General features: G+C 30.0%; 66 protein-coding genes and 1 riboswitch. Of the genes, 58 read left to right on the forward strand and 8 right to left on the reverse strand.

Features of this window, described 5'->3' with window-relative positions; genetic code table 11:
• Positions 1–294: 294 nt before the first annotated feature.
• Positions 295–2,037, reverse strand: a complete 1,743-nt coding sequence (locus RYO54_RS00005) for a phospho-sugar mutase (protein ID WP_399548810.1) — start codon at positions 2,035–2,037, stop codon at positions 295–297.
• A gap of 114 nt (positions 2,038–2,151) precedes the next feature.
• Here RYO54_RS00005 and RYO54_RS00010 point away from each other — a divergent pair, with 114 nt between their 5' ends.
• The 3 genes from RYO54_RS00010 to RYO54_RS00020 all read left to right on the forward strand — a co-directional run bounded on the left by RYO54_RS00010 (position 2,152) and on the right by RYO54_RS00020 (position 4,289).
• Positions 2,152–3,105 (forward strand): type I phosphomannose isomerase catalytic subunit, encoded by a 954-nt coding sequence (locus RYO54_RS00010; RefSeq protein WP_315114306.1) that lies wholly within the window; start codon positions 2,152–2,154, stop codon positions 3,103–3,105.
• An 83-nt stretch (positions 3,106–3,188) separates the two neighbouring features.
• Positions 3,189–3,365 carry a YjfB family protein gene (locus RYO54_RS00015; protein WP_315114307.1) on the forward strand — a complete coding sequence of 59 codons (177 nt, stop codon included), beginning with the start codon at positions 3,189–3,191 and terminating at the stop codon, positions 3,363–3,365.
• Positions 3,366–3,482: 117 nt separating this feature from the next.
• Positions 3,483–4,289: a flagellin gene (locus tag RYO54_RS00020; RefSeq protein WP_315114309.1), complete on the forward strand. Its 807-nt coding sequence runs from the start codon at positions 3,483–3,485 to the stop codon at positions 4,287–4,289.
• A gap of 80 nt (positions 4,290–4,369) precedes the next feature.
• Here the strand turns inward: RYO54_RS00020 and RYO54_RS00025 are convergent, their stop codons facing one another.
• Positions 4,370–4,753 carry a DUF1622 domain-containing protein gene (locus RYO54_RS00025; RefSeq protein ID WP_315114311.1) on the reverse strand — a complete coding sequence of 128 codons (384 nt, stop codon included), beginning with the start codon at positions 4,751–4,753 and terminating at the stop codon, positions 4,370–4,372.
• 217 nt (positions 4,754–4,970) lie between these two features.
• Here RYO54_RS00025 and RYO54_RS00030 point away from each other — a divergent pair, with 217 nt between their 5' ends.
• A complete protein-coding gene (locus tag RYO54_RS00030) occupies positions 4,971–5,159 on the forward strand; it encodes a DUF896 domain-containing protein (protein ID WP_315114313.1) in 189 nt (62 codons plus the stop codon).
• Positions 5,160–5,246: 87 nt separating this feature from the next.
• A complete protein-coding gene (locus tag RYO54_RS00035) occupies positions 5,247–5,579 on the forward strand; it encodes a hypothetical protein (RefSeq protein WP_315114316.1) in 333 nt (110 codons plus the stop codon).
• Between the two features lie 48 nt (positions 5,580–5,627).
• On the opposite strand, the gene greA is transcribed toward RYO54_RS00035, so the two are convergent.
• Entirely contained in the window at positions 5,628–6,092 is a 465-nt protein-coding gene (gene greA, locus RYO54_RS00040) for a transcription elongation factor GreA (RefSeq protein WP_315114317.1), read from the reverse strand.
• A gap of 152 nt (positions 6,093–6,244) precedes the next feature.
• A riboswitch (THF riboswitch) is annotated at positions 6,245–6,353 on the forward strand.
• A gap of 65 nt (positions 6,354–6,418) precedes the next feature.
• Between greA and RYO54_RS00045 the strand changes: the two genes are divergently transcribed.
• The 40 genes from RYO54_RS00045 (at position 6,419) to RYO54_RS00240 (ending at position 37,958) form a co-directional block, all read left to right on the forward strand.
• Positions 6,419–6,934 (forward strand): folate family ECF transporter S component, encoded by a 516-nt coding sequence (locus tag RYO54_RS00045; protein ID WP_315114318.1) that lies wholly within the window; start codon positions 6,419–6,421, stop codon positions 6,932–6,934.
• A gap of 134 nt (positions 6,935–7,068) precedes the next feature.
• Positions 7,069–7,767 carry a hypothetical protein gene (locus tag RYO54_RS00050; RefSeq protein ID WP_315114320.1) on the forward strand — a complete coding sequence of 233 codons (699 nt, stop codon included), beginning with the start codon at positions 7,069–7,071 and terminating at the stop codon, positions 7,765–7,767.
• A gap of 70 nt (positions 7,768–7,837) precedes the next feature.
• A complete protein-coding gene (locus RYO54_RS00055) occupies positions 7,838–8,215 on the forward strand; it encodes a GntR family transcriptional regulator (protein WP_315114322.1) in 378 nt (125 codons plus the stop codon).
• Entirely contained in the window at positions 8,208–8,834 is a 627-nt protein-coding gene (locus RYO54_RS00060; protein WP_315114323.1) for a hypothetical protein, read from the forward strand. The genes RYO54_RS00055 and RYO54_RS00060 overlap by 8 nt, the downstream gene beginning before the upstream one ends.
• Positions 8,835–8,854: 20 nt before the next feature.
• On the forward strand, positions 8,855–9,742 hold the full coding sequence (locus tag RYO54_RS00065) for an ABC transporter ATP-binding protein (RefSeq protein ID WP_315114325.1): 888 nt from the start codon (positions 8,855–8,857) through the stop codon (positions 9,740–9,742).
• Positions 9,735–10,412: a hypothetical protein gene (locus RYO54_RS00070; RefSeq protein ID WP_315114326.1), complete on the forward strand. Its 678-nt coding sequence runs from the start codon at positions 9,735–9,737 to the stop codon at positions 10,410–10,412. Before RYO54_RS00065 ends, RYO54_RS00070 begins: the two co-directional genes overlap by 8 nt.
• 73 nt (positions 10,413–10,485) lie before the next feature.
• Positions 10,486–10,620, forward strand: coding sequence for a hypothetical protein (locus RYO54_RS00075; RefSeq protein WP_315114328.1), 135 nt, complete (start codon positions 10,486–10,488; stop codon positions 10,618–10,620).
• A gap of 319 nt (positions 10,621–10,939) precedes the next feature.
• Positions 10,940–11,440: a gamma carbonic anhydrase family protein gene (locus RYO54_RS00080; protein ID WP_315114330.1), complete on the forward strand. Its 501-nt coding sequence runs from the start codon at positions 10,940–10,942 to the stop codon at positions 11,438–11,440.
• Between the two features lie 108 nt (positions 11,441–11,548).
• Positions 11,549–11,890, forward strand: a complete 342-nt coding sequence (locus RYO54_RS00085; RefSeq protein WP_315114331.1) for a single-stranded DNA-binding protein — start codon at positions 11,549–11,551, stop codon at positions 11,888–11,890.
• A 427-nt stretch (positions 11,891–12,317) separates the two neighbouring features.
• Positions 12,318–13,274, forward strand: coding sequence for a 2-hydroxyacid dehydrogenase (locus RYO54_RS00090; protein WP_315114332.1), 957 nt, complete (start codon positions 12,318–12,320; stop codon positions 13,272–13,274).
• Between the two features lie 145 nt (positions 13,275–13,419).
• Positions 13,420–14,292 (forward strand): flagellin, encoded by an 873-nt coding sequence (locus RYO54_RS00095; protein WP_315114334.1) that lies wholly within the window; start codon positions 13,420–13,422, stop codon positions 14,290–14,292.
• Positions 14,293–14,706: 414 nt separating this feature from the next.
• Complete coding sequence (gene flgB / locus RYO54_RS00100) at positions 14,707–15,108, forward strand: flagellar basal body rod protein FlgB (RefSeq protein WP_315114335.1); 402 nt, start codon at positions 14,707–14,709, stop codon at positions 15,106–15,108.
• Between the two features lie 17 nt (positions 15,109–15,125).
• Positions 15,126–15,560, forward strand: coding sequence for a flagellar basal body rod protein FlgC (gene flgC, locus RYO54_RS00105; RefSeq protein ID WP_315114337.1), 435 nt, complete (start codon positions 15,126–15,128; stop codon positions 15,558–15,560).
• 10 nt (positions 15,561–15,570) lie between these two features.
• Positions 15,571–15,879 carry a flagellar hook-basal body complex protein FliE gene (gene fliE, locus RYO54_RS00110; RefSeq protein ID WP_315114339.1) on the forward strand — a complete coding sequence of 103 codons (309 nt, stop codon included), beginning with the start codon at positions 15,571–15,573 and terminating at the stop codon, positions 15,877–15,879.
• Positions 15,880–15,894: 15 nt separating this feature from the next.
• Entirely contained in the window at positions 15,895–17,454 is a 1,560-nt protein-coding gene (gene fliF, locus RYO54_RS00115; RefSeq protein ID WP_315114341.1) for a flagellar basal-body MS-ring/collar protein FliF, read from the forward strand.
• A 6-nt stretch (positions 17,455–17,460) separates the two neighbouring features.
• Entirely contained in the window at positions 17,461–18,483 is a 1,023-nt protein-coding gene (fliG, locus tag RYO54_RS00120; protein WP_315114343.1) for a flagellar motor switch protein FliG, read from the forward strand.
• On the forward strand, positions 18,467–19,252 hold the full coding sequence (locus RYO54_RS00125) for a fliH protein (protein WP_315114345.1): 786 nt from the start codon (positions 18,467–18,469) through the stop codon (positions 19,250–19,252). The genes fliG and RYO54_RS00125 overlap by 17 nt, the downstream gene beginning before the upstream one ends.
• A gap of 25 nt (positions 19,253–19,277) precedes the next feature.
• The gene (gene fliI / locus RYO54_RS00130; RefSeq protein WP_315114347.1) at positions 19,278–20,588 is read left to right on the forward strand and encodes a flagellar protein export ATPase FliI; all 1,311 of its coding nucleotides are present in this window, start codon (positions 19,278–19,280) and stop codon (positions 20,586–20,588) included.
• Between the two features lie 15 nt (positions 20,589–20,603).
• A complete protein-coding gene (gene fliJ, locus RYO54_RS00135) occupies positions 20,604–21,056 on the forward strand; it encodes a flagellar export protein FliJ (protein ID WP_315114349.1) in 453 nt (150 codons plus the stop codon).
• Positions 21,046–22,392 carry a flagellar hook-length control protein FliK gene (locus RYO54_RS00140; RefSeq protein WP_315114351.1) on the forward strand — a complete coding sequence of 449 codons (1,347 nt, stop codon included), beginning with the start codon at positions 21,046–21,048 and terminating at the stop codon, positions 22,390–22,392. The genes fliJ and RYO54_RS00140 overlap by 11 nt, the downstream gene beginning before the upstream one ends.
• Before the next feature lie 12 nt (positions 22,393–22,404).
• Positions 22,405–23,058: a flagellar hook capping FlgD N-terminal domain-containing protein gene (locus RYO54_RS00145; protein WP_315114353.1), complete on the forward strand. Its 654-nt coding sequence runs from the start codon at positions 22,405–22,407 to the stop codon at positions 23,056–23,058.
• A 26-nt stretch (positions 23,059–23,084) separates the two neighbouring features.
• Complete coding sequence (locus tag RYO54_RS00150) at positions 23,085–23,483, forward strand: TIGR02530 family flagellar biosynthesis protein (protein WP_315114355.1); 399 nt, start codon at positions 23,085–23,087, stop codon at positions 23,481–23,483.
• A gap of 81 nt (positions 23,484–23,564) precedes the next feature.
• The gene (locus RYO54_RS00155) at positions 23,565–24,563 is read left to right on the forward strand and encodes a flagellar hook-basal body complex protein (protein ID WP_315114357.1); all 999 of its coding nucleotides are present in this window, start codon (positions 23,565–23,567) and stop codon (positions 24,561–24,563) included.
• 73 nt (positions 24,564–24,636) lie between these two features.
• Positions 24,637–24,846: a flagellar FlbD family protein gene (locus RYO54_RS00160; protein ID WP_315114359.1), complete on the forward strand. Its 210-nt coding sequence runs from the start codon at positions 24,637–24,639 to the stop codon at positions 24,844–24,846.
• Positions 24,843–25,670: a motility protein A gene (locus RYO54_RS00165; protein ID WP_315114361.1), complete on the forward strand. Its 828-nt coding sequence runs from the start codon at positions 24,843–24,845 to the stop codon at positions 25,668–25,670. The genes RYO54_RS00160 and RYO54_RS00165 overlap by 4 nt, the downstream gene beginning before the upstream one ends.
• The gene (locus RYO54_RS00170; protein WP_315114363.1) at positions 25,663–26,403 is read left to right on the forward strand and encodes a flagellar motor protein MotB; all 741 of its coding nucleotides are present in this window, start codon (positions 25,663–25,665) and stop codon (positions 26,401–26,403) included. Before RYO54_RS00165 ends, RYO54_RS00170 begins: the two co-directional genes overlap by 8 nt.
• A complete protein-coding gene (gene fliL, locus RYO54_RS00175; RefSeq protein WP_315114366.1) occupies positions 26,400–26,909 on the forward strand; it encodes a flagellar basal body-associated FliL family protein in 510 nt (169 codons plus the stop codon). Before RYO54_RS00170 ends, fliL begins: the two co-directional genes overlap by 4 nt.
• A gap of 29 nt (positions 26,910–26,938) precedes the next feature.
• Positions 26,939–27,277, forward strand: coding sequence for a flagellar biosynthetic protein FliO (locus RYO54_RS00180; protein ID WP_315114368.1), 339 nt, complete (start codon positions 26,939–26,941; stop codon positions 27,275–27,277).
• Between the two features lie 50 nt (positions 27,278–27,327).
• Positions 27,328–28,050 (forward strand): flagellar type III secretion system pore protein FliP, encoded by a 723-nt coding sequence (gene fliP, locus RYO54_RS00185; protein ID WP_399548895.1) that lies wholly within the window; start codon positions 27,328–27,330, stop codon positions 28,048–28,050.
• Positions 28,051–28,059: 9 nt separating this feature from the next.
• Positions 28,060–28,329, forward strand: a complete 270-nt coding sequence (fliQ, locus tag RYO54_RS00190; RefSeq protein ID WP_315114372.1) for a flagellar biosynthesis protein FliQ — start codon at positions 28,060–28,062, stop codon at positions 28,327–28,329.
• Between the two features lie 20 nt (positions 28,330–28,349).
• Entirely contained in the window at positions 28,350–30,173 is a 1,824-nt protein-coding gene (locus RYO54_RS00195) for a fused FliR family export protein/FlhB family type III secretion system protein (RefSeq protein WP_315114374.1), read from the forward strand.
• Between the two features lie 16 nt (positions 30,174–30,189).
• The gene (gene flhA / locus RYO54_RS00200; RefSeq protein WP_315114376.1) at positions 30,190–32,256 is read left to right on the forward strand and encodes a flagellar biosynthesis protein FlhA; all 2,067 of its coding nucleotides are present in this window, start codon (positions 30,190–30,192) and stop codon (positions 32,254–32,256) included.
• A gap of 1 nt (position 32,257) precedes the next feature.
• Positions 32,258–33,409: a flagellar biosynthesis protein FlhF gene (gene flhF, locus RYO54_RS00205; protein ID WP_315114378.1), complete on the forward strand. Its 1,152-nt coding sequence runs from the start codon at positions 32,258–32,260 to the stop codon at positions 33,407–33,409.
• The gene (locus RYO54_RS00210) at positions 33,403–34,275 is read left to right on the forward strand and encodes a MinD/ParA family protein (protein ID WP_315114380.1); all 873 of its coding nucleotides are present in this window, start codon (positions 33,403–33,405) and stop codon (positions 34,273–34,275) included. Before flhF ends, RYO54_RS00210 begins: the two co-directional genes overlap by 7 nt.
• A gap of 11 nt (positions 34,276–34,286) precedes the next feature.
• Positions 34,287–34,919, forward strand: a complete 633-nt coding sequence (locus RYO54_RS00215) for a PilZ domain-containing protein (RefSeq protein ID WP_315114382.1) — start codon at positions 34,287–34,289, stop codon at positions 34,917–34,919.
• A gap of 2 nt (positions 34,920–34,921) precedes the next feature.
• Complete coding sequence (locus RYO54_RS00220) at positions 34,922–35,656, forward strand: FliA/WhiG family RNA polymerase sigma factor (RefSeq protein ID WP_315114384.1); 735 nt, start codon at positions 34,922–34,924, stop codon at positions 35,654–35,656.
• 14 nt (positions 35,657–35,670) lie between these two features.
• Positions 35,671–36,135 (forward strand): hypothetical protein, encoded by a 465-nt coding sequence (locus tag RYO54_RS00225; RefSeq protein ID WP_315114386.1) that lies wholly within the window; start codon positions 35,671–35,673, stop codon positions 36,133–36,135.
• A 77-nt stretch (positions 36,136–36,212) separates the two neighbouring features.
• Positions 36,213–36,335, forward strand: coding sequence for a hypothetical protein (locus RYO54_RS00230; protein ID WP_315114388.1), 123 nt, complete (start codon positions 36,213–36,215; stop codon positions 36,333–36,335).
• Positions 36,332–37,135, forward strand: coding sequence for a flagellar hook-basal body complex protein (locus RYO54_RS00235; protein WP_315114391.1), 804 nt, complete (start codon positions 36,332–36,334; stop codon positions 37,133–37,135). The genes RYO54_RS00230 and RYO54_RS00235 overlap by 4 nt, the downstream gene beginning before the upstream one ends.
• Before the next feature lie 22 nt (positions 37,136–37,157).
• Complete coding sequence (locus tag RYO54_RS00240) at positions 37,158–37,958, forward strand: flagellar hook-basal body complex protein (protein WP_315114393.1); 801 nt, start codon at positions 37,158–37,160, stop codon at positions 37,956–37,958.
• 107 nt (positions 37,959–38,065) lie between these two features.
• Here the strand turns inward: RYO54_RS00240 and RYO54_RS00245 are convergent, their stop codons facing one another.
• From RYO54_RS00245 to RYO54_RS00255, 3 genes are all read right to left on the reverse strand, one after another.
• Positions 38,066–38,794, reverse strand: a complete 729-nt coding sequence (locus tag RYO54_RS00245; RefSeq protein WP_315114395.1) for a hypothetical protein — start codon at positions 38,792–38,794, stop codon at positions 38,066–38,068.
• Positions 38,795–38,889: 95 nt separating this feature from the next.
• A complete protein-coding gene (locus RYO54_RS00250; protein ID WP_315114397.1) occupies positions 38,890–39,063 on the reverse strand; it encodes a hypothetical protein in 174 nt (57 codons plus the stop codon).
• A gap of 75 nt (positions 39,064–39,138) precedes the next feature.
• Positions 39,139–40,782 carry a putative manganese-dependent inorganic diphosphatase gene (locus RYO54_RS00255; RefSeq protein WP_315115046.1) on the reverse strand — a complete coding sequence of 548 codons (1,644 nt, stop codon included), beginning with the start codon at positions 40,780–40,782 and terminating at the stop codon, positions 39,139–39,141.
• 172 nt (positions 40,783–40,954) lie between these two features.
• Between RYO54_RS00255 and RYO54_RS00260 the strand changes: the two genes are divergently transcribed.
• Positions 40,955–43,513 carry a calcium-translocating P-type ATPase, PMCA-type gene (locus RYO54_RS00260; protein ID WP_315114399.1) on the forward strand — a complete coding sequence of 853 codons (2,559 nt, stop codon included), beginning with the start codon at positions 40,955–40,957 and terminating at the stop codon, positions 43,511–43,513.
• Positions 43,514–43,554: 41 nt separating this feature from the next.
• On the opposite strand, the gene RYO54_RS00265 is transcribed toward RYO54_RS00260, so the two are convergent.
• Positions 43,555–43,962, reverse strand: a complete 408-nt coding sequence (locus RYO54_RS00265; protein WP_315114401.1) for a hypothetical protein — start codon at positions 43,960–43,962, stop codon at positions 43,555–43,557.
• 275 nt (positions 43,963–44,237) lie between these two features.
• On the opposite strand from RYO54_RS00265, the gene deoC reads away from it, so the two are divergent.
• From deoC to RYO54_RS00290, 5 genes are all read left to right on the forward strand, one after another.
• Positions 44,238–44,915 (forward strand): deoxyribose-phosphate aldolase, encoded by a 678-nt coding sequence (gene deoC, locus RYO54_RS00270; protein WP_315114402.1) that lies wholly within the window; start codon positions 44,238–44,240, stop codon positions 44,913–44,915.
• A gap of 115 nt (positions 44,916–45,030) precedes the next feature.
• Entirely contained in the window at positions 45,031–47,325 is a 2,295-nt protein-coding gene (locus RYO54_RS00275) for an AAA family ATPase (RefSeq protein ID WP_315114403.1), read from the forward strand.
• A 96-nt stretch (positions 47,326–47,421) separates the two neighbouring features.
• Positions 47,422–47,757 (forward strand): PadR family transcriptional regulator, encoded by a 336-nt coding sequence (locus RYO54_RS00280; RefSeq protein ID WP_315114405.1) that lies wholly within the window; start codon positions 47,422–47,424, stop codon positions 47,755–47,757.
• The gene (locus RYO54_RS00285; RefSeq protein WP_315114407.1) at positions 47,754–49,043 is read left to right on the forward strand and encodes an FtsW/RodA/SpoVE family cell cycle protein; all 1,290 of its coding nucleotides are present in this window, start codon (positions 47,754–47,756) and stop codon (positions 49,041–49,043) included. The genes RYO54_RS00280 and RYO54_RS00285 overlap by 4 nt, the downstream gene beginning before the upstream one ends.
• A gap of 104 nt (positions 49,044–49,147) precedes the next feature.
• Positions 49,148–49,723 carry an ATP-binding protein gene (locus RYO54_RS00290; RefSeq protein ID WP_315114409.1) on the forward strand — a complete coding sequence of 192 codons (576 nt, stop codon included), beginning with the start codon at positions 49,148–49,150 and terminating at the stop codon, positions 49,721–49,723.
• A gap of 412 nt (positions 49,724–50,135) precedes the next feature.
• On the opposite strand, the gene RYO54_RS00295 is transcribed toward RYO54_RS00290, so the two are convergent.
• Positions 50,136–51,626 (reverse strand): LTA synthase family protein, encoded by a 1,491-nt coding sequence (locus RYO54_RS00295; RefSeq protein WP_315114411.1) that lies wholly within the window; start codon positions 51,624–51,626, stop codon positions 50,136–50,138.
• A gap of 455 nt (positions 51,627–52,081) precedes the next feature.
• Here RYO54_RS00295 and ychF point away from each other — a divergent pair, with 455 nt between their 5' ends.
• From ychF to RYO54_RS00330, 7 genes are all read left to right on the forward strand, one after another.
• Positions 52,082–53,179, forward strand: a complete 1,098-nt coding sequence (gene ychF, locus RYO54_RS00300; protein WP_315114413.1) for a redox-regulated ATPase YchF — start codon at positions 52,082–52,084, stop codon at positions 53,177–53,179.
• An 85-nt stretch (positions 53,180–53,264) separates the two neighbouring features.
• Entirely contained in the window at positions 53,265–53,405 is a 141-nt protein-coding gene (locus RYO54_RS00305; protein WP_315115076.1) for a hypothetical protein, read from the forward strand.
• 105 nt (positions 53,406–53,510) lie between these two features.
• On the forward strand, positions 53,511–54,710 hold the full coding sequence (locus tag RYO54_RS00310; protein ID WP_315114414.1) for a methyltransferase domain-containing protein: 1,200 nt from the start codon (positions 53,511–53,513) through the stop codon (positions 54,708–54,710).
• Positions 54,711–54,740: 30 nt separating this feature from the next.
• Positions 54,741–55,916 (forward strand): DegT/DnrJ/EryC1/StrS aminotransferase family protein, encoded by a 1,176-nt coding sequence (locus tag RYO54_RS00315; protein WP_315114416.1) that lies wholly within the window; start codon positions 54,741–54,743, stop codon positions 55,914–55,916.
• Between the two features lie 21 nt (positions 55,917–55,937).
• Positions 55,938–57,059 (forward strand): DegT/DnrJ/EryC1/StrS family aminotransferase, encoded by a 1,122-nt coding sequence (locus RYO54_RS00320; protein ID WP_315114418.1) that lies wholly within the window; start codon positions 55,938–55,940, stop codon positions 57,057–57,059.
• Positions 57,060–57,202: 143 nt separating this feature from the next.
• On the forward strand, positions 57,203–57,370 hold the full coding sequence (locus RYO54_RS00325) for a hypothetical protein (RefSeq protein WP_315114420.1): 168 nt from the start codon (positions 57,203–57,205) through the stop codon (positions 57,368–57,370).
• Positions 57,371–57,386: 16 nt separating this feature from the next.
• Entirely contained in the window at positions 57,387–57,578 is a 192-nt protein-coding gene (locus RYO54_RS00330) for a hypothetical protein (protein ID WP_315114421.1), read from the forward strand.
• Positions 57,579–57,671 lie beyond the last annotated feature (93 nt).

Genomic DNA, 57,671 nt, shown 5'->3' on the forward strand with positions numbered 1-57,671 from the left:
CTTGTAAAAAGTAATGAACTTATAAGGGTTGTTGAAGATAAGATTGGAGAGTTGAATTAAAATATTAAAAATAATTGTAGTTTAACTTATAAGCCTGTACTGCTCAAAAAAGCTGATAACTTTAATGAGTAATGCAGGCTTTTTATCCGATGACTACCATCCGTAATACTCACATCTTCTACAAGTGGGAGATAACGGATGGTACGTCCCTGGATAAGTTCTTCTAAGCTTCAGTTGGAGTAAGTATTCCTTTTAAGCAAACTCCATCTGAAGCTAAGAGTCACTTGATAGCTGTTAGTTTAATTTACTATTTATTATAGACATAACATTATTTTTAAATCTATTAAGTTCAGATTCGGCATTTTCTAAGCTATTGCCTTTAACTGCAATATAAACTTTCATCTTAGGTTCAGTTCCAGAAGGTCTTACAACAAACCAAGAGCCATCTTCTAAAACAAACTTAAGAACATTTGACTTTGGAAGATTTATTTCCTTCTTTTCACCATTTGTTTCTTCTACACTTAGCTTATAGTCAAACTTGCTTATTACATTAACTCCATCGATGTCTTTAATAGTTGAATTTCTTAAAGCATCTATACAAGTAGAAATTTTTTCTTGACCTTTTTTTCCTGCAAGCTCAATTGAAATAAGATCTTCTCTAAAGAATCCATATTTTTCGTATAATTTAATTAATGCTTCGTAAAGACTCATTCCACGATTTTTATAGTACAATGTCATTTCAGCAATAAGTACTGATGCAATAACAGCATCCTTATCTCTTACGAAAGTCCCTGACAAATATCCATAGCTTTCTTCAAAGCCAAATAAATACTCTTTATCTTTATTAACTTGAAATTCTTGGATTTTTTCACCAATATATTTGAATCCAGTTAATACATCAATTAATTCAACTTCAAAGTCTTCAGCGATTCTTCTAGCACCTTCTGTAGTAACTATTGTTTTAATAATAGCTCCGTTTTTAGGTAAAGTTTTAGTTTCTTTTAAAGAACTTAATATATAATGAGTTAATAATAATCCTACTTGGTTACCTGTAAGAACCTTGTAATCCCCTTTGCCTATATTAACTACAGCACCAATTCTATCGCAGTCTGGATCAGTACCAAAAATAATATCTGGAACTTCTTTCTTAGCCATTTCCAATGCCAATTCGAAAACTTGAGCTGATTCTGGATTTGGATATGGGGCTGTTGGAAAGTTTCCGTCTGGAGCTTCTTGTTCCTTAACAACCTTAACACCTGTATATCCTAACTCAGATAAGACTCTTCTTACTGGAATATTTCCACTTCCATGAATTGGAGTATATATAATCTTTAAATCCTTAGCGTTTTCATTAACTAAATTTTCTCTTATAGTTAATGATCTAACTTTATCTATGTAGGCTTTATCTACATCTTCTCCTATATAATTAAGCAGTCCATTCTTCAAGGCTTTTTCTTCAGAAATAGTCTTAATTTCGTTAAAGTCGTTTATATTATTAACACAATTAATTATCTTGTCTGCTTTAATATCAGTTACTTGACCGCCAAACTCATCATAAATTTTATATCCGCTGTACTGTTTTGGATTATGGGATGCAGTTATAACTATGCCCCCTTGGCAACCTAAATGTCTTACAGTGAATGAAAGAACTGGGGTCGGTCTTAAACTATCATATAAATATACCTTTATACCATTGGCACATAATGTTAATGCTGCTGCCTTTGCAAATTTATCTGACATATTTCTTGAATCATATGCAATAGCAACTGAAGGATTAATAAAGTTTAAATTCAAATAATCTGCAAATCCTTGTGTTGCCTTAGATACAGTATAGATATTCATTCTATTACTTCCTGCCCCTATTACACCTCTTAGCCCACCAGTGCCAAATTCTAAATCTTTATAGAATCTATCTTCAATTTCTTTTTCGTCCTTTATATTTCTTAACTCATTTTTAGTATCGTCATTAATAATTTTAGAGTTAAGCCATGCTCGATATTTTTCTTGATACACTTCTGATACCTCCTTAGCTTTCATATAAATCTATTATACAGTAAGCATACAAAATGACAATAATTACAAATTTAAAACTTTAGAAAATAAAAATGAAAGTGACTATAATAGTATGTTTTAAATAAGGGGAGATGGTGCATGTATCCAATTAAATTTAAAAATTTATATTATGAAAAGATATGGGGTGGAAGAGACTTAGGAGAGTTCAGAGATAACTTGCCAGGGGGAAACATAGGTGAAAGTTGGGATATAGCCTGTCATTCTAATGGTATGAGCATTGTGGAAAATGGAAAACTCAAAGGCAAGAGATTTGATGAACTTATAAAAGAATATGGAAAAGAACTATTAGGAGAAAGCTTTGACGGTGGGGAGTTTCCTTTATTAGTTAAGTTAATAAATTCTAAAGAGAAATTATCTGTTCAAGTACATCCCAATGATGAATATGCAAAAAGAATAGAGAATTCTTTGGGAAAAACTGAGGCTTGGTATGTAGTAGAAGCAAAAAAAGGTGCTTCTATTATAGTAGGTACAAAAGACTGTGATAAGGAAATATTTAAAAAAGCAATTGAAGAAGGAAGAACAGAGGAGTATTTAAATAAGATTCAGGTTAAGAAGGGAGATTGTTTTCTTATAAATAGCGGTCTTGTACATGCTATTTGTGAAGGGGTTATAATAGCTGAAATTCAGCAGAATAGCGATATAACATACAGGATATATGATTACGGTAGACCTAGAGAGATACATGTAGAGAAAGCTTTAGATGTTATTGATTTTGACTTAAAAGCAATAAATGCAAGTGAGAATAAACTAGATGAATTCTATGGATATTCTAAAGGTGTTTTATGTGATAGCGAATATTTTATAATTGAAAAATATATAATTAATGAAATTCTTCGAGAAGAAAGTAATACAAGTAAGTTTTATATTTTTACATGTGTAGATGGATATGGAATTATAACTTCAGAAGATGGTACTATAGTGAAAATCCATAAAGGGGATAGTATATTAATACCAGCTGCTCTTGGTAAATATGCTATAGAAGGAAGAATAACATTATTAAAGAGTTATATAAAAAATAAGAGGAATAGCTAATGAATATAGCTATTCCTTCTGCTTTTTATTAAACTTTTATAGGTTTCACACGATATTTATTAATAAAGAAAGTAGGTGTTAATATGGATATAGGTGGATTATCTATTGCTATGAGTGGTAGTAAGGTTAAACAACAGGCTTCGTTAGCTTTAATGAAAATGGCTATGAACCAAGGTAAAGAAAATGCCAAAGCTATGACAGAAATGATGGAGAAATCAGTAAATCCTAATATCGGTCAGAATTTAGATGTTAGAGGCTAATTTAAAAACCATAAGCTTTAAGGCTATCAATTTAATTGATAGCTTTTTATATTGGGAAAGATCTGTAAACTTGTTTCCAAGTACTACGATAATATAGATAGGTAAGGAGGTGGAATAGTGCTAATTAATAATATATATACTTTTTCCTCTAGTAATAAAATAAATTCTTTTAGAAAAAATAAAGGAACTGTATTAGAAAAGGTTTCTTCAGGTAGAAGAATAAATAGAGCTGCAGACGATGCAGCGGGATTAACCATTAGTGAGAGTTTTAAAGCTCAAGTGAGAGGACTTTCCCAGGCGGAAAGGAATATACAAGACGGAATATCTATGCTTCAAATGGCAGATGGAGCTTTAGACGACATAACCAAACATCTCCATAGAATGAAGGAGTTAGCTGTACATGGGGCTAATGGAACTTTAACAGAAAGTGATAGGGATAATTTAAACAGTGAATTTAAGCAACTTAAGGAATCTATAGATAGCATAGCAGAGAATACTGAATTTAATAATATAAAGCTGTTAAAGGAAGATAAAACTATTACATTACAAGTAAGAGATACACCATACACCACTATGGGTATTAAGTTATACTCCGTAAACACAGATAGTTTGAATATTGACAGCAATAATTTAGCAACATCAGAATCCGCAGGCAATTCTATAGAAGGATTAAGAGAAGCATTGGCAAGAATAAATGAAGTTAGAGTTAATATAGGATCATATTCTAATAATCTTCAACATGCACTAAGTAATACTACCAATGCAAATGAAAATACAACAGCATCTCTTTCACGTATAAAAGATGTAGATATGGCGGCTTCTGTTATGAATATGGTTAAAAGCGATATACTGTCAAAGTATAGTGAGATGCTATATAGCAACGTTAAAGGAAATATAGAATCTATAAAAAATCTAATATATTAGCAAGTGTAGAGTGGAAGTACGCTGGAAGAGAAGTTTCAAATGAATTAGGTTGAAAAATTAAAGGACTAGTTTCAATAAAGCTAGTCCTGTATTTCTATATGTTCTTTATGTTCTATATGTTCTATATGCTCTTTGGATTCAGATTTAATTTCCCAATGAATAACAAAAGTTAATATTGCTCTAAGTGCAACGATAGAAGCTAAAATATACATTTCATCTAAAGTTCTTACTACAACGGTTTTGAGTATCTCTCCACCTAGTTTAAACTCTAAAGCTAAGGCTAGAGCATTGGCTAGATCAATCTTTATTGCAGGGTTAATCAATCTTTCCTCAGATTTTGTTGCTGCCTTTATATACTGAAAAAAGGCTTTTCCTGCACCAAAGATTATAATAAATGTACCCATAGCCTCAAGTAAATGAATTACTAAAGGTATAAATGTTCCCATAAATGATTCTAGATGCATGTCCCATTCTCCTTAAATAAATTATACTATTCTATTCATATAGATTGTACCACAATTGTATACATTATACAATTGGAAAAGTTTCTTGTGAAATAACAATAAAGTAAAGTATAATATGGAGGTCATTGCACAGGAGGTAAAAGTATTGTTGTAATAAGAATCCTATGTTATAATTTAAAAATGTTTAATATACAATAAAATTATCTGGAGGGTATTTATGAACATAGAAGCGATGATCGAAAGAATAAACTATTTATATAAAAAGGGCAAAGAAGAGGGATTGACTGAAGAAGAGAAAATTGAACAAAAGGAATTAAAAGAGAAATATTTACAAAACTTTAGAAATAATTTTAGAGCACAGTTAGAAGGCATGGGTAGAGTTTCTAACAAAGAAGATAAAAATTAAGCTAATGTTAATATTGTAGCTCAATCCAGTATATTTTTTATGATAATAATGTGCTATAATAGAAGTATAAGGATGTGGAGGTGCGCAATGGAAGAAAAGCTACTAGTTGGTCATGAAGTTGTTACAAAAATCCAATCAAGAGCTATAGCTATTAAACTAACATCAAAAGATAGACAAGTAATAAAAGAGGCTGAAGAAATTTTAGAAATTATTGAAAATATATTGAAAGATAATACATTAACTTTGAATGAAAAAATTGAAAAAAAGATGAGAGACACAAAATTTAGCGATCCTGAAATGAATGCTAATCTGTATATTTTATATAGAAAGTTGTCAGATGGCAAGATAAGCCCAAAAGATGCTGAGGCTCTATTCCAATTATATATAAATACTGAGCCTTTTGATAAAAAAATATATTAAAGAGTCCATAAGTGATAAATATGGACTCTTAGGATAAATATAGATTCTTTATACTATTTTTATTATTTCTACGTCATAATTTCCATCAGGAGAGTTTACAGTTACTCTTTTACCTATTTCAAGCTTATAAAGAGCTTTACCTAAGGGAGATTCTATGCTGATTTTCATATTTTGTAAATCAGATTCAACTGAACTTACCAAGGTCACTTCCTCTTCTTCTTCTATATCATAGAATTTTACAATAGCCTTTTTATTGAGATCAAATATATTTTCCTCTGAAGAACTTTCCACCACAATAGAATTTTTTAGCTGAGCTTCAAGTTCTAAAATTCTAGTTTCATTTAAAGACTGATCATCTTTAGCAGCGCTATAATCGGCATTTTCACTCAAATCTCCTTGTGCTCTAGCTTCTTTTAGAGCAGCTTTAATTTCCACTCTTTTTACTATTTTTAGGTATTCTAGTTCATCTTCTAATAGTTTCTTTGCAGATTTTGTAAGAATTACTTCTGACATTTTTCAACTCACTCTCCTATCCATTAAGGTCATGTTATAATTTTATCATTAATATATTATCTTATTCAATATTTTTGAATAAAAAAATAATTTTATAATATATATTGTTGATTTTAAGAATAAGTAATATAATATAAGTAAATATTTTGCTAGTTAGAGTAGGTTTTGCGCGTCAAGTGCTAGTGGACAGGAAGTTGCCACTAGACGAAGAGACCAAAAGTTTTTTCAGGTTTTGCGATGCAATTACCGCATTCCGCTAACGTTGGCTAATCCTTTCTCTACGGCAATTATTATTAATATTGCATATTTTGAGAGGAGGTGGGGATATGACAAAAACTCGAAAGTTAATATTTATTAGTTTTTTTATTGCGTTACAAGTAGTTCTTACAAGATTTTTAGGCATCGAAACCCCGATAATTAGGATTAGCTTTGGATTTTTACCTTTAGCTATGACAGGAATGCTGTTTGGACCTGTATGGGGAGGGGTAGCTGGAGCTGTAGCAGACTTATTGGGAATGGCTATTTTTCCGAAAGGTGCTTATTTTCCAGGATTCACATTAAGTACGGCTCTTTCCGGGGCGATTTACGGCTTATTCCTTTACAAAAAGTCTAAAAATTTAGTTAATATTACCCTTGCAACAGCAATAGTTGTTATTTTTGTTAACTTGGGATTAAACTCATTATGGTTGTCTATGATAACAGGTAAGGGTCTATATGCATTAATTATTCCTAGAATAATTAAGAATTTAATTGAATTACCAGTAAGAGTATTTGTTATATATGTATCATGGAAGTCCATTGGCTCATATTACAATAAAACGTATACAGATGTAGCGGTTTAATCAAAATTTACTGAAATTTAGGAACAGTTCTAATCTTATATAAGATTAGAACTGTTCTTTTTATTTGACAATTATAATAGTTGGTAATATTGTTATATATATAAGTAACTAACTAGAATGTGGAAGGTGATTTTGTGAAAGTTATAAATGAAAATTGGTATAAAAGATTTAAAGCCTTGATGAATATGATGTTGGCGAATAATGGGATTATATTTGCATTAGTTTTTATATTACTTAATGGGTCTTTGATATCTATATCTTTGATATCAAAAGTGAGAGCAAAAGAAGGTACCATGTTTTTTGCTATAGTTTTTTTAATTATATTTTTTATTTCTATTTGCGCCTTTACTGGGAATTATATAAAAAATCTATTTCATTATTTAATTTTAGGCTTTAAAAGAAAAGAATTGGTTAATAACTTATATTTAATACACGGGATTATTTCTTTTATAATTTCATTGAGCACAATAATTTTTTTAAACACTATGGTATCTAGCGGAGAGTTTTTTATTTATTTTAATTATAAAATGAAAAAAGAACCTATAGTATCTACACTAATAATCTTCATTACCTCTTTCATAATTTTATATTTTATTTGTATTTTTGCTTCTTATTTAGCCATTGAACCCAATAATAAATTAATTATTTTTATAGGTCTGCATAATGCTATTAGATATTTATTTAAAATCGATATAGTAGGTATAATAATAGATTTTTTAATGGAGTACATATTTATCAATACATTTACAGCTTATATAATAATTATTGCAACAAGCTATATAATATATAAAATATGCTTAAAAAATATAATGGAACGTGATATAGCTTATTAAGACAGTTAAAATTCAAAACTGATATGACTATAAAATGAGATATTTTTTAGACTAGAGAGGTGATAAGTATTTGAAAATTGTTTTAGACAATTTGAAACCTATATATATTCAAATAGCTGAAGGTATAGAAGACGACATTCTAAATGACCTTATTAAAGAGGACGAGCAGGTTATGTCTACCAATCAATTTTCAGAAGTATATGGCATAAATCCTGCTACTTCAAGAAAGGGGATAAGTATTTTAGCTGATGAAGGTATACTCTATAAGAAGAGAGGAATTGGTATGTTTGTTAAACCTGGAGCTAAGGAATATATTAAAGAAAAGAGGAAAAAAGGTTATTTTAATGAATTCATACTTAAAGCTATAAAAGAAGGGAAAAAAATAGGAATATCCATTAGAGAAATAGTAGATATGATAAATGATTATGGGGAGGGGAAGAATGAGTAGGACATTAAAACTATGGTTATTTCAAACCAAGATAGAGGCTAGAAATAACATTTTTCTAATTGTTTACATGATAATAATGTTCATATCTTTAATATTTAATAGCCCACCAAAGGGTTATTCACAATATGCAAGTTATAATCAGATTACAACGATGGTTAGTTTCATTATATTGTTTTGGAGGCATAAAAAAACCTTAGAAACCTTTTTAAAATTAGGTGTAAGTAGACGTAAATATTTTAAGCTTAAAATATTTAAAAGTATCATTATAATTTGTATAACCACAGTATTAATATCAGCGCATTTTTACATGTATTCTTCAGGAAGTTCAAGTATAAATACAATGATAAAAATGATAAGGCACTATTTTATGTATTTTTCACTTTTATTTAGTGTGAAAATTTCTTTTGAATTACTATACAATAGTCATTATGCTATTGTAGGTTATGCCATGATGTTTTTTTATTTTATACTATTTTTCAGCTATGGAACTTGGATTTCATTTTGGTATGTGGAAGACATACTTAAACTGTCCCATGTATTTTTAAAATGGACAATACCAATAATTATATTCAATTTATGGATGAGCTATGTATCGCTTAAAACTATTGAAATAGATTAAGTTTTTGGGGGAGATATAAAATGGATTTAGCAGTAAGAATTAGAGATTTAAATAAAAGCTTTGGTAGAAATTTAATTTTAAATAATTTTTCTTTAGATATAGAAAAGGATAAAATTTATGGTTTGGTTGGTAAAAATGGAGCGGGAAAAACTACTTTGTTAAAAATAATTAGTTGTCTTTATGTGAGAAACTCAGGGGTGCTGGAGGTCTTCGGAGAAGAACCCTTTGAAAATGAAAAGATTTTGTCGCAAATGTGTATGACAAGTGATGCAGATAATTTTATCCCAGGGATGAATGCTTTTGAAATATTTAAAATGGCAAAGTTATTTTATTCTAATTGGGATGAAGATTTTAAAGAAGAATTGATTGGAGAATTTAACTTAGATACATCAAAACGGTACTCAGATCTTTCCAAGGGAATGAAAAGTGTTGTAAATATAATAGTAGGATTAGCATCTAGAGCTCCTTTAACTATTTTTGATGAACCCTATTCTGGACTAGATCCTACTAATAGAGATATGTTTTACAAAATTTTATTACGTGACTATGAAGAAAACCCTAGAACTATAATATTTTCTACTCATTATCTAGAAGAAGTAAGTATGCTATTTGAAAAATTGATTATAGTTGATAAAGGTAAGTTGCTTCTATGCGAAGATGTGGATGAGTTAAAGGAAAAATCCTTATATTTATCTGGAATCCCTGGAAGTATTGATATGATAAATGAAAACTACAATATTTTAAGCATGGAAAAGGTTACTGGTACGGAATTTATATCTATATTTCAAAAACTAAGCCAGGAAGAAAAACAAAGTTTAGTGGAAAAAGGATTTAGTATAGAAAGTATGCCTTTGCAAAAATTGTTTATTAACTTAACTTCTAAAAAGAAGGTGAGGTCCAATGGATAAAATAAAAATAAATAGAATAAAAACACTTTTAAAAGCTAAATATTCTAAGGGGTTAATAGTATTTTTTTTAATGATTCTTTGGATGTTATCTTTTTTCATTGCATATCTTTTACCTTATGAAATTGGAGAAAGTTTTAATCAAGAGCTATTATTTTACTACTATCCTCTATCTTTAATATGTTGGTCCTTTGTTCTAGAGGGAGTAAGATTAAAAGAAGGAAGTAAATATTTAAGATTAGGAATAATACGAAAAGATTTTTTGATAACCAGTATGGTAATAGAAAATATAATTATTTTCATAATGGGATTTTTTATTTCTTCAAATATCTTTATATTAATTGAGGGAACTAGTCTTTCATTTTTGGGTTTTTTTATAAATAGAAGCTTAATAGGTATTTTAAAATTAACATTACTAAACTATATATTTATAAATTTTAGTATAGGTTTAGGTAGATTTTTATTTATAATACTAGATAAATTTATATTTGCTTGGATTAAGGGACTTATTTATCCAATAATATATTTTATATTCATATCATCATTTATGAAAAAATTTAATTACGCTTTAATTCAATTAGATTATAAAAAATTATTAATTCCTTCCATAGCTATAATGATAGTAATCAACTTATTTTATTATAAAATTTGGTTAAAAAAAGATTTGATATAAATCTTTAAGAATAAGAATTGAAAAATACAAAATAATATATAGTAATAAATATATTTTGAGAGGAGAATAAATTATGAAACCATTTAGAGGAGATAAACACCAAAAAAGTGGTAAAAATGATGGCGTAAAGCCACCAGACAGAATGAGAAAAAGAGATGAAAAAAATCCTCCTAAATTTGAAAATTTTAAAGGAGAACCTATAGAATAGCTTGAAAATTAAGAAGTTATTAATTTTATGTATAAAATTTACAAAACTTGTTAATAATTAAAATGGTTAATGAATCACATCAACTTAATATCATTTTAGGCCCCTATATAAAAAGAGAACTGCATCCCCCTTTTAGCAGTTCTCTTTTTATATGGGACAATGTAGATGTTTGTTTATATAAAAGAAATTAATATATCTTAAGTATTTAGGTTTTAGTCGATTTAATTTTTGTTGATAGATTAAACATAGTTTGAAGTAGTAAATTTAATTTTGTATAATTAACCATATATATTAGTACTTAAGAGGAGGAATGTTTGTTTTGATAAAAAAAATTAAAGATAGAGAGCCTAAAATACACAAAAGTTGTTTTGTAGCTGAAACTTCTCACGTGATTGGAGATGTTACTTTAGAAGAAGGTGTTAATCTGTGGTTTGGAAGTGTATTGAGAGGTGATACTAACAATATTATTATAGGTAAAAATACCAATATACAAGATAATAGTGTTTTACATGTAGATAAGAATCATCCATTGATTATAGAAGAAAATGTAACAGTAGGCCATGGTGCTATATTACATGGATGTAATATAGGAAGTAACTCTTTAATTGGTATGGGAAGCATTGTATTAGACGGTGCTGTGATTGGGAAACACACTTTGGTTGCTGCAGGGAGTTTAGTTCCCCAAGGAAAAGTGATACCGGATGGTGTATTATGCATAGGATCGCCAGTAAAAGTCATCAGAGAGCTTACTGAGGAAGAAAAAACAAACTTAACTCAAAGTGCTCTTAACTACGTAGAATTATCAAAAGCTTACAAATAGAATAACTAAGAACCAAAAGAATTTAAAATATTCACCTTATATTAAAATAACTGATTATAAATTTTAATAATGGCCATAATTATTAAAAAACAGGTTAGAGGTGGAAAAATGAATAAGGTTTTATTAATTGGTAGGCTTACTAAAGATTGTGAATTAAAACAGATTGGAGAAGAAGGCAATTTGTTGATAAATTTCACCATAGCTGTTCAAAGATCTTATGTCAACAATAAAGGTGAAAGAGAGGCGGATTTCATACCGGTTTCCTACTGGAGAAAATCTGCAGAAACATTAGCTCCTAACTTAACTAAAGGAAGACTTGTTAGTATTTTAGGTAGAATTAATGTGAGGTCCTACACAAATGCAAATGATGAGAAAAGATATATAACGCAAGTAGTAGCAGAACAAATTAACTTTATGGAGCATAGCAGAGTTGATGAAGAAGTTAAATAATTTATAGGAATAAACCCTTGCAAAAAATGTGAGGGTTTATTTATTCAGGGTAAATAAAAATTAGGACAAAACTTTTAAAGCTTGTAAAATTTTAGAATTACAATCAATAGGTATTTACGATATGTATATATGAATATTTGAAAATATATCTGTAAAACATAGAAGAGCTAAGCATGTAGTGAAATAGCGACTTTTTTCGGAGCGGCTTCACTATGTGCTTAGCTCTCTATTTCGCACAACAAATTAACTCTGTAGAAACTTACAGCTGTAAAATATATTGTAAAACATAAGGAAACTAAGTATATAATTAATTATGTTGAATTATAATTTTCAATGTAGCGCAATTCTTCTGCAAGTTGAAATACATTAAATTAAATACTATTATATAAGTAAAGATAAAATTTATTGGCTTAGGAGGAATAAAATTATGAAAATAGTTATACTTGAACCTTTAGGATTACCAGAAAAAGAAGTAGTCTCTACCTTTAGAAACATATTAGGTGAGGGACATGAATTAATAATACATAATGATAGAGTTGATGATATTGAAAAATTGAAAGAAAGAGCTGCTGGTGCCGATGTATTAGTAATTGCTAATATGCCTTTAAAAGGAGAAGTTATTAGATCAGTGGATAATTTAAAATTAATATCTGTAGCTTTCACCGGTGTGGACCACGTAGATTTAGAGGCTTGTAAAGAAAGAAATATTTTAGTTTGCAATTCAGCAGGATATAGTACAAGCTCTGTTGCTGAATTAGCTTTCGGATTAATTCTTTCATTATTAAGAAACATAGTTCCTTTAGATGAGAAAACTAGAGAGGGAAAAACTAAGGATGGATATTCACAAAGGGATTTATGTGGAAAAACTCTGGGAATAGTAGGTGCTGGAGCTATAGGACTTGAAGTAGCTAGAATAGGAAAGGCTTTTGGATGCAATGTTATAGCTTATAATAGATCTGCTAAAAGTAGTCTAAAAGAACTTGATATTAAACAAACTACCTTAGATGAAGTTTTATCTCAAAGTGATGTAGTATCTATTCATGTACCTTTAAATGAAAATACTAAAGGCTTAATTAGCAAAGAAAAGATTTCTTTAATGAAAGAGAGCTCTATTTTAATAAATACTGCTAGAGGACCTATAATAGATAATGAAGCTTTAGCTGAAGCTTTAAGAGAAGGAAGAATTGCTGGAGCTGGTATTGATGTTTTTGATATGGAACCACCTCTACCATTAGATTACTCATTATTACATGCTCCAAACGCAGTAGTTGCACCTCATGTAGGTTTTGCAACAAAAGAAGCAATGATTAGAAGAGCTAAGATAGTTTTTGAAAATATATTAAAATGGTTAGAAGGAAACCCTCAAAATATTATGTCAAAGTAGAATAACTATGTATTGATACAAATAGTTGATTAAATACCATTGATGTATTGTAACTTTAAATTGCCATGCTCTAAAATATTTTGCTAAAGAATGCTTATTTAATTACGATAAAATATAAAATGAATACGTCAATGGAGTGATAAAAATGAGATTAAGTCATAATTTACCATCATTAAATATATTCAGAGAATATGTAAAGAATACAAAGAAAAATAGCCAAGCATTATCTCGAATATCCACAGGGGAAAAAATAATAAAAGCTGGAGATGATCCCTATGGTCTATCTAAAAGTGAAAGAATGAGGATTCAAATAAGAGGCATGCAAATGGCTCAAAGAAACCTTCAAGATGGTGTTAGCATGCTTCAAACAGCGGATAGTGGCCTAGATTCATTAAATTCAATAACTCAGAGAATGAGAGAACTTACAATACAATCTGGTAATGGTTGTAGTGATGAGGATAAAAAAATAATTAAAAGTGAAATGGATGAAATGATAGAGGCTTTTAAGACCATTGTTAGCAACACGGAATTTAATGGAACCAAACTATTAAATGTGGATGAAGATAGGCTGATGCAAATTGGAACTAACGTTGGAGATAATATGGATATTCCTTTAGTGAATTTATCTCCTGATAAAATAGGAGTTATGAAGAAGAATGATTCAGGAGAGCTGGAGCTAAAAACACTTCAAGATTTAAAAGATAAAGACATATTAAGTGAGGATTTTATCGATAGTTCATTAGAAATCTTAGATGCTGTTTCAAATAAGCTTGTAGATGTAAGGAGTAAGTATGGCGCCATTAATAATATGTTTGAAGGCGAATACGATAATTTAAGTGAATTTGAAATAGGGGTTACAGAGGCGGAAAGCTCAATTAGAGATGCTGATGTAGCAGAAGAGATTATAGAATTTGCTAAAACTGGACTATTAATGGAAGCGGGTAATGCAATGATGGTTCAATCAAATAAATTACCGCAAGAAGTTTTAAGGATACTGGAAAATGTAAGAAGTAGATAATATTTTATGAGAGATTGTCAAAAAAATTAGACAATCTCTCTTCTTTTATCTAAAAATAGAATATTATTAGATAAAAAGCTAAAATTTGCTTTGCTATACTTATTTAGCTAATGTAAAATATAATTAATAAGGAAATGTACTTTAATATGTCCACATATTACCTGACAATGTTCTGGATTTTGTCTATATATAAGGCTATAAAACAAAAAGTTTAATTTAAATATAAAATAAATTAAAAAAATTTAAAATATGTGTAGAATTTAAATTGAAAATATTGTATAATGAGTATGTAAAATTTAACTTGTATATTATTGTAAAAATAAATAGATTTAAACCATTATTTGAAGAAATTTATAACTATTAGATATTATATGAAATTAATTAAAATTTTATGTTATATGGAGGATGATGTTAATGAAGGTTGATAATAGTTCCATGGATAAAACGAACTATAATCTTATAAGAAAAGCTTTAGATGCTTCAACAAAAAGAAGTGAAGTTATAGCAAATAACGTAGCAAATGTAAATACGGCAAATTATAAGAGGAACTATGTCGTTTTTGAAGAAAATTTGAAGGGTGCTTCTGAAAAATTGAATTTAAAGAATACGAGTAAAGCTCATATTAATGTGGCTTCCTCAGAAGGAGAAGTAGAAGTTAAGAAAGATGAGACATCAAGTATGAGACAAGATGGTAATAATGTAAATATTGATTTAGAAAAAGTAAACCAAGCATCAAATAATTTAATGTATAATGCTTTGATAAGTCAAATTAATAATAGATTATCAACAAAAAGATACATAATAAATGGTAAATAAATGGGGGTGGATTAACTGTGATAAAAGCATTTAACAACATGAGAATTAGCGCTAGTGGACTTTCAGCAGAAAGGTTAAGAATGGATACTATCGCTTCAAATATAGCAAACGTATCAACTACAAGAGGAGAAGATGGAATGCCTTATAGAAGAAAGGTTGCTATATTTCAAGAAAATTTGACAAATGAATTAAATAAAGAAACAAGAAAAAATGAAGAGCAATTTCTTGGAGTGAAAGCTGTTGGGGTTATAGAAGATAACTCAGAACTTAGAAGTGTGTACGACCCCTCTCATCCAGATGCAGGAGAAGATGGATATGTACTAATGCCTAATGTTAATGTTTTAAACGAAATGGCAGATATGATTGCAGCTACACGGTCCTATGAAGCTAATGTAGATGCTATTAATTCAGAAAAAAGTATGTTTATGAAAGCTTTAGAAATTGGAAGGTAGGTATTAGAATATGAGAATAAATGAGTTTACTCCAAATCCTAAAATATTTGAGGAAATGAGCTTAAATAAAAATAAGGATACAAAAAATGTAGAAGAAGATAAAGATTTCATGGGTCTTTTAAAGAAACAGTTAGATAGTTTAAATGATAAGCAGATTCAAGCTGAAATATCAACGGAAGCCTTTATAAAAGGTGAAGAGACAAATATACATGATGTAGTACTAAATGCTGATGAAGCAAAGATGTCCATAGAATTGGCAATACAAGTTAGAAATAAAATAGTAGAAGCATATCAGGAGCTAAGTAGAATGCAGTTATAGTAAGGAGTGCTATAGATGAACAAGCTATCCCAAGGGGTAAATAAACTTAAAGAAACTTTAGGCAATTTAAGCAAGAAAAAGAAGATAGCTTATGGTGCAATATTTATAGGTATAATATGTACATTAATTTATTTAGGAATAACTCTGACTAGTACAAAATATTCTGTTTTATTTTCTAACATAGATAACAATGACATGGGATCCGTTTACAATAAACTAAAAGAGAAGAAAGAAAACTTTAAGGTTGAAGGTAATACCATATTGGTGCCTAGCGAAAAAGTTGATAGTTTAAGAATGGAGATATTGTCAGAAGTTCCTATGAACAGTGGAAGTCAAGGTTTTGAGTTATTGGATAAAAGCAAATTTGGAGCTACAGATGCTGAGATGAAAATCAATTATCAAAGAGCATTACAAGGTGAACTAGAAAGAACTATAAAAAGTTTTCCTGAGATAGATAATGTAAGAGTTCATTTGGTTTTACCAGAAGATAGTGCTTTTATAAAAGATGAAACCCCAGCTCAAGCTTCCTTGACATTAAAACTTAAACCATATAAAAAGCTATCGAAGGATCAAGTTAAAGCAATTGTAGCATTAGTTTCAGGAAGTGTTAAAAATCTACCAAGAGAGAACATTGAGGTCAATGATACTAATGGAAGTCTTACTAAGGATTTATATGAAGATGAAGAACCAGATATGGCAGGGGCGGCAGAAAAACAACAGGCCTTAGAAAGAGAATATGAAAAAAATTTAGAAAATAAAGTAATTAATATGTTAGAAGCAGTTTATGGAAAAGATAGGGTAAGAGTAAAAGTTAGTGCAGATTTAAACTTTGATGCTCATGAAAAAGAAACTACAATATATGATCCTAAGAATGTAGTGGTTAGTGAAAATTCTATTAAAGAAATTACAAATAATAATGAGGGCCCTAATAGTGGAAGTCCTGTAGATGATAACATGGGAAATAGGGCAGAAGATAATGTGAACAATGGAACTACAACTCATGAAGAAATCACTAAAAATTATGAGGTGTCAAAGGAAAACAATAAATTAATCAAAGCTCCTGGATCAGTAGAAAGAGTTACTGTATCAGTAATATTAGATGGAGTTTTAGATAATGCCACTAGAAATTCTGTAACTAACGCTGTTTCATCAGCAGTAGGATTGGATAAAGACAGAGGAGATCTTGTAAGTGTTGAAGGATTACCTTTTGATACTGGAGCTAAAGATGGTACTAATAAAGATCTAGATGATATGGAAAAGGATGCAGAAAAGGCAAGGAAGATGAAACTTTATACAAACTTAGGAATTATCGCAGGAGTACTATTACTATCACTTATAATATTTATTGTTATAAGAAGAAGACGAAATAAAGATGAGGACGTGGAATTAGAGGGAATAGATGTAGTATTGGATGATGAAACACCAGTAGAAGAGGTACCAAAGTTCAAACCGATACAGTTAGATATAGAAGATGAAAAATCACATATAGAGAAACAAATTAGAAAATATGCTACCGATAAGCCAGAGCAAGTTGCAGAAATAATTAAGGCTTGGTTGGCAGAAGATGAGAGGTGATGGCATATGGCTAGAGGTGGAGATTCAAGTAAATTAACTGGAGTTCAAAAGGCAGCGATATTATTTATTACACTAGGGCCAGAAGCATCTGCCGCGATAATAAAGAAATTGCCTGAATCTGAAATACAAAAGATAACATATGAAATAGCTAATATTACTGCTGTAAAGTCAGAGCAGAAGGAAAGAATATTAGATGAATTCATTCAGATGAACAAGGCAAAAGATTATTTGACAGAAGGTGGCATAGAATATGCAAGGAACTTACTTGGAAAAGCTTTAGGAAGTCAAAGAGCGCTAGAGATTTTAGAAAAAGTTACAGAAGCTACTCAGCAATTTAGGCCCTTTGCTATAGCAAGAAAGGCTGATGCTGCTCAGTTATTAAATATTATATCTAACGAGCATCCTCAAACAATTGCTTTAGTTCTTTGTTATCTTCAACCTGATAAATCAGGGCAAATACTATCAGAGTTGCCTGAAGATTTACAAGGAGAAGTGGCTTATAGAATTGCAACTATGAATAATACTTCCCCTATAGTTATAAAGGAGATAGAAAAAGTATTGGATAATAAACTATCTTCAGTTGTAAGATCAGAAATGAAATCTATAGGAGGAGTTCCTACTATTGTTGACATATTAAATCAAGTTGATAGAACAACTGAAAGAAACATTACAGAATCACTAGAAAGAGAAAATGGTGAATTGGCTGAAAAGATTAAGGCATCAATGTTTGTTTTCGAAGACATTGTTACATTAGACGATGTTTCAATTCAGAGGGTTTTAAGAGAAGTAGAGACAAAGGAGTTAGCATTGGCTTTAAAGGGATCTTCGGAGGAAGTAGCAAATACAATATTCAGAAATCAATCAAAGAGAGCGGCTGCATCATTGAAGGAAGATATGGAATTCTTAGGGCCTGTTAGAATTATGGATGTTGAAAAAGCTCAGCAGAAGATAGTGAGTATTATAAGAAGACTTGATGAAGCAGGAGAAATAGTAATATCAAGAGGTGGGGAAGATGCAATCATTATATAGTAAGGTGTTAAAGAATACCACCGTAATAAATAACGGTAAAAAAAAGATTGTTACAGAATATACACCACCAGTAAATGCTGCAGATATTATTGAAGAAAAACAAAGAGAAGATAATGCAAAAGAATTCATAGAAAGCTATGAGAATCTAGCAAAATCAATGCTGGAAAATGCAAGAAGAAAAAGTGAGCAAATTTTATCTAAGGCTTATGAAGACGCTGAAAAAATAGAAGCAGAGGCATATCCTATGGCTTATGAAAAAGGATATGAAGAGGGCAAAAAAATAGGATATGATGAAGCTTATAAATCAGGCTATGAGGAAAATATTAAAAAAGCTAATAAAGAAAGAGAAGAGTTAATTAAGAATGCTCAAAGTATGTCCAATGAAATAATTAATTCGGCAAAAGAAGAGTATATTGAGTATTTAGAAGAGAAAAAAGTAGAAATAAAAAAATTAATAAAAGAAATTATTGAGTCAATTATAGCTAAAGAATTTAAAGAAGAAGATGGCTTGAATTCTATGGTTATGGAGATATTAGAGGAAGTAAAAGCTTCTAAAACTGTGATTATTCGATGCAATAATATATATAAAGATGAACTAGAAGAGAATATTTCCAAATGGAAAGAGAACAATGCTTTTAGAGGAGATATATTTGTAATTAAAGATGATTCATTAGAAGAAGGTAATGTTTGCATTGAAAAGGATAACGGAAAGATAAATATAAATAAAGACTCAATATTTAAAAAGATAGGGGAAATCCTCAATGGTTAAATTAAAAAATATCTGAGGTGTTTAAATGGAAATGCTAGACTTTAAGACTATAAAAAAGAGAATAAAAGAAACTAGCTTTTACGAAAGAGAAGGCATAGTAAAGAAAGTCATTGGATTAACCATTGAAGTGGAAGGCATTAAGGCTTTTATAGGAGAGGTATGTACTATATATAATGAAAAAAATACTTCTATTGTATGTGAAGTGGTAGGTTTCAAAGAAAATAATGTTATATTAATGCCTCTAGGTGAATTAACTGGAATTGCTCCAGGATGTAGAGTGGTTCCTTCAGGAAAACCTCTAAGTGCAAGGTGTTCTAATGAACTCTTAGGAAAGATATTAGATGGATTAGGAGAATCATTAACTGAAGATGAGTTAAGAGGTGGAGTGTTCTATCCTTTGGATAAAGAACCTCCAGATCCTCTAAAAAGGAGAAGAATTAAAGATGTAATTTCTACTGGAGTTAGAGCAATTGATGGATTTTTAACTTGCGGTGAAGGACAAAGAATAGGTATATTTGCAGGTAGTGGTGTAGGTAAAAGTACTACTCTTGGTATGATTGCAAAATATGCTGAAGCAGATGTGAATGTTATATGTTTAATCGGAGAAAGAGGAAGAGAAGTACTAGATTTTATAGAAAAAGATTTAGGCCCAGAAGGAATGAAAAAAAGTGTAGTGGTATGTGCCACTTCTGATAAGCCGGCTTTGGTAAGAATTAAGGGAGCTTTCACCGCTACAGCTATTGCGGAGTACTTTAGAGATCAAGGGAAAAAAGTAATATTAATGATGGATTCGGTAACAAGATTTGCTATGGCTCAAAGGGAAGTTGGACTTGCTATTGGAGAACCACCGGCTACAAAAGGGTATACTCCCTCTGTATTTGCCATGCTCCCTAGGTTAATGGAAAGAGCAGGCATGTCGGATAAGGGTTCTATTACAGCCTTCTACACAGTTTTAGTAGATGGAGACGATTTTAATGAACCTATTGCAGATGCTGTAAGAGGAATTTTAGATGGACATATTGTCTTATCTAGAGCTTTAGCTGCTAAAAATCATTATCCGTCCATAGATGTATTAAGTAGTATTAGCAGACTTATGTCTGAAATAGCCGATGAAGATCATAAGATGGCTGCTTCTATTGCAAGAGATTTAATAGCTACTTATAAGGAAGCTGAAGATTTAATCAATATAGGTGCATATGTAAAAGGAAGCAACAAAAAAATTGATTTAGCCATTGAATATAACGATGAAATTAATTCCTATTTAAAACAAGGAGTTAATGAGCATACAACTTTTAAAGATACTGTATCTAGAATTGTAAATATGTTTAATTCTTAATGAAAAGGTGATCTTATGAAAAAATATAATTTTAGACTTCAAAAATTACTAGATATGAGGATAAATAAAGAAGAGGAATGCAAAAGAACATTCCAAAAGGTTCAAAAGGATAAATTTGAAGCTGAAAGTAAATTAAATGACTTAAAAAATAGCTATAAAAAACACAATAGAGTTGAACAAAAGGGTACAACTATTGAAAGAAAGATGAGACAACAATATCTTAGCACATTATCTAATTCAATTAATGTTGCTACTACAGATTTAGAAAAAAAGATAAAGGTAGTAGATGATGTTAGGGTAGAGTTGAGACAAAAACAAATGGATAGAAAGACGGTAGAAATATTAAAAGAAAAATCTTGGCAAAGTTATCTAAAGGAGCAAGAGTTAATTGAACAAAAAACAAATGATGAATTTGCTCTATACGGATTTTTTAGAAACTTGAAAGGAGGTGAGTTAAATGATAGATAGTATAGATATTATGTTAAATAAAACTACTTATAAAGCTAATGATTCCAATCATAAAAAAACAGCTAACAAAGAAAAAAAGGATTTCAGTAGTATATTGAATAATTTTAGTGAAGTGAAAAAAGAAAATAAGGTGAATTTGCCTAAAAAAACTAAAGAAGCTTTGGTGACAGCGAATTCGAAGGATAGCCAATCTACTGATACAGATAAAATTAATCCGGAAAAATTAAAGGAAGAATTAAATTTAAAAGATTTAGACGTTGAAGATTTAAGCATTAGTGAATCCTTAATTTTACTACAGTATTTGCTTGATACGACTAATGTAGACATGCCTCATGAGGCCATGGCTGAAAAGATTGAAGGGATTATAAATGCTGTAATTACAGAAGAGTTTATAAATTCCAGTGATAAAAATTCAAAAGTAGATTTTATTTTAAATAATCTATTAAATAATAAAGAACTAGTCAATGGAGAACTACTTGAAGAAAATAAACCTTTAATAAATGAATTAGTTAAAAAAGTAGAAAGTGACTTTAAAGAAATTATTAATCTAAAATCTGAAGAAGGATTCTCCGATGTAAATTTGGTTCAAAAGATAAAATCTGAAATATTGGATGGAATAAAGAATAAAGACATAGTAAAAGATGATGAATCTACAATTAAGTCTGACATAATCAAGGAAGAAATGCCTGTAAATTTAGCAAATAGCTATAAAATGGGAAAAAATAATGAAAGTGATCAATTTTCAGAGTCTGATGATAAACATCAAGGGAAGGAAGAGAAATTATTATCTAGCATTATAAATAATAAAGAAGAAGATAAAATATCTAAATTTATTAATTTAATGCCGAATAATAAAAACTCTTTAGAAGTTTCAGCAAAAGAATTTAAACTTGAAGAAGTTGTGATAGGAAAAGAAACTATGGTTAGAGATATTGTTAAAGCTGTAAAGTACATGGATACTGGTAATTTAAAAGATTTAACAGTAAAAATTAACCCTAAGGAATTAGGTGAAGTAGTTATAAGCATAACTATGGAAAATGGAAAGATGAAGGCTTCTATTACAGCTAATACAAAAGAAGCATATAACTTAATAAATTCAAACATGAATGACATAGTTAATAAACTTGAAACTTCACAAATCAAAATTCAGAACTTCACTTTAAATCTTTATGAAGATACTACCTTCTTTAAGGGAGATGGAAAAGGTCATGGAGAAAGTCAGAATAATCAAGGAAGAAAAAATTCATCCTTGAGTGCTATCGACGATTCTTTAGATAGTGATGATGGATTAGGAAACATAAGTGAAGATTTAAGAAATGTAAATACTTTAGCTTAGGAGGGAGAATGAATGTCAGACATACTAATATCTCAAAAACTAAATTCCCTAGCAGGCACACAAACATCTAAAGGAAATTTCCTTAAAAAAGATGGAGAGGAATCAGATACACCAATATCTGAAAAAGTTAATGCCAACACAGGTACGAAAACTTCCAGAGGGACTCCTATTAGAAAACCAGGAGACGATATGGATAAGAATGCTTTCTTAAGAATTTTAGCTGCTGAATTATCCAATCAAGATCCAATGAATGCAAAAGATGGAACTGAATTTGTTACGCAAATGGCACAATTTGCTTCCATAGAACAAATGTCAAATTTAAATAGCAACATGAGATTTGTTGGAGCAACCTCTCTAATAGGAAAAGCTGTAATGTTAAATAAGTTTGATTTAGATGGTAACTTATATATGGGTAAAATTACTGGTGTTTCTAGAGATGGAGATAGCATCAGAATTAATGTGTTAGTTGGATACGAGGAAAACGAAGATGGTGAAACCATTGCAGTAGTTAAGCAGTTTATGCTTGAGGATATACTTGAGGTTATAAATGTCAATGAAGCACCAGAAGAACCAGGGGAACCGGAAGAACCGGGCGAACCAGAAGAGCCAGGTGAACCAGAAGAGCCAGGTGAACCAGAAGAACCGGGTGAAATACCAGAAGATTAAGGTGAGGAAAGTAAGGTTGAGTAAGTATGAGCTATAGAATTATAAATGGAAAAATGCAGTATGTTCAAGAGCTGCAACCATATTCTATCTCAAATAATGTAAAAAAAGTTAATAACCACAATGGATCTGTTAACTTTAATGAAATTCTACAAAATGAGATTAATAAAGAATCAGATTTTGTCATATCTAATCATGCTAAACAAAGGTTATTAGAAAGAAATATTGAGTTTAGCCAGAATGATCTAAATAAAATAAGAGAAGGTATAGATAAGGCAGAAGAAAAGGGATGTAGTGAAGGGGTAATTTTATATAAAGATATTGCTCTTGTAGCTAGTATAAAGAATAGAACAGTGATAACAGCAATGAATAAAGATGAGAGTCAAGGGAATATATTCACAAATATCGATAGTTTAGTAATATTATAGAGGCTGGACCTTCGGGAGGCCTAGTTCTGCTGAATGATTGATGCAGGACAAGATAAAATTAATTTTGGAGGTTGGAAAACTATGTTAAGATCAATGTATTCAGGTATAAGCGGATTAAAAGCTAATCAAGTAAAACTAGATGTAATTGGTAACAACATTGCCAACGTAAATACTACTGCATTTAAAACTCAAAGGGTTAGATTTCAAGATATGTTAAGTCAAAATTTAAGAGAAGCTACAGGACCAGGGACTAGCACAGGAGGAACAAATCCAAGCCAAGTTGGATTAGGTGTTCAGGTTTCAGGAATTGATACTATAATGGAACAAGGTAACATGCAATCAACTGGTAATGCATTTGACTTTGCAATAGATGGAGATGGATATTTTGTTGTTGCTAAAGGTAAAACTGGAGAAGAGGCAGGGGTAGAAGTAACAGAAGATGGAACCATAGATACTGAAAATGAAGGTGTAGGAGATTATGAAATGTCCTATACAAGGGACGGGTCATTCACATTAGATGAATTTGGCCAATTAGTAACTTCTGATGGATATAGGGTTATGGGATATGAAATTACTGGAAGTGAAATTACATACGATGAAAGTGGTAGACCAGTAATAGAAGAAGCAGCTGATGTTAATGGAGAAAATGGAATTACTGCTACTAATAAGTTGGTTCCATTAGCTATTCCTGATGAAGTAGCTGGAGAAAGAGTTAAGAGTTTTACTGTAGATAAAAATGGAGTAATAAAAGTAACATTAAGTGGTGGGAGTATGAGGGCAATTGGTCAAATAGGAATGGCTAGCTTTAAAAACCCAGCTGGTTTAACAAAGGAAGGTAAGAATTTAAATTCATCCTCAGCAAACTCAGGACAAGCTGTTTTTAGAAGTGGTGTTGGAGCTGAAAATAGCAATGAAAAGGGCTATGGAAGCATTAATCAATCAATGTTAGAAATGTCTAGAGTAGATTTAGCAGAACAGTTTACAGAGATGATTGTTGCAAGTAGAGCTTTCCAAGCTAATGGTAAAGTTATTACTACAGGAGATGAAATACTTCAAGAACTAGTAAACTTGAAGAGATAGTTTTTTAAGTAGTTGAGAATTGAGAGTTGAGAATTCTTAATTCTTAACTCTCAATAAAAAAGGGGGTGAGTTTATGATTGAGGTAACAGGTCTTGATAATAAAAAAATTATATTGAATGCAGATCATATAGAAAAAATGGAAAGTGTACCAGAGAGTGTTATCACTCTTACTAATGGGAAAAAATACTTGGTTAAAGAAACTATTGAAGTTATTGTAGAAAAAGTTGTTTTATATAAAAGAAATATATTTACAGTAAATATACAGGAGGCATCTAAAAGATGAAAAAGAGGGACGTATTGACAGTCATAGGTATAGTAGTTGGATCCTTTGCCATGTTATGGGCTATGGCTATGAAATCTCTTACAGAATATGATTTTGGCCAGCTTAAGCTATTCTTTGATGTAGCTTCTATATTGATTACTATTGGTGGATCCTTGTGTGCCATGCTTATAACATATCCTTTAAGCTATTTTAAAAATCTAATGAATATAATGGTTCAATCCTTTAAGGAAAGTGAAAAGTCAAGTTTAGATATAATAGGACAATTCATTGAATTATCTAGAAAGGCTAGAAGAGAAGGATTGCTATCCTTAGAAGATGAAATAAATCAAATAGATGATGATTTCTTAAAAAAAGGTTTGCAAATGGTTGTTGACGGAATTGAACCTGAAACCATTCAGGATATTCTTGAGCTAGAAATATCTGAAATGGAAAGAAGACATAAGATAGGCGCAGATATGTTAAGAGCTTGGGGAGGATATGCTCCAGCTTTTGGTATGTCAGGTACATTAATAGGACTTATTCAAATGCTTGGCAGTCTTACAGATTCAGGCCAAATAGCTGGTGGTATGGCAAAAGCCTTAGTTACAACTTTTTATGGTTCATTGATGGCCTACTTATTTTTCAATCCAATGGCGGCAAACTTAGCATTAAAGAGTGATGAGGAAGCATCTATTAGAGAAATGATGTTAGAAGGAATATTATCAATACAATCAGGAGTTAATCCAAGAATTGTTGAAGAAAAATTAATTTCTTACTTATCACCTGAAGAAAGATCAAATTATGCTGTTACTGTATCTAAAGAAGGGGTGGCAGAAAATGGCTAGAAGGAAAAAGAATAGTGGAGATAGCGTAGGTGGGGGTAATGAATGGATGAATACTTATGCAGATACAGTTACCCTGCTATTAACCTTCTTTGTATTGCTTTATTCTTTCTCTAGTGTTGATGCTGAAAAGTTTCAACAAATTGCATCTGCATTTCAAAGCGTTTTATCTGGAAATTCAGGACAAACTATATTTGATTTCAATATGAAGAATGGAGATGTTCCCCTTGTAGGAGAAACTATTGAAACTGGTTTAGCAACAGGGGGTAGAGAAAATGAACTCTATGATAAAGTAAGGGATTATGTTCAAAAGAATGATTTGAAGGAAGCTGTAACAATAAAAAATGATTCTAAGGGTGTAATACTTGAATTAAAAGATAGCATTTTATTTGAGACAGCAAGTGCTGAAATAAAAGAAGATAGTAAACCAATACTAGAAAAACTTAATAAATTAATTATAAATTTTCCAAACTCAGTTATAGTTGAAGGTCATACAGATAATGTACCAATAAAAAATTATAAATATGATTCTAACTGGGAGCTTTCTACAGCAAGAGCTGTTAATGTTTTGAGATATTTTGTTGAAGTTAAAAGGCAAGATCCCGATAAATTTACAGCAGCAGGATATGGAGAGTATAAACCTATAGTTCCTAATGACACGGATGAACATAGAGCTAAAAATAGGAGAGTTAATATAGTAATAGTTTCTTTAGAAAGGAAGCCTGATGGTAAATGAGCGAAAAGAGTTTAGAAAAAACTAATAGTAATAAGATAAAAATAATTTTAATTGTTTTATGTCTAATTGTAATAATAGGAGGAGGAGCCTTTGGGACCTACGTATTTCTAGCAAACAAAAATTCCAAAGGAAATTCGCAAATGGCCCAAGATCCTAATATTAACATCAACATGAATAACAATAATAATTTTTATAGACCAGCGGTATCAAAGTATACATATGATTTAGGAGAATTTTTATTAAATCTTTCAGATACAGATGATAGGAGATTTTTGAAAGCTACAATTCATTTAGGATTTAATAACAAGAAGATGTTAAAAGAAATAGAAAAGAAAAAACCAGTTATATTGGACTCAATAAATACTGTTTTAAGAGATAAAAAACACGACGATTTTTCAACTAAAGGAACAGAAGATATTAAGGTGGAATTATTAAATAAAATCAATCCTATGTTTGAAAATGGATTATGTGATAATGTGTATTTTACAGAAATATTAGTTCAATAGTAAGTAATCTATAGCGAGGAAGTATAAGTATGAATGGAGATTATCAATTTATAGTCACTTTATTAAAAATATTAATATTCTTGCCTTTTATACTGCTACTAATATATACTTCATTAAAAATGGGTGGAGATAAGTTACAAAACATCCAAAATGGTAGGTATATGAGAATACTTGATCGGTTACCTTTATCAAAGGATAATGCAATACTTGCAGTGAAAATTGGAGATAAAGGCTACATTGTATCCTCATCCAATGGTAAAGTAGAAATACTTTTACCTCTTGAAGAGGAGGAAGTGAAAAAATTGGAGTCTTACAAGGTAGATATAAATATTTTGCAAAAATTAATGAAAAAGGAAGATAAACTATGAAACAGAAGAAAAAAATTTTATTGCACATTGTTGGATTGACAGTTTTTTTCATGATGTTAACTGTGTCTACTAAAGTATTTGCTGCTCCGGCTCAAATACCAGTACCAAAAATTAATATATCTGTAGATGGTACTTCTTCACCTCAAAATTATGTGGATAATATAAAGCTTTTAATACTTCTTACAATATTAACTCTGCTTCCATCAATTATTGTTATGATGACTAGCTTTGTAAGAACTATTGTAGCATTAGGATTTTTAAGAAATGCCATGGGAACGCAGCAATCGCCACCGAATCAAGTTATAATTGGACTAGCTTTATTTCTTACTTTTTTTATAATGGCTCCGGTATATAATGAAATTAATTCAAAGGCGATAAAACCTTTTTTAGAAAATAAAATCAATCAAGAGGTGGCATTTGAAGAGGGGGCTAAACCCCTTAGAGAATTTATGTTAAAACAAACAAGACAAAAGGATTTAAAATTGTTTTTAGAAATTGGAAAGGTCGGAGAAGAAGTTACAAAGGATAATGCTCCGCTATATGTTGTAATTCCTGCATTTATAATTAGTGAATTAAAGACTGCTTTTCAAATAGGATTTTTACTATACATACCCTTTTTAATAGTAGATTTAGTTGTTGCTAGTGTACTTATGTCTATGGGTATGTTTATGCTACCACCAGTTATGGTTTCAATGCCTTTTAAACTTTTATTGTTTGTTATGGTAGATGGATGGTATTTAGTAGTAAAATCTTTAATTTTGAGTTTCAAATGAGGTGGTTAAATGAGTGAAAATTTGGTGCTAGGAATAATGAAGGATGCTATAACTACTGGATTAATGATTTCAGCTCCAATTCTTATAACATCCATTGTTGTAGGCTTGATAATTAGTATATTTCAAGCTACTACTCAAATTCAGGAGCAAACATTGACCTTCGTACCTAAACTGATTACTATAGCTTTAGTAGGATTACTGACTGGTAGCTGGATGTTGCATCAATTGGTTAATTTTACTGAAAGGATATTTGAGATAATATCTAATATAGTTCATTAAATTAGTAAGTAGGTGTTGTTTTGATTAATGTAGCATTCTATACAGCATTAATAATGGTCTTTTTAAGGTTTATAGCTTTTTTTACTGTAACACCTGTATTTTTCCCTAAAGGCACTCCAGCTATGGTAAAGATAGGATTTGTATTAATTTTGTCTTTTGTAATACTACCGGGAATAGATTATTCTTCAGTAAATACCATAAATGATATTTTCCCGTTTATAGCTAGTGGAATAAATGAAATAATTACAGGGTTAACCCTTGGATACATAACAGAGATATGCTTTATGTCTGTAAGAATGGCAGGAAATTTTATAGACGTACAAGTTGGTTTCTCAATGATGTCAATGCTTGATCCAAACACAAATACTAATTCAACTTTGCTAGAGAGGCTACTTTATTGGTGCAGTTTAGTAATGTTTTTTATCCTAGATGTACACCATGTATTAATATATCAATTAGTAGGAAGTTATAAATCAATTTCTATAGGAAAATCTTTACTTTCAGATTCTTTATCAGGTTTAGTAACAAAAATATTTATAGATTTTTTTAGCTTAGGTTTGAAAATAGCAATACCAGTAGTATTGATAATTATAATAACAGAATTAACCTTGGGGCTTATGGCAAGAACTGTACCGCAGTTAAACATAATGATACTAGGGCTTCCGGTAAAAATATTAGTTGGATTAACTACATTTACTTTTGCATTACCTATTTTTATTACTTTAATAAAAAGTAGTTTTATAAAAATACCGGAATTGTTTCAATCGATTTTTAACACTATACCATTTATTTTTATTTTTGCCTCAGATGATAAAACTGAAGATGCTACACCACATAAGTTAAGTGAAGCTAAGAAGAAAGGACAGGTAGCTAAAAGTAAGGATGTAAACTTAGCGTTGACTCTTTTGATATCTACTTTAGTTCTATCCTTTGCAGGAGAATATGTGGTGGGAAATTTAAAAGGAGTTATGACTACCTTTTTAAATGAATTTTTAAACATGGAATTAAACTACCAAACCTTAGGGAATATATTAATAATAATATTAGGGAAATTAGCCCTAACTATTCTTCCTATTGTAGTGCCTATAATGATAATGGGGATCTTTGCAAATTTCATTCAAACGGGCTTTATATTGACTAAAGAACCTTTAAAGCCAGATATAAAAAAATTAAATCCCATTAATGGGTTTAAGAAGATGTTTTCAATGAGATCTGTTGTAGAATTAATTAAAGCCGTTTTAGTGGTAACTATAGTTGGAGTTGTAGGATATAAATTTATTAAAAATAATTATATATATATAGTAAATTTATATAATTTAAGATACCCAGTATTGATGGAGGCTTTTGGTGATTTAGCTCTTAAAATATTTTTTAAAGTAACTCTTGTAATGGCAGCTATAGCTTTATCAGACTTTACATTTCAAAAATTTCAGTTTAAAAAAGAAATGAAAATGACTAAGCAAGAGGTAAAAGAAGAATTCAAGCAAATGGAGGGAGACCCCCAAATAAAAGGAAAGATAAGACAAAAGCAAAGGGAAATGGCTATGAGAAGAATGATGCAGGCTGTTCCAGATGCAACAGTGGTAATAACCAACCCAACTCATATTTCTGTTGCAATAAGATATAAAGAAGGGGAAAATAAAGCTCCAGTATTAGTAGCCAAAGGAACGGATTTTGTAGCATTAAAGATAAAGGAAAAGGCTAAGGAAAGTAATGTTCCTATAATTGAAAATAAACCATTAGCTAGACTTATATACAATGAAGTGGAACTAGATAGCGAAATACCTGTGGAAATGTATCAAGCGGTAGCAGAAGTTTTAGCAATAGTAATGAAGATGAAATAGTTAAGGCGGTGTTCTCTTGGAAAATTTTAAAAAAAGAGTAAATTTCAAAAATAATATAGATGCACTAATAGCTTTTGGAGTAATTGCTATAGTTATGATGATGATTATACCATTACCTGCTAAAGTACTGGATGTTTTAATTGCAGTTAATATTACTATTTCAGTAGTTATACTTCTTATTACAATGTTTACTACAGAAGTATTACAATTTTCATCCTTCCCCACATTGTTATTAGTTACAACCCTTTTGAGATTGGGATTAAATCTATCTTCTACAAGACTAATACTAAGTGAAGGAAATGGTGGAGAAATAATTGCTGCCTTTGGTAGCTTTGTAATTGGGGATAACTACGTAGTTGGAATTATAATATTTTTAATTATAATTATTGTTCAATTCATGGTAATTACAAGTGGTGCTTCAAGAGTTGCAGAGGTTTCCGCTAGATTCACATTAGATGCAATGCCTGGTAAGCAAATGAGTATTGATGCTGATTTAAACTCAGGTCTTATAGATGAAAGTGGAGCTAGGGATAGAAGAAAGAAGCTACAACAGGAAGCAGATTTTTATGGAGCTATGGATGGAGCCTCTAAATTCGTAAAAGGTGACGCTGTAGCAGGATTAATTATAACTGCTATAAATATTGCCGGTGGTATAATAATCGGTAGCTTAATGATGGGAATGACAGCTGGTGATGCAGCAAAGACATTTACTAGGCTCACTGTTGGAGACGGATTAGTTTCCCAAATTCCTGCACTTTTAATATCTACAGCATCAGGTATGTTGGTTACTCGTTCAGGAAGCGATGAGAACTTTGGTAATTTAGTTGGCAGGCAGTTAACTACATTTCCAAAGGTAATAGCTATGGCTTCAGCAATACTGTTCTGTTTGTTTTTAATACCTGGACTTCCTAAAGTTCCATTCTTTATACTGTCAGTTGCTAGTGGTGTTGGAGCATATTTTTTATATAAAGATGAAAATGAAAAAATTATTCAACAAATAGAGCAGGAAAATATAGAAATAACAGAAATAGAGAGCAAAGAACCAGAGAATGTAATGAGTTTAATAAATGTAGAAACTATGGATATAGAAATAGGATATGGGTTAATTCCCCTTGCTGATGAAGGTTCAGGAGGAGATTTGCTACAGAGAATTACTTCCGTAAGAAGACAATGTGCAATTGAAATGGGCATAATAGTGCAGCCTATAAGGATTAGAGACAACCTTCAATTAAGAACTAATGAGTATGTTATAAAGATAAGAGGAACAGTTGTAGCTAAGGGAGAGCTTATGCCAAATATGTTATTGTGCATGGATCCAACAAATGGAGAATATGGTATAGAGGGAATTAAAGCTATAGAGCCTGCATTTGGACTTCCAGCTATTTGGATAAACCAAGATAGTAGAGAAGACGCAGAAATAAAGGGATTAACAGTGGTAGATCCTACTACAGTTATGGTTACTCACTTGACAGAAACTATAAAGAATAACTCTTATCAGCTTATTGGAAGACAGGAAGTTAAGATGGTGATCGATTCAGTTAAGGAAAAATACAATGCTGTAGTAGAAGAGTTAATACCAGATTTAATGACAATTGGAGAGATACAAAAGGTTCTTCAAAATCTCTTAAAAGAGAGGGTTTCAATTAAAGATATGGTAACAATTTTAGAGTCTTTAGCTGATAATTCTAGAAACACTAAAGACATAGAACTTCTTACTGAATATGTTAGATTTACATTAGGAAGAAGCATATGCAATCCATTAATTGATGAACAGGGGGCAATAACTGTTATTACCTTGGCGCCTAATATTGAAGAGGTTATAGGAGAAAATATTCAAAGATCTGTACAAGGCTCTTTTCCAGCCATTGATCCAGATACCACAGGAAAAATTTTAAATTCTTTAAAAGAAACAATAGAAAGTACATTCTTCTATGAAAACCAGCCAGTAGTCTTAGTTTCACCTAAAATAAGACCGGCATTTAGAAGACTTACAGAAATGATTTTCCCAGGTTTAAATGTACTTTCAATAAATGAGATACCAAATGATATAGAAATAAAAACTGAAGGAGTTGTGACAATATAAGATGGTTATTAAGAGATATATTGTAAACAACATGAATGAAGCACTTACGAGAATTAGATATGAACTTGGAAAGGATGCTATAATTATTAGCCAAAGGAAAATAAGGCGTCCGGGGTTTTTAGGTTTTTTTCAGAAGAAGGCTATTGAGGTTACAGCTGCTATTGATAATAGTACCAAGGAAGAAAAACAAGAAAAACAAGAAAAAGAAGACAAAGAATCAATGGAAAGCGGAATAGATATTTTAAAAAAGATAGTAGAAAAAAATAAAGATGAATCTAATACAAATGTAAAACTAAGTTATTCTAAAGATGATGATCAAGATAATATCTATAAAGAACTTCAAGAAATGAAAAGTATGATGAATAAAATTGTAAACAATTCATCTTGTGAAAATGAAGAAAAAGATCCCCTTAAAATGATGTTAGAAAAGGCAGATTTGAATGATAACACTATAAAGTCATTGATTAATAAAGTTAATAATATGGAAGATGACATTGATTCTATAGAAAAAGTTAAAGAAGCTTTAAAAGATGAAATTCATATATCAAATAGTGCTACAGACGGGGTTATAGTTTTAGTAGGACCTACAGGGGTAGGGAAAACTACAACCATAGCGAAACTAGCAGGAAGCTTGGCATTAGTTCAAAAGAAAAAAGTTGGACTAATTACAATTGATACTTACAGGATTGGAGCTGTTGAACAGCTAAAAACCTATGCGGATATAATGAATATACCTTTCAAAGTAGTATTTACTCAAAAGGATATGGATGAAGCTCTAGAGTCTATGAGGGACTTTGATACCATATTAATAGATACCACAGGAAGAAGTTCTAAAAATGCTATGCAGATATCAGAATTAAGAATGCTTATAGACAAAATACAAACAGAAAATATACACTTAGTGATCAGCGCTACCATTAAGAATAAAGATATAAATAACATAGTAGAAGGCTATAAAATTCTTGGGTTTAATAATGTCATAATAACTAAGCTAGATGAAACAACATCTTATGGATCAATATTAAATATATTAGAGAGTGCGAAAAAACCTTTAAGCTATGTTACCATTGGACAAAGTGTACCTGATGATCTTAAAATACTCTCGAAAGAAGAAATAGCTAATTTAATATTAGGAGAGGATAATATATGCTAGATCAAGCGGCATCACTAAGAAAATTAGCAAAGGAAGTAGAAGAAAAGGAAGCAGAAATAAGTAATAAAGGACCTAAAGTAATTACAGTAACCTCTGGCAAGGGAGGGGTTGGAAAGAGTAATTTTGTTGTGAACCTTTCTATTGCCCTACAAATGAGAGGGAAAAAAGTTTTAATATTTGATGCTGATGTTGGAATGGGAAATGATGATCTTTTAATGGGATTTTTACCTAAATATGATGTTAAAGATGTAATATTTAATAATATGGAGATTGAAGATGTAATAATTGAAGGACCACATGGAGTAAAATTATTACCAGGAGGCTCTGGATTTACAGCTATAGAGGATATTCCAAAAGAAAGAAGAGATAAGTTTCTAAGAAAACTAACCTCTTTGGAGAATCTAGATTATATTATTATGGATACAGGAGCAGGTGTCAGCAGAAATGTATTGGGATTTATAGCATGCTCTGAGGAACTTATTGTAATAACAACTCCAGAACCGACTTCTCTTACTGACGCTTATTGTTTATTAAAAGTAGTCAATCACTTTAAGATAAAAACTTCTGCAAAGGTTGTAGTAAATAAAATAATGAATTTTAAAGAAGGGATAGGAACTTATAATAAGTTTAACAATACTGTAAGTAATTTTTTAAATATTAAGTTAGATTATTTAGGAGCCTTATCCGAAGATAAAAAGCTTGTCGAAGCAGTTAGAAAACAAAAACCATTTGTGATAAGTTTTCCCAATGCTGAGGTATCAAAAGAAATAAATGATATTGCTACTAAAATATTGGGAGAAAAAAATACAGAAGAGAGAGCAGGAGCTCAAGGATTATTTAAAAAGTTGTTTAGTATTTTTTCATAGGGGATGGTATTATGACGGATAATATTAAATTTTCAGTAAACAGTAAAATTGAAATATTGATGGATGATGGTATATATAAAAGCGATATCCAAGATATTTCAGATAGTTACGCAGGAATTAGTATACCTGTAAGAGAGGGTGTATATTTACCTTTAAAAAAAGGTGAGCTAATAAATGGAGTGTATTACACCCATAAAGGAGTTTACAAATTTACTACTGTAGTTACAGGCAGAAAAATTGATAGAATTATGATGGTTCTTATTGACCATCCAAAAAAATTTGTGAAGATTCAAAGAAGAAATTTTGTAAGAGTATCGATAGTATCAAAAGCTTGCTGCTCAGTAATAGATACAGGTAGGGATGTTGAGTTTTTCGACGGTTACACTTTAGATGTAAGTGCAGGAGGTATGAAATTATCAACTTATAAGGAACTTTATGTAGGAAATATATTAGCAGTATCATTATTACTAAAAGATGAAGAAATTCACGTAAAGGGAAAAGTAATAAGGGTAGAAAAAGAAAACAAAAAAAATATATGTGGAGTTTCATTTATAGATGTAGATGATAAAACTGTAGAAAAAATAATTAGAGTATTATTTCAAATTATGAGGGAGCATAGGAAAAATGGACCAGGGGGGTATTAGCTATGAGTGCAGTTGCAATTCCGGAAATGAAAGAAGAAATAGTAAAACAGTATATACCACTTGTAAAATATATAGCTTCTAGGATTATTATTGGGAAGACTAGATATATTGAATTTGAGGATTTAGTTAGCTATGGAATGATTGGACTTATGGACTCTATAAATAAATTTGACAAAAGTAAGGGAATGAAGTTTTCTACTTATGCTTCAATCAGAATAAAAGGTTCTATGATTGATGAATTAAGAAAAATTAGTCCCATATCAAAAGGAGCTATAGATAAATTAAATAGATACAATGAAGCAATTGAGACATTACAAAAGAAAAATTTTAGAGAGCCTGACATTATAGAAATTAGTGAAGAGCTAGGTATGACAATTAAAGAAGTGTCTCAAATTGAAAATTACATAAACTATATATCCGTAGTTTCTTTAGAAGATTTAATATTTTCAGAAGAAGATGATATCCCATTAATAGGAACTATTGTGGATGAAAAAAGTCCATGCCCTGAAAAAGACCTAGAGGAAAAAGAAATGTTAGAATATTTGCAAAGGGCATTAGAAAATCTAAAAGAAAAAGATAAGACAGTGCTGTCTCTCTACTATTATGAGAAATTAACGTTAAAAGAAATAGGGAAAATTTTAAGCGTTTCAGAGTCAAGGGTTTGCCAACTCCATAGTAGAGCTTTAGTAAACTTAAGAGGGGAATTAAAAAGGTTGAAATATAATATAGAAAACTAATATAAGGTGATAGTATGACTATAGTTTTATTAATTATTGGTTTGTTTTTAATAATTATAAATGTAATTGCCATAAAAAAAGAAGAAAAATCTTTTTCAAAGGTTATGAGTGATGCAGAAGGAAATGTTAATAAATATTCCATTGAAATATTAAATTTAAGAAGAGAAATGGCAGAAACTATCTTGCAACTTCAAATGGAAATAGAGGATTTAAAAAAGGCTATAAACTATAAAGATACAAAAATTGAAGAGCTAGAGGAAGAAAAGTTAATAGAGAAGAATGAAGAAAAATTAAAAAAAGGATTGGAAAAAAAAATAGAAGAGAAAATAGAGGAAAATAAGGTCGAAGAGAAGAATAATGTTAAGATAGATGAAGTAAAGAAGTTAATAGACAAAGGAATGGATTTAGATCAAGTAGCACAAGAGCTTAAAATAGGCAAGGGGGAATTATTATTAATAAAAGAATTATATTTAAAATAAAAAAAATAATATATTTCCTAAGTGATAAAAAACTTCTCTTAGGTGTAGGCATTGGAATAGTATTTACTACAATGCTTATGGCAGGAGCAAAAATAAACTATCAATTAAGTCCATATGAGATCGAGAAGAGAGCTCGTTTTATGGGAATGGAATATCCCCAGGAAATGAAAGTAATAATAGATAAGGAAGTGAGCAAATGATAAGAAGTATTTATACAGCTGTTTCAGGTATGATAACTCAGGAAGGGAAACAGGATGTAATCACTAATAATTTAGCTAATGTCAATACTATTGGTTTTAAAGGAGAGACTTTATCTGTGAAGGAATTTGATAAGGTGCTTTTATATAATTATGATAAAAGTATCAATGGACAAAACTATAGACAAGATTTAGGAGAGATTAGTTTAGGAAGTAGAATTGATGATGTAAATACTAATTTTACTCAGGGCTCCTTTGAAAAGACCGATAAAGTAACGGATTTCGGCATGGAGGGTAGAGGTTTTTTTACCGTTGAAAGAAATGATGGAATTGCTAATAATAGATATTATACTAGAGACGGTTCCTTTCATATAAATAGCAGAGGATATCTGGTAAATAGTAGCGGAGACAATGTTTTGGGTATTAATTTAGATACAAGAGAAATTGAACCAATAAGAGTAGAAAGCGATAATTTAGCATTAGATGGAGAGGGAAATTTAAATGTAGATGGTTCACCATCCTATAGATTCTACACTTGTGATTTTGGAGAAGGAAATAATGTAAGTGAAGATTACAGTGCATTAAAAAAAGTTGGGGATAATCTTTACGCAGGAGAAAATGCAAGACAAGTGAATGATACAGTTATAAATCAATATAATTTAGAGAAAGCAAATGTTAACGTTATAAAAGAAATGGTAGAAATGATGACGGTAATGAGAAATTTTGAAACTAATCAAAAGGTAATCCAATCTTTAGATGAAACCTTAGGTAAAGCAGTAAACGAATTAGGTTCAGTAAGATAATTTGATTGTAAGGGTGGTATAAATGCTTAGAATACTTTGGAATGGTAGAAGTGCAATGACGGCTCAACAGGATAAATTAGACTCAATATCAAACAATTTATCTAATGTGAATACTGAAGGGTATAAGAGAGTGGATGTAACCTTTAAGGATCTTATGTCCGAAACATTAGATAGGAGAGGATACCCTGTAAACGGAGGAGAGAATAAAAATTTAACCACTGGCACAGGAGTGAGAACCTCTAACTGGATAAGAGATAAAAAGCAAGGTAGTTTATTAGAGACCAATGCAAAAACAGATTTGGCTATAGATGGAGAAGGATATTTTAGAGTATTGACTCCTCAAAACGAATATAGATATATAAGATCAGGAAGCTTTAATGTAGATACCAATGGAGATATTATAGATAAGAATGGTAACAAACTTTCCATAGAATTATATGAAGAAGATTATGAAAATGATGAACCAATTAAATTTACAAAAGATAATTTTGTTATTAAGGAAGATGGTACTTTATATGTTAAAACTAAAGATTTAACAACTGGAGAAGGATTAAGAGAAGTAGGAAGATTAAATATATATAATGCTATTGGAGATGATGCTTTTTTATCCGTTGGAGATAACCTTTATATGGCAAAAGAAGGGGTTAATCCAGTAATTTCAGATTCTAACATACTTCAAGGATTTGTAGAAGGATCTAATGTAGATTCTGCTAAGGAAATGACTGAAATGATATTATCTCAAAGGGCATTTGAATTTGGTTCAAGAGCAATTAAAGCTGCAGATGAAATGTGGGGAATGGTTAATAATTTGAGAGGAAGATAATTTTTAATTGAGAATTGAAAATTGAGAATTTAGTGAAGAGCTAAAAGTTAAAAGTGAAGAGTTATGGATGAGATTCCTTCCATTTACTCTTCACTTTTAATTCTTCATTAGCTAAGTTTTCGTATGATTATAAAGAAAGCCACAAAAGAAATCATACAAATGCTATAAGCTATACTTAAGTAGTCTTTAATGCAAATATCATCTATTTTATTAGTATATTCACCATAACTCTTTATATAGTCTGTATTGTCATTGTTAAAGTAATAGTAGAAGTTAACAGATTCTATATAAGCAGCTAAAATATCTACATTTAGCAAAGGTTTCATGAAAAAATTAATTAAGTAGTCTCCTTTAAAGTCTATGGAGAATTTTTTATTTCTACAGATGTAAACTATATATAAAACCAATTGAACAAGAAAAGAAGGAACTATAGTAATTAAATTAAATAAAAAATTAAATAAGGCTATGTTATTTTGTAAACTTATGTTATAGATTAGGGTATATATTAAAGCTACATAATTATTAAATATTATTATATAGATAATTGGAGCTATAAAGCCACAAACAATAGAACGAGATATAAGAGAAATTGAGTCGTAAAAATGTACTTTCTCTCTTTTTTTAAGATTTTTTCTTTCTGTATTACTTATATCAATAACTATAAAGCTAGTTATAAAATTTAAAATCTCTTTATTATTATTTTTATATAAAAAATAAAGTAATACAAAGGATAATAAGTAAAAGATTGTAATTAGAAAATCCTTCTTTAGTACCTTTCTAATTTTTAAATTTAGAATATAAAATATATGCTGTCTATCAATTTTCCATAAAAGCAAACTTAATAAACATCCAAATAAGTAACCTACCCCATCTTTTCATCCCCCAAACTAATTTATTTATTTATTAATATGCAAGGGGACTACCTTTAATTCTAATCTTGTAATTCTTCTATACTGACCTTTTTAATTTTTATATGAAAAGATTCGTCTTCTTCCTCATCCATTCTTGTCATTTCATATTGATTATTATAAGGTTCATTAGGATAATACATGTCCATTATAGAGTCAGGGTAGGGCTTAATAGGATAAAAATATTTACAATACATAAAAACTCCTCCTATAAATTAATCAGTATTATTATATGTGCCCTACTTACATATGTTTACTATTTTTGCAAAATATTAATTATTTTCCGTAGCTGCCGCTGTTAATGGCGGTATAACTTGTTTCTTTCTAGACATAACACCAGGAGCATAAATGCTGTTTCCAACAAATTGTTTGTTAAATGCTTTAGCTACTAGATCCTTTTCTTTACCCGTAGCTAACAATTCAGAACCATCTTTAAGTAGATCAGTAACTATTAATATTAATAAATCAAAGTTTTCAACCTGATTCTTATTCTCCATATAGCTTACCATCTCATCTTTTACTAAATCAAAACCTTCTCTATCCATAGTTATTATCTGACCCACTCCAACTTTAAGTGAACTCATTTTAAATACTTTAAAGTCTTGGTTGAATATTTCATCCATAGTCTTTCCTTGCATGGAGGTAGCAGCTTTAAACATTTCTTGAGCAAATTTATCTGCATCTATATCTGCTATTTCACTTAATCTCTTCAACATAATTTTATCCGTATTTGTAGAGGTTGGTGATTTAAATAGTAAAGTATCAGAAATAATAGCGGAAGCTAGAATTCCAGCTATTTTCTTAGAAGGTCTTATACCATTTTCAAAGAATATAGACGAAACAATTGTAGCAGTACAACCAACGGGTTCATTTCTAAAGTAGATTGGCGAACCTGTTTGAATATCTCCAATTCTATGATGGTCAATTATTTCTAGGATTTCAGAATCCTCCAATCCAGGAACAGATTGGGATCTCTCATTATGATCAACTAGAATTATTTTTTTCTTGTTTTTAGAAATAAGGTGATATCTTGACACGCTTCCTAGTACTTTGTTTTCTCCATTTATAACAGGATAGCTTCTATATCTAGTTTCTATCATAATATCCTTTGCATCTTCAATTAAATCTTCTTCATCAAAGACTACTAGATTTTCGCGAGACATAACATATTTTACTGGTATACTTTGAGGAATTAATCTTGCCGCTGTGAAAGTATCGTAAGGGGTTATGATGATTGAACAACCTATTTCTTCTGCTTGTTGTAAAATATTATCGGTAATTTCATTTTTACCTGTAATTATCATAAGTGAAGCCTTGCAGTCTAAAGTTATCTGCTGAGCATCTTCTCTATCTCCACATATAACAATGTCACCTTCTTCAATTATTTCTCCAGCATGATCTGGGTGCATTGCAGTAATTACTATTTTACCTGTAAAGGGCTTTATATTTTTACTTATATAGATAGATTCAGCAGAAAGAGTTTCCATTATATTTTCTAAAGTGGTATTACTTTTTGAAAGTACAGCATTATCCCATATGTCCATATATGTAGAAGTTATATTGGTAATGGATGCTAATCCAATTAATTTGTCATTATCATCTACTACTGTAAGAGTTTTTACTTCATGTTTCTTCATTAATGACCAAGCCATCTTAAGTGATGTTTCAGGATGGATTGGAGGCATAATATCAAATTTTAAATCTTTGATTTGAGGTTTTACTGTTTCTATAAATTCTGGAGAAGATACTCCAAAATAATCTAGTACAAATTGAGTTTCTCTATTTAAATCACCAAGTCTAATTGGTATTGCGTTTAAACTTGTAGTCCTGTTTTTAAATTCAGCATAGGCTATTGCAGAACAAATTGAATCTGTGTCTGGGTGTTTATGACCGCTTATATAAACTTTTTCCATTATAAATTTTTCCTCCTCTTTTATGTAACTAATCTTAGTTTTATCTGAAGTTAAGAATCGTTTAACCTAGATAATGATACCAAAAATATATAAAAATTTAAAGTAAATAATATTTTAATGTTTTACTTCATATATTTATTGTGATTAGTATTAGCTATTAGCAGGGGGGATAATCATGATAAATGAAAGAGAAGTTTATTCTGGATTAGATTCCAGAGAAGCGGAAAGAAGATTAAAAAAATATGGACCCAATATATTGGAGAGCAAAGAAAAGGTGTCACCTTTAAGGATATTTCTCCAGCAGTTTAATGATGTTATGGTTTGGGTATTAATTGTAGCAACATTAATTTCTGGTATTATGGGGGAGAAAGCAGATGCAATAACTATATTAGTTATAGTAGTAATGAATGGTATTTTAGGGTTTATTCAAGAGTTTAAAACAGAAAAATCTTTGGAAGCATTAAATAGTTTAGCAGCTCCAACTGCAAAGGTAATTAGAGATGGAGTATTAAAGGTTATAAATGCAGAAAATTTGGTAATAGGAGATTTAATTGTTATAGAAAGCGGGGATAGAATACCCGCAGATTGTATTTTAATTGAAGACTTCTCTTTAATGTTAGATGAATCCTTGCTCACAGGAGAATCTGTTGGAGTTAATAAAAGTAGTAAAAATAAGGATAATATGTTTATGGGTACGGTAGCTCTTACAGGAAGAGGTAAAGGAAAGGTAATTTCTACAGGCATGGGTACTGAAATGGGTAAAATAGCGGGAATGTTAAAGAATATCGAAAAAGATAAATCGCCGCTGAAAGAGAAACTAGATGCCCTAGGAAAGTTATTAGTAGTATTATGTGTAGGCATTTGCATTGTAGTAACAATAACAGGAATAAGCAGAGGACATGATAAATATCAAATGTTTTTATTAGGAGTAAGTTTGGCTGTAGCAGCTATTCCAGAAGGGTTACCAGCTATTGTAACTGTAGCCTTAGCCTTAGGTGTTTCTAGGATGCTTAAGAAGAATGCTTTAGTGAGAAGATTACCAGCAGTGGAGACTTTAGGATGTACTTCTGTAATATGTAGTGATAAAACTGGAACTTTAACAGAAAATAAAATGACAGTAGTCGAAATATTTTGTAATGACAAGCATCATAAAGCTGAAAAGGATTCAATATTTCCTAATATGCTTTTAAAGAAAGCTGTTACATACTGTAGTGATTGTAATGTTGATTATAGAGAAGAAAAAATAGAAAAAGCTCTATCAGGAGATCCAACAGAGAAGGCTCTTATTAAAGCATTTGTTAAGGATAGTAAAGATATAAGAGATATGACAAGTAGAGGAAAGAGAATAGGAGAAAAATCATTTACTTCAGAAAGAAAAATGATGTCAGTAGCGGTCAAAGAAGGAATAAATACGAATCTATACTTAAAAGGTGCCCCCGAAAGAGTTATAGATAGATGTAAGTATATAATTATTGATGGAGATACTAGGTTATTTACATCTCTATATAAAAACAAAATTTTAAAAGCAGTAGAATCTATGTCTTTTAAAGCTTTGAGATGTATTGCAATTGCATATAAACCAGACGTTAATTTTAAAGGAAATAGAGTAGAATATGATGAAAAAGATATGGTTTTAATAGGCGTTGTTGGTATAATTGATCCACCAAGAAAAGAAGTTAAAGACGCAGTATTTAAATGCAGAATGGCTGGTATAAAACCTGTAATGATAACGGGAGATCATAAAAATACAGCCTTTGCAATAGGTAAAGAATTAGAAATAGTAAAAAATGAAGAAGAGGTTATGACTGGAGAAGAATTAGATAAAGTAGATGATAAAAAGTTACTCAATATAATTGATAATATAAAGGTATTTGCAAGAGTAAGTCCTAATCATAAGTTAAGAATCGTTAAGGCTTTTAAAAGTAAAAATAATATAGTGGCTATGACGGGGGATGGAGTAAACGATGCTCCAGCAGTAAAAGAAGCGGACATAGGAATTTCTATGGGAATTTCAGGGACAGATGTAACAAAGGAAGCATCTTCGATGATACTTTTAGATGATAATTTTGCTACAATTGTATCTGCAGTAGAAGAGGGAAGAGTAATATATGATAACATTAGAAAGTTTATTAGGTACTTATTATCCTGTAATTTAGGGGAAGTTTTAACTATGTTTTTAGCTTCTTTGCTAAATCTTCCTACGCCTATGTTGCCTATTCAAATATTATTTGTAAATTTAGCTACAGACGGACTCCCAGCTATGGCTTTAGGGATAGACCCAGCAGATATAGATATTATGGAGCAAAGACCAAACCCCAAAGACGAGAGCATTTTTGCAAGAGGACTTAAGGAAAAAATTTTAATTAGAGGAACATTAATAGGTATTTGCACTGTTGGAGCATTTATTATGGGATATATGTATAATATGGATTTAAAGACTTGTAGAACTTTAGCGTTGTGTACATTAGTTATGTCTCAATTGATACATGTGTTTGAATGTAGATCAGAAAGGCACTCTATTTTTGAAATTAAGCTTTTTACAAATTTATATCTAGTTGGGGCAGTGGTTGTTTCAATAGTAATGCTACTTGGCATACTATATATACCGTTTTTACAAAAAATATTCCATACTGTGGCGCTAACCTTAGCCCAGTGGGTTATAGTAATATTTTTATCTAGTGTAATAGCCTTCATAAATAGTCTTTACTTACTTTTATCGAATAGAAAAAAATAAAGGGAAAAATAATAAAACAGGTCTAAGGCCTGTTTTATTTTTTATTTATATTTTGTTTTAACCTTTTGAACTTTTGGTTCTTTACCTTCAATAGGAACTAAATCTTTTTTAGTAGTTAGATTTCTTATGTTCATTATTTCAATTTGCTCTCGCTTTTCTTTTCCTTTTTTACCTTTTAAACCTTGAACTAATACATAATTACCTTGAGCAATTTGAATAAAGTCAATTTTTTTGAACCATCTACGTTTCTTATAAACACATTTAGTTATATTTTTACTTCTATCAGGCTTTACTAGTAGTGTAACAGTCATTCTATAAAGAATACCCAAAAAGGATTTTTCTTCTACTTTAACGGAGACTACATTACCTTGAATTTGAGCTAATCTGTCCCCATATTTTTTTATATAATTTTCTGCATAGTATTTATTTAACTTATCTGTAAATCCCATATATGTATGACTCCTTTGCATTTGATTTAGCTATATTATACCATAGTATTTACAATTTTAAAATAAGGAGATATTAGTTTTTTCAATTATAGTTTAACCTTCTTAAAGATATATTATTTAGTATATTATAGCTTAAGTAGAAGTATATTAAATCTTCTGGATTTCATAAGAAAATAGTAAGAAGAAATAGAATAAGTTGTAAATTTTTAATAGTTATTATACAATGAGTTTAAAGTGAAGTACAAAGTGAAGTACAATTGGAGGGATATTATATTATGAATAATAAATTAGCATCTTTCATAGATCATACAGTGTTAAAGCCTGAAACTGGAATTGATAAAATTAAACAAATTTGTGAGGAAGCTTTAAAATATGAGTTTGCCTCAGTGTGTATTAATCCATGTAATGTTAAAGTTGCAAGTGATTTGTTAAAAGGAAGTAAGGTTAAAGTTTGCACTGTTATAGGATTCCCTTTAGGGGCTAATACAACTGCTGTAAAAGTTTTTGAAACTGAAGATGCAATAAATAGTGGTGCTGAAGAAATAGATATGGTTATAAATGTTGGAAGACTTAAGGATAAAGACTATGAATACGTAAAAAGAGATATAGAGGAAGTGGTTAAAGCTTCTAAAGGAAAAGCATTAACTAAAGTAATTATAGAAAATTGTCTCTTAACAGAAGAAGAAAAAATAATAGCATGTAAACTTTCAAAGGAAGCGGGAGCTAACTTTGTAAAGACATCCACTGGATTTTCTACAGGTGGAGCTACTCCAGAAGATGTAAAATTAATGAGAGAAACAGTGGGAACTGCTATGGGAGTTAAGGCTTCTGGTGGAGTCAGAACTTATGAAGATGCAGTGGCTATGATAGAAGCAGGTGCTTCAAGAATAGGAGCTTCAGCTTCTGTACAGATTTGTGAAAATAAAAATCCTAGCAAAGAGGAGTTATACTAAAAAAGGCATGTAATCATTACATGCCTTTTTATATTGGGTCATTATTAAAAAAATGTTACTAAAAAGCAATAAGTAGAATATTAATATATTAATGGTATGAATAGGGGGGATATTAATGAGCGAGTTAAATGTAAACCATGTAAAATACTCCATTGATTTTAGTGACATTAAAGCTATAGACGGAGAAGAATATTTGTTAGGATATGAGGATGTATATAAAGATATAAAGAGAGCCTTAGAGATTGATAAAGAAGGATTTAATATATTTTTAATAGATGATTTTTCAAAGGATAAACTTAATAAAATGATTAGATATATTGAAGATAATTTACCCGATAGTCCACCTAAAGATGTATGCTATTTTATTGGAACAGAAAGTAGAAATCCTAAAGGAATTTTTTTATCTAATGGACAAGGGAGAATATTTAAAAAATATTTAGAGGAAATACAAAAAAACTACTCTGAAAAAATTTACGATTTTTATAATACTTCTGATAATAAGGAAAAAGAAAAGCTACTAGAAAAAGTACAAAAAAATAGAAGTGAATTAATAGGTGAGATGGTTAAAGTTGCAGAGGAGAGCGGTTTTGACATTAAATTTACTGGTGGAGGATTTACATTTATCCCCATTAAAGAAGATGGTAATGCTATGAGCGAAAAAGAATATGAATCCTTAGAAAAAGAAAACAAGGATGACATAATAAAGAAGGTATTTAAACTAAAAGAGAAGGCACAAAATATATTAGATAAAATAAAAGACAGTGAAGAAGAAGGTATAGAAAATATTAAAGAATTGATGGAAGAATACTTAGAAGAGTGCTCTTGTCAAATAAAAGAAGATTTTAAAAAAGGTTTAGATGGAGAAGAATGTGCAATTAAATGCTTGGTAGATGTATGCTCAAAGGTTGAAAAAGCATTAGTAGATAATTACTCAATGAGTTATGAAGAAGATGAAGAGGAGATAGGAGAGATAATATATAAGTACGGAATAAATGTAATTGTCGATAATAGTAACAATAAAAAACCAATATGCATTTACGAAGATGATCCTAATTTAAGCAATCTACTAGGTAATATCGAATATGAAAATAAAAATGGAGTTTATGTAACAGATATAAGCTTAATAAAAGCAGGATCTATGTTAAAAGCAAATGAAGGATGCCTTATATTAAGAATGAATAATTTGTTAGCTAATACATCTTCATATTATTATTTAAAAAAAGCTCTAGTCAATGGAAAGGTGGATATTGATTATAACAAAGGATATTTAGAACTTCTGTCCTTAAGTGGAATTCATCCAGAACCAATAAAAATTAATGCAAAGGTTATACTTATAGGAGATTATGAAGTTTATGACATATTATATAATCATGATGAAGATTTTAAGAAGATTTTTAAAATGAAAGCACAATATAATCCTTATATTAAAATAGATGATAAAGCAAAAATCTCTCTTTTAAAAACTATAGATACCATATGTAAAGAAAATAATATATCACCTTTGGAAGATGAAGGGAAAAAGGAAATTGCAAAATATCTTTCAAGGAAGGCAGAAAGTAAAGATAAATTGTACTTCAACATTGAAGAGATAGAAAGAGTAATTTTATTAGCAAATAATCAAGCTATCAATGAAAAAGCTCAATGCATAGGAAAAAGCCATATAATTAAAATAGCTTATGATGAAGATATGATTGAAAAAGAAATATTGGAAGCTTTTGAAGAGAAAAAGCTAATGATAAATGTTAATGAAAGATTAGTGGGAGAAATAAATGGGTTAACAGTGTTAGATGCAGGATATTTTTCCTTTGGGAAACCCGTTAGAATAACTTGTAGTTGCTATAATGGAGATGGAAATATAGTGGATGTTCAAAAGGACAGCCAGCTGAGTGGAAAAATTCATAGCAAAGCTATAAATATATTAAAAGGTTTTATTAATAATCTAATAGGTGGATATAATAAAATTCCAGTAGATTTTCATTTAAGCTTTGAACAAGTTTATGGCAAAGTTGACGGAGATAGTGCCTCTGTTGCTGAGATTATAGCAATGCTGTCTTCTTTGAGTAAAATAGGGATTAAAAATAATATTGCCATAACAGGTTCAATGAATCAAAAGGGAGAAGTGCAGCCTATTGGTGGAGTAAATGAGAAAATAGAAGGTTTTTTTAAGGTATGTAAAAAGTTAGACAGCGTAAAAGATAAGGGTGTAATCATACCCTATTCAAATATAAATAATTTGGTATTAAATAAAGAAGTAGAAGAAGAAATTGAAAAGGGTAATTTTAAAATATATACTATGAAAACCATAGAAGATGCAATTAATATTCTCATGTGTGATGAAGATATAGACTACAAATATATAATGGATTGTATTGAAAAAGAATTGAAAAAGTATGTTAAAAAAGTAAAGTAATATTGACTAAAATAGAAAAATAAAGTAAAGTATACATAGGATATCTATGCATAGCATTCCTATGTATACTTTTTATTTAAAATAGGAGGGGATTTTTTGAAATTTAATAAGGAGCTATTAAAGGGAAGTACGGAAACTTTAATTCTTAGTTTAATAAAGGATATTCCCATGTATGGTTACCAAATAATCAAAGAATTAGAAATGAAATCTACAGGAGTATTTTTATTGAAAGAAGGTACCCTTTACCCTATACTTCATGGATTAGAAGAAAAGGGTGTAGTAGAGGCATTTTGGAATGAGGGAGAGAATGGGAGAAAGAGAAAATACTATAGGATTACAGAAAAAGGTAAAGGCTATCTAAAAGAAAAAGAGGAAGAATGGGAGTTTTTTAAGGGATCCGTAGATAAAGTGCTATGGGAGGGGATAGTATGAGGATAGGAGAAGATAAAAGAGTTAAGGAATACTTACATAATCTATTGTTAGAGATAAAAAATAAGGAAGTACATGAAGAGATAGAACTGGAAATTACAGGACATATAGAAGATTTGTATGAGACATATGTAGATGAAGGATTGGGCGGTGAGGAAGCTATAAAAAAAGCAATTCTAGAAATGGGAGATGCTAAGGGAATAGGGGAGAAATTAAACAAAATTCATAAAGGAAAAGTAGAATGGAGCATAGTAATTCCATCTATTTTAATGTGTTTATTTGGGATTTTTTTAATGTTTTTTATGGTAGGCTATGTTAATAATTTTCCCCAAATCATGGCAGAAAAAACTGTGGTATCATCTATAATGGGATTTATAATTGCTGTAATTTTGTATATATTTGATTATAGAAAAATAAAAAAATATTGTGGAAAGATATTTATTGCAGCTAATTTAATATTATTAATACAATTATTATTCCCACCTATAAATGGTGCAAAGAAATTTATAACAATAGGGCCTATTACTATAAGTACTCTTCAAGTGTATTTATTTTTAATTTGTGTATCTCTACCTGGAGTTTTAGAAGATGTTAAAGCTAAGAATAATAAAGTTTTATTTCGTTTACTAGCCATATATGCTATTCCATCATTATTAATATTCTTAATTCCTTCTGGGATTGATTTTATAATATATACCTGCATATTTATGGTGTTATGTATAAGTAATAAATTTCCAAGGAAATACATTGTTTTAATGCCCGCGGTATTCATTGGGGCAATAATTATACTATTTGCTAGTTCTCCTTATAGGATAAACAGGTTAATTTCTTTTATAAATAAAGATCCTAATGGAATGGGGTATATATATAATCTGATAGATAGCTTAATAAAATCCTCTGGAATTTTAGGCAATGGCATAGATCAAAACATACAGCTTTTACTAGGAGTCGGTACAGACTTTATATTTCTTTATATTATATACACCTTCGGATGGATACTTGCATTGAGTTTCATAGCATTAGCGGCATTTTTTATAATCCGCATGTTTGCTACTGCAAGAGTTGTTAAGGATAATTACGGAAGATTAATTTTAATGTCTTTCGGAACACTATTTTTAATACAGTTTAGTTGGAATATACTTATGAATTTAAACTTAATTCCAGTAATGGGTATAAGTTGTCCATTCATAAGCTATGGTGCAACATCCATGTTGTTAAATATATCTTCGATTGGACTTATTATGAGTGTATATAGAAGAAAAGATTATTCACCAATAATAATAAACTAACAAGAAAAGATAAAGAGGGAATAAAATTAGCTATAGCTGTTGAAAGGTTCCCATTAAATTGTTATAATAACTATGTTTCATTGGACGGTGGGAGGAGAGTTATTATGACTAAGAGAATAGCTATATTAGGTGGGCCTAGATGTGGCAAAACCACTCTTATTCAACAGCTGTATGTAGATATGAAAATCATGGGCTTTAGTGTAGGATGTGCTACTGAATATAGTACTGAATATTTAAGAGATAAAGGTATGATAGAGAGTATTGCTGAACAATATGGAATATATTTAGGACAAGCGTTAAGGGAAGAACAGTTAAATTGTTATGATTATGCTATAACAGATTATGCTACTTTTGTACCTTATATTTATGGAAGATTTATGCTTGGTTCTAAAAAAAGAAGTGAAAAGGAAATTGAAATATTAAAAGATCTCTATTGCCTTGCTATAAAGGACTTGCCTAAATATGAACATATTTTTTATGTTCCAAGAGAATTTGGATATGAACAAGATGAAGTAAGATGGCAGGACGAAGAGGTGGCTAAAAAAGTAGATGATGCTATATTGTCATTTTTAAATGCAGAAAATGTTCCTTATAAAATAATTAAAGGAAATACTAAAGAGAGAAGTAAAAAAATTATTGAAGAAATAGGGATAACCTATTTAACTGATAAAGAAGCTTAGAATTAGAAGTTAAGAGTGAAGAGTGAAGAGTAATGGGAAAAATTCCTTAAGGAATTTCTTAATTATAAGATTTAAGAATTCTCTGCAAGGGAATTCTATCCTGTATTCTTCACTTTTAACTTTTCACTCTTAATTTACTAGAATATATTATTAAGCAAAAGACTAGTTCCTTTAGTTATCATGAAATTAAAAAATAATCCGATGATCCAAGCAATAGAGGAATATATAGAGCATTTTATTATTTGTATTTTAAAGTTTAATTCATTATTTTGCGAGATTTTTATGCATTTATAGGAAAAGTACAAAAATAAACCCCAAGGTATAACACTCTCGATTAATAATATAGGGATTAAAAAGCATATGCCTATAAATATATAACACCATCTAGGAAAATTCATCATAATATTTCCCCCTATTCTTTAAAAAAGTTGCTTCTTATTATTTTGTCACTATAGTCCAAACCTTTAATATAAAAAAGTTTATCTTCTTCAGATATATCATCTCCAATGTATTTTCCGCGAGAAGTTATCACATAGTTTTTATTTGTATTCAGTAGATTTCTTCCAAAGGATGTATACATATAATCCTCTTTTTCAGCTCCCATAAGGTAAGCTAGAGTAGGGAGCATATCTACTTGTCCACCAATGGTAGATATCTCTTCTCCATTTAAATCCTTAGAATATATAATGAATGGAACCTTTAAATCGTTGTTTTCTAATTTATATAAATCCATTGTATCTTCTATTTCATCACTAAAAAATTTATGCACCCCTTCATGATCCCCATAGATAACTAATACTGAATTATCTAATAAACCTATTTTTTCAAGAGAATTTATAAAGCTACCTATTTGGCTATCTGTATATGCTATGGATTGAAAATATTTTCCTAGTCTTGACTCATCTAAGCTTTTGGGAAGGTTTAATTTTCTATGTTCTTCTGGCATATAAAAGGGGGAGTGACTTGTTAAAGTAATTGAAAAAGAATAAAAGGGCTCAGGTTGATTTTTCAATAAAGGAATCAATTGATTTAAAAAACTTTTATCGCTTAATCCTAGACCAATTACCTCATCCATATTAAAATAACTTGCATCATAACATTCATCAAAACCTATAGATTTTAATGAATTTAGCCAATTCCAATAGGAACCTTTATCCGGATGTACTGCTAAGGTTTTATATCCTAATCTCTCCATAATATTAGGTAAGGAATTGATGTATGTATTATTAGGATATCTAAAAAATGTACTCCCAATTCTTAAAGGATAAAGAGAGGTATTAGCTAACAATTCTCCATCGGAGGTTGTACCGTTATGAGTTTGTTCATAAAAATTATTAAAATATAAGCTATTGCTTAATAAATTATTTAAATTAGGGGTTATTTCTTCTCCTTCAATTTTTAAATTTATGACGAAATTTTCTAGAGATTCAACTTGAAGTAGTATTAAATTTTTATCCTTTAAAATACCCTTATATTTATTATTTGGAAGGGGTTCAGCTTTTTTATTAATCCAGTTATTAACCTCTTCCTTTTCAGCAGTGCTCATTATATAGGGTTTACTATCTTTATGATAGTTATAAAAATCAAAAAGATGATATCCTATAGGGGTTAAGGATGCCATGGTTTGATTTTGTGTCCAGCTCCTTTTAAAAAGCATTTGATTTGGATATCCCTTATTTAATATATCAACTTTATAGTGAGCATATATTAAATATAAAATTGGAATGAAAAATAAAAGAACAAAAGAGGGTATATTTCTCTTAAAACCTTTGTACTTTTCTAAGTTTTTTATAGAAATAAAAAGCAAAAAAAATATATCTAAAATAAAGAGTATATCTATAAATCTAAACATGGCAAAAATACTACCACTTAAATTTTCTAAATTTGCAGTAGTTTTAATCATATGGAAAGTTAAAAAAGAATGATTACTTCTGTAATACCATAGATCTCCAATGTATATAAAGCTTAGTAATAGGTTTAAAACAATATTACATATAGCATGGTTAATTCCACTAAATAAAAAAGAAATGCTTAAATAAATTGAAATAAATGATAAGTAAACAATTATTGGTGGAATGCTGTGAAAGGTTAAATTAGAGATGTTTGTCCCTTTATAACTAGATATTAGAAGTATAAATAAAATAGTTTTAAATAGTATGAAAAAATAATTGTATTTATAAAATTTGGAAAATATATTCTTCATTTTTTTGACATCCCTTCTAATGCATATAGAATAATACATTCTACATTATACTACAAAAGCACTTATATTATAATGTTTTTAGTTGAAATAAAGCAATTAGTAGAGTATAATCTTAAAAGGAATTAACTGAAGTGATGAAAGGATTGTGTACATATATGAAATTAGGAATTGTTGGATTACCAAATGTGGGTAAGAGTACTTTATTTAATGCCATTACATGTGCAGGAGCAGAAGCGGCTAACTACCCATTTTGTACTATAGAACCTAATGTAGGTGTAGTTACTGTACCAGATAAAAGATTAGATGTATTAGAAAAAATTTATAGTACGAAAAAAAAGATATATGCAACTATAGAGTTTTATGATATAGCAGGTTTAGTTAAAGGTGCTAGTAAAGGTGAAGGATTAGGAAATAAATTCTTATCTCACATTAGAGAAGTAGAATCTATTGTTCATGTGGTTAGATGCTTTGATGATGGAAATGTAGTGCATGTAGAAGGGTCAGTAGATCCAGTTAGAGATATAGAAGTTATAAATCTTGAGCTTATATTGTCTGATTTAGAAGTGCTAGAAAGAAGAATAGAAAAAACAAATAAGCTAGCAAAGAGCGGAGATAAAAAAGCTAAAGATGAGATGGCTTTAATGGAAAGAATAAAAGCACATCTTGAAGAGGAAAAGCCAGCTAGAACATTAGAAGTAACTGAGGAAGAAGAAGAAATAGTTAAAGGATTCTTTTTAATTACCTCAAAGCCAGTGTTATATGTATGTAATGTTTCAGAAGAAGATATGATATCTGGAAATACAGAAAATGAATATGTAAAAAAAGTTAAAGAATATGCAAATAAAGAAAATGCTGAAGCTGTAGTTATTAGTGCAAAAATAGAAGAGGAATTATCAACTTTAGATGAAGAAGAAAAATCAGAGATGCTAAAGGAATACGGAATTGAAGAACCAGGGCTTTATAAACTAATCCAATCTAGTTATAAGCTACTAGGATTAATGAGTTATTTAACTGCTGGAGTTCAAGAGGTAAGAGCTTGGACTATTAAACAGGGAACGAAAGCACCACAAGCAGCAGGTAAAATACACACGGACATTGAAAGAGGCTTTATAAGAGCTGAAATTATATCCTATGATAAGCTAGTAGAATGTGGTTCAGAGGCAGCAGCAAAAGAAAAAGGATATTATAGACTAGAAGGAAAAGAATATGTAATGCAAGACGGAGACGTTGTAAATTTTAGATTTAATGTATAAATTCACTTTAAACTCTCAGTTATAAAAAGGTATTTAATTATTAAAACAAGGCATAATACATTATGAAACCAAGAAGAAGGGAAAGATGTTTATGCCAAAAGATAGCCAGCCAGATAATAAAAAAGCTAGAATGGAAAAATCTAATTACCAAACACCAATAACTAGGGAAACAGCTAAAAATAGCAATAGAACAACTAAAAAGCAATCAGCAGAAAGAGGACAGTAAAATGTCCTCTTTTTTATATTTTACAGAAAATTAATATAAATATATAAAAACCTATTGACCATTACCTAACGTCATGGGTTAAAATGATTATTAGAGGTGAGTAATTTGTATAAGGAGGATGAAGAATTATATACCGTAGGCCAATTTGCTAAAAAAGCTGGGGTTACCATTAGAACTTTAAGATTTTATGATAAGATAAGTTTACTTAAACCTTCTAACTATAGTGAATTAGGATATAGACTTTATAATAAGCAAGATTTCGGTAGGCTTCAAAAAATCCTTACATTAAAATTTATAGGTTTATCTCTTGAAGAAATAGGGGATATTATGAAATATGATATAGATGATAATGATTTTAAAAAATCCCTTAATATTCAAAAAAAAATCATAGAAGAAAAAATTCAACATATGTTCAATGTACTAAAAGCTATAGATGAAACTTTAGTTATGGTACAAAAAGAAGATAATTTAAATTGGGATAAATTTATAAATGTAATTAATTTAATAAATATGGATAAAAAATGGATTGAACAGTATAAAAATGCCTCGAACTTAAGAGCTAGAATAAACATACATGAAAAGTTTAGCAGTAATGCCCAAGGGTGGATGCCATGGTATTTTACCAAGCTTAATATAGCAGAGGAAGCTAATATACTAGAACTTGGGTGTGGTGATGGAAGTCTATGGTTGAAAAATATTGATAAAGTACCTAAGAGTTGGAATATAAGCCTAACGGATTTCTCACAAGGTATGCTAAATGATACAAGAAATAATTTGGAGAAATGGGAAAATAGGTTTAACTTTGCTGTGGTAGATGCTCACGATTTGCCTTATAGTGATGGTAGCTTTGATATTATAATAGCAAATCACATGCTTTATCATTTAGGAGATTTACACAAGTCTCTATCAGAGGTGAAAAGAGTATTAAAACCTGGAGGGCAATTTTATGCTTCTACTGTAGGGAAAAACCACATGAAGGAAATGAGAGATATAATAGCACAGGTAGATAAGAGTTTGCTTGATATGGAGGGTTTTACTCTTACAGAAAAATTTCAGCTTGAAAATGGAGAGGACATACTTAAAAGTTGGTTTAGAGATATAGAAATGGATAGATATGAGGATAGTTTAATGGTTACTGAAAGTTCTGCTATCATGGATTATATATTTTCTATGCCAGGTAATATAAAAAACAATTTTAGTAAAGATAAATTTACTAAACTAGAAGATAAGATGAAAAAAATAATAAAAGAAAAAGGTAACATATACATAAGCAAAGATACAGGCTTTTTTAAAGCTATAAAATAAATATGATTATAATATAAAGGAGTGTTAATTATGGGAAAAAAGATACCTTTTTCACCACCAGATATAACTAGAGAAGAAATTGATGAAGTGGTGAAAGTATTAGAATCAGGATGGATTACTTCGGGACCAAAAGTTTTAGAATTTGAAGAATCCATGAAAAAGTTTTGCCAATCTAACTATGCAGTAGCGGTTAATAGTGCAACGGCTGGAATGGAGTTATTATTAAAGGTATTGGATATAAAAGAGGGAGATGAGGTAATAACCACACCTTATACCTATACAGCAACTTCAAATGTTATAGTGCATAGGGGCATAAAACCAACCTTCGTTGATGTAGAAAAGGACAGCTTTCTGATTGACATAGATGCAATTGAAAAAGCTATAACTCCTAAAACAAAAGTAATTATGCCAGTGGATTATGCAGGTGTACCATTAGATTATGATAAGCTTAAAAATATGTTAAAGAGAATAGGAAGAGAGGATATAATAACTATATGTGACTCAGCCCATTCCTATGGAGGAGCATATAAAGGAAAAAAAGTAGGTACTCAATGTGACTTTCACGTATTCTCCTTTCATGCAGTAAAGAATTTAACTACTGCTGAAGGAGGAGGAATAACTTTTAATGATAATAATTTTAAGGGAAAAGAAGATTTGCATAGAGAACTTAAAATAACAGCTCTTCACGGACAGACTAAAGATGCTCTTTCAAAGATGAAAGCAGGAGCATGGAAATATGATATAATAACAGATGGATTTAAATGCAATATGACAGATATTATGGCTGCTATTGGAGTAGTTCAGATGAAACGCTATGAAAGCATGATAGATCATAGAAGAAAGATATTTGAAGTTTATAATAATAATTTAAAAGACAAAGAATGGGCTATTATTCCTTTTAGTAAAAATGATATAATGGAATCGTGTTACCATCTATATCCTTTAAGAATAAAAGGTTTTGAAGAAGAAAGCAGAGATAAAGTTATTCAAACTTTAGCAGATAAAGATATAGCTACTAATGTACACTTTATACCTGTTCCTATGTTAAGTCTTTATAAAAACTTAGGATATAATGTTCAGGATTATCCAAATGCTTATGATCAATATAAAAATGAAATAAGCTTGCCAGTATACTCTACTTTAGCATTAGAAGATGCCGATTATTTAGTTAAAGAGCTTATAAAAGCTGTAGAAGAGTTATTATAACTTAGAGGAGGATTATTATTTATGGAAGTTAATTTTTATACGTCTCAAAGAGAATATTCAGCTAAGAGGGAAGAATTTCAACAAGCCATTGAAAATGTACTTAAGGATGGAATAGCTACTCTTGGCCAAGAAGTTAAAGATCTTGAAAAATCAATAGGAAATTTTACTGGAGCAAAGCATGCAATTGGAGTAGCATCAGGAACAGATGGTTTGATTCTTACATCAGACATATTAGGATATAAGAATGGAAAAGAAGTTATAACATCACCATTTACTTTCCTAGCATCCACATCTTGTATAGCAAGATATGGTGGGAAGCCAGTATTTGTAGATATAGATCCAGAAACTTTTAATATAGATACTACAAAAATAGAAGAGAAAATTACAAAAGATACTGTAGGATTGCTACCAATTCATCTTTTCTGTCAAATGGCTAACATGGATGATATAATGGATATTGCAAAAAAACATAACCTATCTGTATTAGAAGATGCTGCAGAAGCCTTTGGAATGAGATGGAAAGGAAAAGGAGACACTTATAGACATGCAGGAGCTATAGGAGATATGGGGATTTTTTCATTCTTCCCAACTAAAACTTTGGGAGCTTATGGTGATGGAGGAATGATTATAACAAATGATGATAAATTAGCTGAATTGACTAAAATATATAGAGTTCATGGAGCTAAAGCAAAATATCATTATGAATACATAGGATATAATTCAAGATTAGATACAATGCAGGCAGCCATACTACTTGTAAAAATGAGATATATTAATGAAGCTATTAAGAGAAGAGAAGAAATAGCAAATCTTTATAAAGAAAGATTAAAAGACATAGAAGAATTAAAGCTTCCAATTATTAAGGGAGATCAGATGCCGGTTTATTATGTATTTAATATACTTTGCGAAAAAAGAGATGAATTAAATGCATTCCTAAAGAAAAGTGGTATAGGAACAAGTATTTACTATCCAATGCCATTGCATCTTCAAAATTGCTTTAGTTATTTAGGATATAAAAAGGGAGATTTCCCAGTAGCTGAAAAAGTATGTGGAGAAATTCTTGCTTTACCAATATATCCTGAAATAAAAGATGAAGAAGTAGAATATGTATGTGAAAAAATAAGAGAGTTTTATAAAAAATAATAAAGTAATAAAATAATAATGAAAAAGACTGTTGATAGCATGTGTTATTAACAGTCTTTTTATTGTTGGGAAAAACTATAGAGGATAAATAAAATATAAAATGAACAAAATATTATTGAACTCTAGGAAAGGAGTGAATAGCAATGGGAAAGAAAAAAGATAAACATGAAGCTTCTGTAGAGTTTGCTAAAGAATTATTAGGAGAAGGAACGGGAATGGAAGAAATAGTTGAGAGAACGGGATTAAATCATTCTCAGATAAAAAAGGTAATGTTAAAGATGGAAAGAGGAGTAATAAATAACTTAAAGTAGATAAGGAGAGATTCTTGTGGCGTTAAAAGATATAAATGATAGAGAGAATTTTATAAATAAGTTAGAGGAAAAATTTAATGGAATAGATAGGGAAAGCGAAATATCTATACTTCAAAATACTCAAGAATTAGGTAACTCTTTAAGTTTTAATAATATGATAACTCCCAGACCATTTCCATTTAATGAAAATGAAGAAAATTCCCATTAATGAACTTTATGGAAGGCTATTTCATTGCTTTAGACAGTGGAATAGCTTTGGATTTTTTTGCCATTGTATTTCATTAAAAATTTTATTAAAAAA

Source organism: uncultured Clostridium sp., from assembly GCF_963515715.1.
Taxonomy (GTDB): Bacteria; Bacillota; Clostridia; order Clostridiales; family Clostridiaceae; genus Clostridium_AW.

What these genes read in the sequence shown, in the direction of transcription:
- RYO54_RS00145 (WP_315114353.1), top strand. Translation starts at nt 22,405, where the DNA reads ATGTCAGACATACTAATATCTCAAAAACTAAATTCCCTAGCAGGCACA.
- RYO54_RS00265 (WP_315114401.1), bottom strand. Translation starts at nt 43,962, where the DNA reads ATGGGATTTACAGATAAGTTAAATAAATACTATGCAGAAAATTATATA.
- RYO54_RS00305 (WP_315115076.1), top strand. Translation starts at nt 53,265, where the DNA reads ATGTTTATGCCAAAAGATAGCCAGCCAGATAATAAAAAAGCTAGAATG.
- fliF (WP_315114341.1), top strand. Translation starts at nt 15,895, where the DNA reads ATGAACAAGCTATCCCAAGGGGTAAATAAACTTAAAGAAACTTTAGGC.
- RYO54_RS00290 (WP_315114409.1), top strand. Translation starts at nt 49,148, where the DNA reads ATGACTAAGAGAATAGCTATATTAGGTGGGCCTAGATGTGGCAAAACC.
- RYO54_RS00010 (WP_315114306.1), top strand. Translation starts at nt 2,152, where the DNA reads ATGTATCCAATTAAATTTAAAAATTTATATTATGAAAAGATATGGGGT.
- RYO54_RS00225 (WP_315114386.1), top strand. Translation starts at nt 35,671, where the DNA reads ATGACTATAGTTTTATTAATTATTGGTTTGTTTTTAATAATTATAAAT.
- fliQ (WP_315114372.1), top strand. Translation starts at nt 28,060, where the DNA reads ATGAGTGAAAATTTGGTGCTAGGAATAATGAAGGATGCTATAACTACT.
- flgB (WP_315114335.1), top strand. Translation starts at nt 14,707, where the DNA reads ATGAAGGTTGATAATAGTTCCATGGATAAAACGAACTATAATCTTATA.
- fliJ (WP_315114349.1), top strand. Translation starts at nt 20,604, where the DNA reads ATGAAAAAATATAATTTTAGACTTCAAAAATTACTAGATATGAGGATA.
- RYO54_RS00165 (WP_315114361.1), top strand. Translation starts at nt 24,843, where the DNA reads ATGAAAAAGAGGGACGTATTGACAGTCATAGGTATAGTAGTTGGATCC.
- RYO54_RS00060 (WP_315114323.1), top strand. Translation starts at nt 8,208, where the DNA reads ATGAGTAGGACATTAAAACTATGGTTATTTCAAACCAAGATAGAGGCT.
- greA (WP_315114317.1), bottom strand. Translation starts at nt 6,092, where the DNA reads ATGTCAGAAGTAATTCTTACAAAATCTGCAAAGAAACTATTAGAAGAT.
- fliL (WP_315114366.1), top strand. Translation starts at nt 26,400, where the DNA reads ATGAGCGAAAAGAGTTTAGAAAAAACTAATAGTAATAAGATAAAAATA.
- RYO54_RS00320 (WP_315114418.1), top strand. Translation starts at nt 55,938, where the DNA reads ATGGAAGTTAATTTTTATACGTCTCAAAGAGAATATTCAGCTAAGAGG.
- RYO54_RS00065 (WP_315114325.1), top strand. Translation starts at nt 8,855, where the DNA reads ATGGATTTAGCAGTAAGAATTAGAGATTTAAATAAAAGCTTTGGTAGA.
- RYO54_RS00250 (WP_315114397.1), bottom strand. Translation starts at nt 39,063, where the DNA reads ATGTATTGTAAATATTTTTATCCTATTAAGCCCTACCCTGACTCTATA.
- RYO54_RS00210 (WP_315114380.1), top strand. Translation starts at nt 33,403, where the DNA reads ATGCTAGATCAAGCGGCATCACTAAGAAAATTAGCAAAGGAAGTAGAA.
- fliP (WP_399548895.1), top strand. Translation starts at nt 27,328, where the DNA reads ATGATGTTAACTGTGTCTACTAAAGTATTTGCTGCTCCGGCTCAAATA.
- RYO54_RS00070 (WP_315114326.1), top strand. Translation starts at nt 9,735, where the DNA reads ATGGATAAAATAAAAATAAATAGAATAAAAACACTTTTAAAAGCTAAA.
- RYO54_RS00090 (WP_315114332.1), top strand. Translation starts at nt 12,318, where the DNA reads ATGAAAATAGTTATACTTGAACCTTTAGGATTACCAGAAAAAGAAGTA.
- RYO54_RS00160 (WP_315114359.1), top strand. Translation starts at nt 24,637, where the DNA reads ATGATTGAGGTAACAGGTCTTGATAATAAAAAAATTATATTGAATGCA.
- RYO54_RS00030 (WP_315114313.1), top strand. Translation starts at nt 4,971, where the DNA reads ATGAACATAGAAGCGATGATCGAAAGAATAAACTATTTATATAAAAAG.
- RYO54_RS00180 (WP_315114368.1), top strand. Translation starts at nt 26,939, where the DNA reads ATGAATGGAGATTATCAATTTATAGTCACTTTATTAAAAATATTAATA.
- RYO54_RS00015 (WP_315114307.1), top strand. Translation starts at nt 3,189, where the DNA reads ATGGATATAGGTGGATTATCTATTGCTATGAGTGGTAGTAAGGTTAAA.
- RYO54_RS00235 (WP_315114391.1), top strand. Translation starts at nt 36,332, where the DNA reads ATGATAAGAAGTATTTATACAGCTGTTTCAGGTATGATAACTCAGGAA.
- RYO54_RS00005 (WP_399548810.1), bottom strand. Translation starts at nt 2,037, where the DNA reads ATGAAAGCTAAGGAGGTATCAGAAGTGTATCAAGAAAAATATCGAGCA.
- fliI (WP_315114347.1), top strand. Translation starts at nt 19,278, where the DNA reads ATGGAAATGCTAGACTTTAAGACTATAAAAAAGAGAATAAAAGAAACT.
- RYO54_RS00155 (WP_315114357.1), top strand. Translation starts at nt 23,565, where the DNA reads ATGTTAAGATCAATGTATTCAGGTATAAGCGGATTAAAAGCTAATCAA.
- RYO54_RS00045 (WP_315114318.1), top strand. Translation starts at nt 6,419, where the DNA reads ATGACAAAAACTCGAAAGTTAATATTTATTAGTTTTTTTATTGCGTTA.
- RYO54_RS00025 (WP_315114311.1), bottom strand. Translation starts at nt 4,753, where the DNA reads ATGCATCTAGAATCATTTATGGGAACATTTATACCTTTAGTAATTCAT.
- ychF (WP_315114413.1), top strand. Translation starts at nt 52,082, where the DNA reads ATGAAATTAGGAATTGTTGGATTACCAAATGTGGGTAAGAGTACTTTA.
- RYO54_RS00150 (WP_315114355.1), top strand. Translation starts at nt 23,085, where the DNA reads ATGAGCTATAGAATTATAAATGGAAAAATGCAGTATGTTCAAGAGCTG.
- RYO54_RS00085 (WP_315114331.1), top strand. Translation starts at nt 11,549, where the DNA reads ATGAATAAGGTTTTATTAATTGGTAGGCTTACTAAAGATTGTGAATTA.
- RYO54_RS00220 (WP_315114384.1), top strand. Translation starts at nt 34,922, where the DNA reads ATGAGTGCAGTTGCAATTCCGGAAATGAAAGAAGAAATAGTAAAACAG.
- RYO54_RS00260 (WP_315114399.1), top strand. Translation starts at nt 40,955, where the DNA reads ATGATAAATGAAAGAGAAGTTTATTCTGGATTAGATTCCAGAGAAGCG.
- RYO54_RS00035 (WP_315114316.1), top strand. Translation starts at nt 5,247, where the DNA reads ATGGAAGAAAAGCTACTAGTTGGTCATGAAGTTGTTACAAAAATCCAA.
- fliE (WP_315114339.1), top strand. Translation starts at nt 15,571, where the DNA reads ATGAGAATAAATGAGTTTACTCCAAATCCTAAAATATTTGAGGAAATG.
- flhF (WP_315114378.1), top strand. Translation starts at nt 32,258, where the DNA reads ATGGTTATTAAGAGATATATTGTAAACAACATGAATGAAGCACTTACG.
- RYO54_RS00325 (WP_315114420.1), top strand. Translation starts at nt 57,203, where the DNA reads ATGGGAAAGAAAAAAGATAAACATGAAGCTTCTGTAGAGTTTGCTAAA.
- RYO54_RS00315 (WP_315114416.1), top strand. Translation starts at nt 54,741, where the DNA reads ATGGGAAAAAAGATACCTTTTTCACCACCAGATATAACTAGAGAAGAA.
- deoC (WP_315114402.1), top strand. Translation starts at nt 44,238, where the DNA reads ATGAATAATAAATTAGCATCTTTCATAGATCATACAGTGTTAAAGCCT.
- RYO54_RS00215 (WP_315114382.1), top strand. Translation starts at nt 34,287, where the DNA reads ATGACGGATAATATTAAATTTTCAGTAAACAGTAAAATTGAAATATTG.
- RYO54_RS00285 (WP_315114407.1), top strand. Translation starts at nt 47,754, where the DNA reads ATGAGGATAGGAGAAGATAAAAGAGTTAAGGAATACTTACATAATCTA.
- RYO54_RS00140 (WP_315114351.1), top strand. Translation starts at nt 21,046, where the DNA reads ATGATAGATAGTATAGATATTATGTTAAATAAAACTACTTATAAAGCT.
- RYO54_RS00240 (WP_315114393.1), top strand. Translation starts at nt 37,158, where the DNA reads ATGCTTAGAATACTTTGGAATGGTAGAAGTGCAATGACGGCTCAACAG.
- RYO54_RS00275 (WP_315114403.1), top strand. Translation starts at nt 45,031, where the DNA reads ATGAGCGAGTTAAATGTAAACCATGTAAAATACTCCATTGATTTTAGT.
- RYO54_RS00075 (WP_315114328.1), top strand. Translation starts at nt 10,486, where the DNA reads ATGAAACCATTTAGAGGAGATAAACACCAAAAAAGTGGTAAAAATGAT.
- RYO54_RS00095 (WP_315114334.1), top strand. Translation starts at nt 13,420, where the DNA reads ATGAGATTAAGTCATAATTTACCATCATTAAATATATTCAGAGAATAT.
- RYO54_RS00125 (WP_315114345.1), top strand. Translation starts at nt 18,467, where the DNA reads ATGCAATCATTATATAGTAAGGTGTTAAAGAATACCACCGTAATAAAT.
- RYO54_RS00230 (WP_315114388.1), top strand. Translation starts at nt 36,213, where the DNA reads ATGGCAGGAGCAAAAATAAACTATCAATTAAGTCCATATGAGATCGAG.
- RYO54_RS00170 (WP_315114363.1), top strand. Translation starts at nt 25,663, where the DNA reads ATGGCTAGAAGGAAAAAGAATAGTGGAGATAGCGTAGGTGGGGGTAAT.
- fliG (WP_315114343.1), top strand. Translation starts at nt 17,461, where the DNA reads ATGGCTAGAGGTGGAGATTCAAGTAAATTAACTGGAGTTCAAAAGGCA.
- RYO54_RS00295 (WP_315114411.1), bottom strand. Translation starts at nt 51,626, where the DNA reads ATGATTAAAACTACTGCAAATTTAGAAAATTTAAGTGGTAGTATTTTT.